Here is a 57,671-nt window from a genome sequence, read left to right on the forward strand (position 1 = left end):
TGAGGAATAGCTCTCCGCCAGCTCTCGTTCCCTTGAGACAGTTTCCATCAGCACTTCCACTGACGTGGCCTTATGAGACGGCTCTGCCTCCGGCACGGTGGCCCGCGCAAAGTTCGGGTCTAGCTCCAGCACCCTTTTGAATCTTGACATTGCCTCACCATACTCTCCCACCCTGTAGTAAGCAAGGGCCATCTGGCTGTTAGCCATGGCCAGTCTACGGGCAGGTGCGTCAGGTCCGTAGTAGCTTATGCCCTTTTTGTACTCAGAGACGGCCTCTTCCAACATTCCCATTTCATAGTAAACGTCCGCCAGGTAGTGATGTACTTCCGCCATGTCAGGGTTTAGTTCTGAGGCCTTCGTCAACTTCTTCAGGGCCTCGTCCAACATGCCCTCCTCCGTGTATGCATGTCCCAGGTTAACGTAAGCAATATCGAGGTTCGGGTTAAGCTCTACCGCATCCTTATACTTGGAAATGGCCTGTTCACGCATTCCCATGAGCCAGTAGGCATTGCCAAGGTTATTATGCACGTCTGCATAGTTTCCGTCGACCTCTATGGCTTCTTTATACTGTAGAAGGGCCTCCTCAACCTTTCCATTATCCATGAACACATTGCCCCGGGCGCTGCGGGCCTCTACATACGCCGGATTGATACTCAACGCCCTTTTGAACTCCTCGGTCGCTTTGTCCTGCTCACCATTCTCGTAGTGGGCTATTCCAAGGTTAAAGTGCATTTTCGCGGAGTCGGGCCTGACCGCTACGGCCTTTTTGAACTCTCGGGTCGCTTCGTCCAGCCTGCCGCTTTCATAGTGGTCAATCCCGCGATAGTTATGATAACTGGAAACGCCATAGTCGCTGGTTTCAGTGGTACAGGAGGAAACAAACAGGGCGGCAAAAATAGGCATCAGGCTAAGAATCCCAAGAGACTTCATAATCAACTCGCTGGGAAATAATACGAAAGGAAAGAAACGCTCTAAAGCGTAAAATAACGGTTTCCCTAAAAGTAGTTCAACGTGTCTTTTCCAGCTTTAGCGTTATTGTTTCTATAGTAACTGCCTCACTCCTAGCTGGCTTTTTGATAAGGCCGTAATAAACATTCACCGTAATAGCAACAATGGTTAACACTATAATTGCGGGGATAAAACCGCATTTCATCAACTTTGTCAACGTCTACACCCCACTTTATCCGTGGTGTCCGGCACAGAGCCTGAACATTCCTGAGTACTAAGGGTAATCTGTCCTTTATCCCTCTACAGACCCTATTCGGCTTCCTCCGTTACTTCCACATCCCCCTCGACGGCTACTTCTTCTACTTCTTCTACTTCTTCGGCCTCTCCACCTTCTTCGGCCTCTGCACTTTCTTCAGCCTCTCCACCTTCTTCGGCCTCTGCACTTTCTTCAGCCTCTCCACCTTCTTCGGCCTCTGCTGTCTCCTCGGTGCCCGCTACCGCGGTGTTTTCTACAAGTGCATGGCTCAGCCACTCGTCGAAACCCTTGGGGTTTGCCAGATACATAACTGTAATCAACAGGCAAATACCCGATGCCAGGCATATCACAACAAAAAAGGCACCGGTTACCCTGCTTACAATGCCGGAACTCATTACCTTTCCCGATACTTCCTGAAGCCCGTCTAACAACGAATTTAACATGTCACCCTCCCACCAAGCCTTATTCGTGAAGTCTGTACCACCGTATCTTTTTCAGATGGTGATTGTTCTTTCACTTCACCCCGCTTGAGTTTGAAAAAGACTTCCCAAACAGCTCCCGCCAGAGGCCATAAAACACGTATTATCTATGTTTTACGATACATCCGTATTTTACGCGCATGGCTTGCTATATTGCGCACAAAATAACATCCCGTATGGCGGTTGTCAAGGAGTTAAATACAGCCCACAGCGCGGATAAGGTATGCCCATTAGGTGTAATCGCTCCGGTGGTCCCGTCACCTCCGGAGTCGTTCCAGCATGGACCAATATTATATTAGAGGCCTAAACTGCGGAGAGTAAATGTTTATTGATAAAAGTCAAAGAAGATGAGCTCAAAAGCCATTCCCATTATACAGCAGGCGACCATTGTGGTCGTACCCGCCTTTAGCCATACCCTCATAGTGATGGGATACTTGGTCCTCTCGCTCACGGCGACAGTGACTATATTGGCGGTAGAACCTATCGGGGTGCCGTTGCCGCCGAAGCCCACACCCATAGCCAGTGCCCACCACAGGGGCATTACGGCGACACCCTCCGTCTCTAAGTGCTGTATTACGGGTACCATGGCAATGGTGAATGGGATGTTGTCTACAATGGCAGAACTTATCGCCGCCACCCAGAATAGCATGGCGCACGTAAGCATGGGGTTTGAATGTGCATGAGCGGCAATCTTGCTACCCAGTATCTCCAGCACGCCGGCCTTTTCTATACCACCTACGCATATAAAGAGCGCGATAAAGAACAACAACACGCTCCAGTGTACCTCCATCAACGCCTCATCAGGGTTCGGCCGGACCCAAATCAGGGCGATGGCGACACCAAACATGGCAATGCTCGAGGGAAACAGGCCAAGCTTGCTCTGGAAAAAGAACAGCCCGATAATAATCCCCAGGGCAATCAGCACCTTCTTCAGAGAAGCCATGTCCGTAATTGCCCCTCTCGCGTTCATCTTCAGGAGCCCTTCAATATTCTTTGGCTTTTGGGACAGTTCCTTCCACAATACCAATCTGAGTACAAGCAGACATACCACCCAGCTTAGAAGTACGGGTGGACCAAGATGTATGATAAACGAGTTGAAGCTCAGTCCCGTAACAGACCCTATAATCATATTCGGCGGGTCACCGACCAGCGTGGCGACACCGCCCACGTCTGAAAGCAAGGCCTCGGACAGAAGAACCGGGATGGGATTAATGCCTATTATCTCGCATATGGCGACAGTCACAGGGGCTATCACCACCACAGTGGTAACGTTATCAATCATCATTGATACTACGGTTGTAACAACGCCGAGGAGTATGGTCAGGCGCCACGGGTCACCCATCGTCTTTTTTGCGGTGATAATGGCAAGGTATTCAAAGAAGCCTGTCTTCTTAAGCATGCCCACAATGACCATCATCGCAAAAAGCAGGCCTATCGTGTACCAGTCTATTGCCGCTACTGCCTCGCTCTGGGAATAAAAACCCATCCAGTGCCCTACGAAGCCCATGGCAACCGCGCCACAGATTCCGGCTATGGTCCGGTGAACCTTCTCGGAGAGGATGGCAATGTAAGTAACGCCAAAGATTCCACATGCCAGAATTATCGGGAGGGGGATCTTCTCCAGGCTCTCATATTTTGATGCGAGAAGATATCCTATGCCGGCGGCTACGACTATTACAAGACAATAGCCGGCAAGACGTAACAAGGAGGAGTTCTGGAGGACCCTCAGCGAGGTCTGCATTTTTTCCTACCCTCAAGTACCCAGTATCAAAGAAGTCGTACCAAGAAAAAGGCTCTAGAAGATAACATCAGAAACAGACTTTGTCAATAAAATATGGCCGGTTGAACACTTCGGAAATCTATTACGCGGCTGGGACCACCTCTATATATCTTTATATATTTTGTTTGTAGCCATGGATTTGACAAGATATATAATGGCCAACCGTTACTTGTCACCCTTTATTTCATGGGCGCCCTCGCCGGAAGGTTTTTTAAGCGTCTCTTCTCGCCCCCAGTTATCCATTGGAAACTCCTCTTCCAATATATCCTCTTCGTCATACTCCCCGGTTTCGGGGTATATTTCCTCCGGCCTCTGTTCCTGCGTGGTTGACTCCCCGCCTTCCTCCTCTTCCGCAGCCATCCCAATCACTCCCGTTCCCGATACCTGTAAGAATGGTTCACTCCACAACTTACCCTCAAGGCCGCAGGTCAGCAAAACCGCCGCAAGAAAACAGGAAATCAACCTTCCTTTGCACATACCTTTTCTTCTCTCTTCTTCCACCCGCGGGGTCTCCCGTTGTGTGGGCGTGGGTCGGCTGGATCGTTATTTCCATACGACCCAGAGGAATATACACGATGACACTACAGCGACTATTGTAAACGGAAGTCCTACCTTGACAAATTCCATAAAGGTTACCTGGACACCCCGTTTTCTAAGGATTCCGATGGCCACAATATTAGCAGAGGCTCCGACCGGGGTAATATTGCCACCGAGACAGGCGCCCACCAGCAGCCCGAACAATAACAGCATCGGTGAACTCTGCATATCCTGCCCAAGTTGCTGTGACACGGGGATCATCGCCAGGAGAAAAGGAACATTGTCAATAAAAGCGGAAAACACTACGGACAAAAACACTATCATAACAAATGTGCCAAAGACGCTGTTGCCGCTAATGCCCCGTATAAAAACCGCGATATCGTCTATCCATCCGGCGGAAATCAGTCCGCCAACAATAATAAATATCCCCATCAGGAAAAGGGTGGTGTCCCAGTCGAGGACTTTAACAAACTCCCTCATGCTGTCTCCCGATGTGGCCTTATACCACACCAGCCCAAATATGCCGAACACCATGCATATCAAACCAGCCATATATCCAAACCCCGGGTCGAGAAATGACGACAACGCCAGGGCAACCATAAGAAGCACCAGCATCCACGTCGGTACCCACGAGGTAACCTTTTCCACCTCTATCACGCCCACCGGCTGCTGGAACCTTCTAAACAAGAAATAGAGGACAAAGAATGACGCTACCGCCCCTATCTCAACCGCGAAGAATATGCTGGGCCTGCCCTGATAGAAGAAGAAGTCGTTAAAGGTCATCCCCGTCCAGCCCGCCAGGATCATACTCGGGGGGTCACCGATAAGTGTCGCCGTGCCCTGGAGGTTAGAACATATCGCCAGGGCGATGATAAACAGGCTCGGGTTTACATCCAGCCTGTCCGCAATCGCCAGTGCGATAGGCGCTGCGATAAGGACCGTAGCAACGTTTTCAGTAAAGGCCGACATAATGCTTGTCAGGCCACACACAAACAGCATGGCCACACACGTATTACTCGACCTGTTCACCAGGTGCTCAGCCAGGTATGCGGGCATTTTGGAAAACATAAAGAGTTCCGCCACAACCAGCGTGCCGACAAATATGCCCATAACGTTCCAGTTTATAGCCTCCACGGCCTCCCACGGGCCTATTGCTCCAAACAATAACAACGCCAGGGCCCCTGCACAGGCACAGTAGGCGCGACGCGCGGGAAACATAATAAACCCCGCGTATGAAAGGACAAAAACAAACAGAGAGAAATACTTTTCCATGGCAACCGTGTTTCGGCTAAAAGACAAAAGGAGACCGAAGGAAGCTTCTCTCTACCTCCGCCCCCCCTAAACAGGACACGTCAAGCAGGTCTTAACTTAATATCGAAGTTCTTTTATGTATCATATACTCACAGGGATGTCAATAATAGAAGCCTTCACCCGCAAAGGCAGGTAGCTATTATGGAATAAGTACCGAATATTACAGGGCTTAAGATGTTTTTGCAACATCTCAGGCCGCCTTCTTTACCAGCATGGGCCTTCCGGGCAAAAGGATTGATTTTTAGGTATTCACCCATTAGAATTTTACCTTCTTGACCACCATTTTGTCTGGGAGAGAAACCGTGAAAACCGAGGAAATATACAAGAAATCATTAAAACTCCACAAGTCTTACAAGGGGAAGATACAGGTCATCAGCAAGGTTCCGTACAGGGGACATCTCGACGCATCTCAAACAGGTCATCGCATTTCGTCATTCTGAGCCAAAGTCCTGAGTGTAGCGAAGGGGCGGTGAAGAATCTGACACGAAGTGTCACTCTGAGTCGAAGTCCTGAGCATAGCAAAGGAGCCAGCGAAGAGTCTAGATTCTTCGATCGTTTCACTCCCTCAGAATGACAGTGTTTTGTAGGGACAGCCCTTGTGGCTGTCCGCGGACAGGCCCGCTCAAAAAATAGCGGGTCCGCCTCTGGCGTGAGACAAACCCTGTCCCCACATTTTGCCTGATAAATCAGGCAACTACGTATCGCAATAAAAAAAGCAGGCGTTTAGCCTGCCATTTAATTCATACCTGGAACTCTTGCTTTCCAACCCCCGCGCCCTTTTAGCTGCTACCCGAGCCCTCCGGCTTTGAAAAGGTTGTAACCCCCTCAACGGTCTTCTTCTTCTCGTACGCCTCCTTCTTCTTCGCGTATCTTTCCCTCTTTTCTTTCTCCTTCCCTTCAAGGCCCAGGAGTTCTATAATCTGCTCGCCCTCCAGTATCTCAACCTCCTCCAGCTTACTGGCCAGGAGCTCTAGTTTGTCCCTGTTTACAGACAGCATCTGGTAGGCCTTCTCATAACTATCCTTTATGATCCGGGTGACCTCCTCATCGATGAGAATGGCCGTATTCTCACTATATTCCTTTTCCTGTACCAGGTCATGGCCTAAAAAGATATTGCCCGACTGTCGGCCAAACGTCTGCGGCCCGAGCTTTTTGCTCATACCGAACTTGCATACATAGTCCCTGGCCACGTGTGTCACCTTTTCAATGTCGTTGTGCGCGCCGGTAGAAATCTCACCGAAGATCAGAGACTCGGCAGCCCTTCCACCCAGCAGGACACACAGTGTGCCCATGATCTCCGACTCAGTGGTAAGGTACTTGTCCTCCATGGGCAGCTGGAGCGTATAGCCCAGCGCGGCAGAACCCCTTGGTATTATGGAGACCTTGTGCACAGGGTCCGTATTCGGCAACAGGGCGGCCACAAGTGTATGGCCGGACTCATGATAGGCCACCGTCTTTTTTTCCACCGTACTCATTACCCTGCTCTTACGTTCCGGGCCGGCTATCACCCTGTCGATGGCCTCTTCCATCTCTTCCATCTCTACGCATTCCTTATCGCGTCTGGACGCCAGCAGCGCCGCCTCGTTTACCACGTTGGCCAGGTCCGCGCCCGAAAACCCCGGAGTGCGCTTGGCGATAACCTTTAGGTCTACCTCCGGACCCAGCTTTACGCCCTTTATGTGGACCTTTAAGATTGCTTCCCTGCCGATGAGGTCGGGCCTGTCAACGGTTATCTGGCGGTCAAACCTCCCGGGCCTCAGTAAGGCAGCATCCAGGACGTCCGGACGGTTCGTCGCCGCCATAATAATGACCCCCTTCTGGGAAGAGAACCCATCCATCTCGGCCAGCAGCTGGTTGAGGGTCTGCTCCCTCTCGTCGTGTCCACCCCCCAGTCCGGCTCCCCTCTGCCGGCCCACGCTGTCTAGCTCATCAATAAATACGATACACGGGGCCTTCTCCTTTGCCTGCTCAAACATGTCTCGCACCCTGGCGGCGCCCATACCCACAAACATCTCGACAAAATCAGAACCGCTTATGCTGAAGAACGGCACTTTCGCCTCCCCGGCGACTGCCCTGGCCAGCAGGGTCTTGCCCGTACCGGGCGCACCGACCAGCAGCACGCCTTTAGGAATCTTGCCCCCCAACTTCTGAAACCGTTCTGGATAGGAAAGGAAGGCGATTATCTCTTTAAGCTCCTCCTTGGCCTCATCACAGCCTGCCACGTCCGCAAACGTCGTCTTCTCCGTTTCGCTCTCGGTATAAAGTTTTGTCTTCGCCTTGCCGAACGACATGAAGGGTGAACCCATACCCCCCATCCGCCTGAACAGAAAGAACCATATGAGGCCCATCATCGCAAGGGGGAACAGCCACCACATCAGGAAGTTCCCCAGGAAGTTGTTCTCCGCCTCCCCCCTGAAGGTGATATTGCTTGCCTCCAGCTCATCGACCAGCTTCGGGTCATGGACGGATACGGTAAAGAAAGGCACCTCCTCCCAGCCCTCACCCTCCTGGGCGGGTCTCCGGTAGCGGCCCTTTATGTAAGTCTGCCCCACGGAACAGTCTACTATCTCGCCGTTCTTAAGATATTCCTTAAACTGTGTATACGTAACCTCCTCCGACTTGGGTGTCACCATCACCTGTAGCGCATACATTACCAGCAGGAAGAGAATAAGATATCCGATGGAGAAGGTGGCCTTGGATTTTTGCTTCTTTTTTGGCTTTTTTTTCATACCTTTGTCAGGCAGTACTAATTAAATTGGCTCTACTGCAATTCCAGAAAAGTGGCGGGGAAGACCTTTTTCCTGCCGCCATCCCCACAAACGTTAATTATATGTCAAGGTTTCGCGGAAGTCAAAACAATATAAGGTGCTTTTCCATTGACATTTACCACCGTTTATGTCTAAATCGTTTTAAGCTTTTTTCGGCCGAAAATGCAGCCCACACAGGCTGTTACAAGCAGGAAATTTCTTGTCGGGGCGTGGCGCAGCCTGGCTTAGCGCGCTACCTTGGGGTGGTAGAGGTCGCTGGTTCGAATCCAGTCGCCCCGACCATTTTTGGTCTTTGAGGGCCAATTTTCCGCCCACCACACCACACTGCAGACGATAACGCGGACTTCAAATCATTAGGATTAGAATAATTGTGAAGACGCTCGACAAATCTTGCGTTTGGGGGGCGATTGGCGGTTTTATAGTTGCCGGTCTGATTGCTCTCGCATCCCTTACCGGTATCGAGGGGAATGTGTATCTGGAAGGTGTGAGAAACTTCCTGAGCGCCCTTCCACTCTTCGTGGTAATGAAGTTGTGGCCGGGTGCCCCGGAAGTCCTTCTTGCACTTACACTCTTTGTCTACTGGATCGGCCTGGGGGCACTGATAGCATGGGGTGCAGGCAAAGGACGCACCGGGAAGATAGCAGTAACCGTGGGCATCCTCGTCCTCGCCTTCGCCCACTTCGAGGCGAAACTGAACATAGAACACCAGTTAGAAGGCGCCGGAAAGGCTTTTGAGTTCTTTATCCGGGAAATCGACCGGTCGCTGCGAGGCGGGGGGGCCGGGAAATGAAATTGCCGGAGAACTCACGGTAAAACATTCAGAACACCACACCGCTAAAAACAAAAAAGGCGTGAAAGGTTTTGTGAAAAAACCTCCACGCCTTTTGTTTATCCAAAATATCACTAACAGCGCTACGAGTTTTATTTACTAATCTACTACTTCGCGTCCTCGTAGAGGCTGTGATGCTCTTTCCAGGCAGAGCACTCGAAGTTTGCGCTGCCGCTGCCGCTGGTTATCTTCATACGGCAAGCTACTACCGGTGCATGATGACCGCTGACATATACGGGCAATGTGCTGTCCACAAGGCCATACTCCGTATTCCAGGGGAAACATCTTACTTCATACTGTTTGCCGGTATCGGGCACGTTTATGGTGCAGCCAGAACCACTGGTATCGATGCACACATGAGTCTCGTCTATAGAGTTCTTTACCCTGGCGCTAAACTCGGCAGGATGACCCTTACCTGTATCCTTGTTCACCAGCTTACACTTAATGCCTGCAACAGCCTGGTCGCTGAAGGAGTACGATGCCACAGAAAAACACACAAGGCTCCCCAGAACTACAGCTCCTGCCAGCCTCAACAAACTCCTCATATCAAACCCTCCTTTCTCAGCTTGGGTCTTATTTACCTGTACAGTAAACCCCAAAAATTTCGAGCCGACATGCTACTAAATATATCCCGTCAATGTCAAGTGAAAATATGAAATCCGGGTTTGCTTGATTTCACTTGACAACGTAAGTTTTTTAATTAGAATAGATTACGAATTACCATGCGGCCCGCGACTCGCAAGCCCTATCGCCTAATATTAAGCAGAGACGGCATCTGCTATGACCAAACACCCGACGGGCAGAAACGTCCGGTCTAACGGCACTTTTGCTTACCTTTGACCAATGATATCGTGATATAAATGAAAGGGCCTTCCCGTGAACACAGTAATCAAAGCCTTAATTGTTCCCACTATGTCCATTTTAGCCCTGTCATTAGCCTTTACTTCAATGGTTCTGCATGCACAGGGAGACAGGGTAGTGGCAATCGTAAACGGCGAGAAGGTCTATAATAATGCGATAGAAAAGCGTTTGAAAAGGTTGAAAGGTACAGACCCTTCCCAGATGTCAGGTGCCAGGGATATAATCCTCAATGAAATCCTGACAGACATCGTGGTAAATCAGTTTGTAGAAAAGGAAGGGATTCGGGCAAAAGACGAAGAAGTAGAAATCGTTATCAACGGCATGCGGAAAACTCTGAGAGACAACCCCCGCTACAACGGAAAGACGCTGGAAGATATACTGTCAGCGGGGGGTACCAGTATAGAAGAGTTTAAGAAAAAGATAAACAATACCGTCGCCCTGAGAAAGTATTTCACACAAAAGGTTAATTATGACGTGCTCATAGAGCACTTTAACGAGAACAAAGATGCCTTTACCGGCGAGGAGGTCAGGGCCAGTCACATCCTTATAGATACCCAGTCCCTCAAGTCAAAAAAGGACTATGCCGCAGCATTTGGCAGGGTACATAAAATAAAGAAACAGCTTGATGACGGCGCGGATTTCGCCGAGCTTGCCAAGACAAATTCGGCCTGCCCTTCAGCTCAAAAGGGGGGAGACCTTGGGTTTTTCACCAGAAGCGGGATGATGACTGAACCGTTTGCCGCCGCGGCCTTCAAACTGAAAGTGGGGGAGATAAGCGAACCCGTTCAGACGGAGTTCGGCTTCCATATCATAAAGCTAACAGACAGAAAAGGGGGCGGGAAAGTAGTCTTTGAGGACGTTAAAGACCAGGTTGAAGAACACTACATTGACCATCAAATAGAGAATCTCATAAGGACACAACTATCCGGAGATGGAATTGAGATAAAAGGCTTTGATTAGCCGGTTACAGTTCCCCGTCCTTATAAGTCCACACCTCGGTACCTTGCCCGCTTATCTTGACAAAGACGGCCCCCGTGTCACGTGTCTGCAGTACAAGACTGCCTTCCGGCTTCTGAGCTGACAGGTCCTTTATCGAACCGGCACTTACAAGTATATAGCGAGGGCTCGCTGCCGCGTACAGGTCGGCAACATTACTTATGTAGTTACCATGGTGTGGGGCCTGGACGACGTCTGCCTTGAGGCTATATCCCGAATCCAGCAGGGCCTCTATACCACGCCTTTCTATGTCTCCGCAGAGAAGGATTCTTTTACCGCAGTATTCTATTAGCAGCACACTGGAGGTGTCGTTGCGGGAAAGCCCTTCCGCACTGCCTGGCGGATTAAGAACCTTTGCCTTTACCCTGCCCAAACCCCCGAGTTCCACCCCTTTTTCAATAACCTCAACCGAAACGCCCTCATCACCAAGAAATTCCAGGAACCTTCCAGCGCCGGGTGAATGCAAGAACTGTTCGTTCAGCAGGACCTTGCGGACGCAAAATCTTTCAACCAGGGCAGGCAACCCGTTATAGTGGTCTTCATCCCCATGAGATACGATGACAGCATCAAGCGTTCTGACACCGTTTTGCCACAGAAACGGGGTGATGACCCTCTCCCCCACGTCAGACCTCCCCCGTTTCCCGGCGTCATAAAGCACGTTCTTACCGTTGGGGAACTGGACGAACACACAACTCCCGTGCCCTACGTCCAGTTCCGTGAGCAAGAGCGCACCATCACCCTTGAGCCATACGCCGGGGATTATCTGGCCATAAACATATATATTACCCACGATAAGGCTGAGGCAGATAATGTAGCCGGGCCTTAACCCCATTACCCCCCTTAACAGAAACAACACGGCCAACGCATACAGCCCGGCAAGCCACGGCCAGGAAGGCGCAGGACTATAAAATGAGCATCCCGGTACGGAAGAAGCGAAGGAGATAATGGCCTTTGTTGCCATATCGGCACCCTGAGCCACATACGCCACAGGGGTTGCCAGGGTGGGAGATACCGCACCCAGGGGCAGTATAATAAACCCGCAGACGGTAATGACCCATATCAGCGGAAAAACAATAACGCTGAGCGGGGCCCCCAACGGTACGATTCGGTGAAAATAATAGAGTATAAGAGGTGAGGTCGCAATCCAGGCCCCAAGTGAGATACAGATGCCCGCGCGGAGATACGGCCACAGCTTATGGTACATCCGCGGGCGTTCCGCATCCACCTGGAGACGTTCCACAAACATCGATTCACCCCAGAAAAAGGTCTCTATCCTGGGCGCCAGGTAGACTATACCCAGCACCCCGGACACCGATAACTGGAAACCTATGTTAAACAGGTCGTTCGGATTCAAAATAAGCATGACCATCACCGCGGCCGCAATCCCGCTCGCGAAGTCCCACTGCCTTCTGACCAGATACGCGCCAAATATGAATATCACCATCAGCGTCGCCCTGAACACCGGCGGCTTCAGGCCCGTCATTAGCGCGTAAGTGCCGGCAAGGACAATGATTAGCAGGACGATTGCCATCTTCGGCACCCTGAGAATCTGTAAGAGCGAATAGACCGTTAACACAAGTATGCCTACGTGTAGCCCGCTTATGGCAAGGAAGTGCAAGGTGCCCGTTCTCTTGAAATCCTCTATCACCTCTCTGGGAATTTCGCTGCGGTCGCCGAGGATGAGTCCGGCCAGAGTGGTGTCGCTGCCCGGAAGGGCCGACGAATTGATGACGGCCAAAAGCCTGTCCTTGAGGCCGTATATACCGCGGAAGAGAAGGTTGCCGTGGTTTTCTCCGGTTAACTTCACGTTACCGGCATTCTCCACGCCCATTATCACACGGATGTTATGGCCTTGCCTCTGTAGATAACGTCTGTAGTCAAACTGTCCCGGGTTCCCCGGTCCATACGGGATAAAGACGTTCCCCAACACCTCTGCCACCTGTCCATAATCGTAGCGGGGAAATTCATCGCCATAAATGTTTACCAGCACCACGCCCTTTACCTCGTGCCACCCCGTCCCGGTCTCCACCCCTTCCACCCTGAGAGGGAAACGCAGGTAAGACCTGCTACCACCCCACGACTGTCTCCAGGGTAATGGCGGCGGGGCTAACTGGCGCCTGACAGGCACGTCCGCGATAACCCCGCGAAGCCGCATCAGGCTCTTGTCTTCTGTGACCAGGTTTACAATCTCGTCTGAGGCGTGAGAGTAGAAGCGCACGTAGTGGTAAGAGGCCCCTGCCAGAAATGCAGCCATAAGGCAAACAGACATGTACACCAGACCTGAACGCCATGTGAACAGGGTGCCCCAGCAGACGGCAAGTACACTGACGGCGAGGGTAAGTAGAAGAGGGAAGGGCAGCTGTACGGAGTAATCCAGAAAAATTCCCGCGGCGAACGCCAGGACAATAAAGAGGAGTGGTCTGTGCTTCATGTGAAAAAAAACTCCCCATACGGATGTCCCTGAAACCTGTCGGCGTTACAGGGTTATTTTCTATATGCCTATCGTATGACGTCCGGCCGTGTCAGCCCGTAACGCGAGCAAGGCCCCGGGTTCAGCTCCCTGACAGTGTTTCCTTTATCCTGTTGGTAAGGTCCCAGGCGTCTCTGAGGTCCCCGGCAAGCTCCTTGTAGGAATGTTCAACGAGTGGACCGCTGGGATAACACTCGTTCGCGTAATACCCGGTAATCTTGTCGCAGAACTCCACGTACCCGCCGAGGCCGTCGTCAAGCTCCGCCGCCGCTTTGATAAGAATCCTGAGTTCATGGGTATCCTGGGGACGTTTTCCGCTAACGACCAGATAGCCCTTTAGATACTTCTCCACTGCCTGATGTATGTGGAATGCGATTATGTCTGTGTAGCCCTGCCTGTCGAGCAGCAATTGCGCCGTCTCTATGTCGTGGCTTCCCCTCTCAAACCATGCGCCGGCCTGATCTTTTAATCCTTCGTCCAGCCCTTTGTCCACAACACGTCCCCCTTTTTAAGATGGCGCCCCCAGCAGGACTCAAACCTGCGGCCTTCGGTTCCGGAAACCGACGCTCTGTTCAACTGAGCTATAGGGGCGTCTTTAACCCGGTACAAGAATCCCGTCCTTATCCGGGCAATAATACCGTATTCTCAAGAAAACTCAAGATGCAAGTCACTCCGAAACGCTTACCCGTCGGTCCCGGCCCAGGCAGACGGGGAACTCTGAAAAAGTCACCCCGGTGTTATTATGTCATTCTGAGTTTTTTAAGCGAAGTCACACCTGAGGCTGGAAGCCCGCCGGTTTGTTTGGAGGGCGGATGCGCCTCCGGTGCAGGTGGGGGTGAACAATCACCCTCCCCCTACCCCCTCCCCTCAAGGGAGGGGGAAATAAGGGAAGGCCCTTCAAGCCTATGGCAATACGACCTGAAGACCTGCCAAACTGTTACCTGAGTTTTTTTGAAGAATTACACTTTGGCGTGGCTTCCCCTCAAGGGAGGGGGAAAGGTGAGCCGTTCCCGTCGGGGCAGGAGAATCAATGGGGGAAGACCCGTTCAGGTGAGGGGAATAAAGAGTCCTACGTCCACATACTCCACAAGGGCAAAAACCAAAAAGCAGTTGACAGTCAATACTGTCCCTGATATAATCCCGCGCTCCATGTTTATGTGTTTTTTAGACTTATATTTACGTTAAAGGGGCCAACCTCGGAAATGTCAATAATATCCTCTTTTTACAATAAGGCCCATTTTCTGTTCATAGTGACGGTGACGCTAGTTTTAACATGCCTGTTGCTTCCGTGTTGGAGTCTCATGGCCGAAGAGCAGATTACAGAAACAGAAGACGTAGCGCTTCTGGGACCTGAAAGTGAAATAGTCGCAGTGGTCAACGGCCAGAATCTGACCCGTGGTGCGCTCGCGGACCTGCTGATAGAGAGTTTCGGCGAACAGGGGCTCGACGTGCTGATACGAAGAGCCGTTATTTATCAACAGGCCGACACGCTGGGACTAAGCGTCAGTCCTGAAGAGGTAAACGAAAGACTGGAGAGGCTCCTTGCCAGGGAGATGGACAAGCTTATGAAGGCAAGAGGGCTTGAGAGCGAAGAGCAGCTTCAAGAGGAATTAAACAATATGGGGGTGGACCTGGAAGACTTGAAAGAGAATATGACAGATCGCCTGAGGAAGGGAATGGAGGTAGAAATACTGGCGGAAAAGATAGTGGAAACGACCGTAACCGTTACCGATGAAGACCTTGAAAGGGCTTATGAACAGCAATACGGCGAAAAGATAGAGGCAAGCCAGATTGTAGTAGACACGAGAAAAGAGGCCGATGAAGTATCAGGCAAGCTCCAGTCCGGGGCCGATTTTGAGGCCCTGGCCAGGAACGTCTCAATAGACCGTTTATCGGCCGCGGCCGGCGGCAGGATGAGGCCGTTCAGCCCCGACGAAGGGGTCTTCGGGCCAAAGGTCGCATATCTGGAGATAGGGCAGATAAGCGACATAATAAGGACCGATGACGGCTACCACATATTAAAGATAGTCGACATAAGAGAAAAGAGTTCAAAGGATTTTGAAGACGTTAAACTGGAACTGGAGAAAACCGTTATACAACAAAAGGTGCAAAAAAGGCTCGCCCCCTGGTTAGCCAGCGTGCTTGAAAGAGCAGAAGTAAAGAAATATCTCGTCACATATTAAAGACCTCCTTCCAATCGCATGAGAGACGCTAAACTAGAGACCACTCCCCAGGAATTTACCGTCAAGGTGTCCGGCCGTGTCAAACGCCTGCCCCCGTATTTGTTCGGCAAGCTCAACCAACTGAAATATGAAAAACGGAGCCAGGGAGTAGACGTCATAGACCTTGGAATGGGAAACCCAAATGACCCCACGCCGCCTCCTATCGTAGAGAAACTGTGCGAGGCAGTCCAAGACCCCAAGAGCCACCGCTACAGTGTCTCTGCCACCGGCATACCGCACCTGAGACGTGAGATTGCGCATTTCTATCAGAGGGAATGGGGTGTGGAGCTTGACCCGCGGAAGGAAGTCGTTGCCACCATCGGTTCAAAGGAGGGCATATCACATCTGTGCCTGGCACTGCTTGAGGACGGTGACATGACACTGGTGACCAGCCCGGCATTCCCGGTACACCTGCACGGACCGGAGCTGGCAGGTTCCGAAGTAACTACGATTCCTCTCAGGGACGAAAAAGAACTTCTGGCAGACATTACACGGGCCGTAGAGACCGTTCACCCCCGGCCCAAGGTGCTCATACTGAACTTTCCACACAACCCTACCGGCCGGACGGTGGAGCTTGGGTTTTTCGAGGAAATTGTCGACCTCGCGAGAAGATACAACATCATAGTAATACACGATTTCGCCTACTGCTGCCTGGGGTTTGACGGCTATAAACCCCCCAGTTTTTTGCAGGTCAAAGGGGCCAAGGACGTGGGTATAGAGTTCAGCACCTTTTCAAAGAGCTACAACATGCCCGGGTGGAGGCTGGGATTCTGTGTGGGCAACCACAAGGTTGTCGATGCCCTGGCGAGGATAAAGGGATATTACGATTACGGAATATTCCCGCCCGTGCAGGTAGCCGGCATCATCGCGCTCAGGGACTGCAGGAAATACGCGGAACAGCAGGCCCTCACTTATCAGCAGCGCCGCGACGTGCTCTGTGACGGACTCAACCGCATAGGCTGGGAGGTAGAGAAACCCAGGGCCGCCATGTTCGTCTGGGCCCCCATTCTGGAAAGATACCGTTCCATGGGCTCCGTGGAGTTCAGCTATAAGCTCCTAAACGAGGCCCGGGTATCTGTGGCGCCTGGAATAGCTTTTGGAGAAGATGGCGAGGGTTTTGTAAGATTCGCCCTGGTGGAAAACGAGTTGCGCCTGAAGCAGGCCGTACGACAGATACACAAAGCACTGAACAAATGAGACGACAGCAACACGGGAGAGCGAAATGGCAGTAACCGGAGGGCTTAAGAGCTTTGGCGGAGGGATACATCCCCCCATAGACTGGAAATCACTATCTAAGGACAAAGAGATAACACCGGCACCGCTGCCGGAAACGGCCTACGTATTAACGGCTCAAAATATAGGCGCGCCATCCAAACCCATAGTGGCCAAGGGCGATGAGGTGAAGAAAGGCCAGAAGATAGCCGAGGCCTCCGCCTTTATCTCGGCACACATCCACGCCCCGGTATCCGGAGTGGTGAAAGAGATAACGTTCAGACCCCATCCAGTTACCGGCGCGAGAACCCCCACAATAGTCATAAAAAGAGGTAATGATGACGAGTGGGCACCCGGCCTGAACGAAGAAACAGACGTAGACGCCCTTACACCGGACGACATCAGAAATATGGTAAAGGAGGCCGGCGTTGTGGGTCTGGGCGGAGCGGCATTCCCCAGCCACGTGAAATTGACCCCGCCTCCCGGCAAGACGGTTGACACTGTTATACTCAACGGCGCGGAATGTGAGCCATACCTCACCCGCGACTACCGTCAGATGATGGAAAGGCCCGGGGAAGTGATCAAGGGCCTTCGGATTATCATGAAATGCCTGGGTGTGAGCGATGCCTATGTGGGAATAGAGGCCAACAAGATGGATGCCTACGAGAAGATGAAGTCTTTCTTGGGCGACGACTCGAACATAAAGGTGGAACTCCTTGAGGTGAAATACCCCCAGGGAGCGGAACATCAGCTGATAAAGTCCATAACGGGCCGCGAGTTCAAACCCAGCCAGCTGCCCCTGGAGGCAGGTTGTGTGGTACACAACATCAGTACCGCCTATGCCATTTACGAGGCCGTGAAGTGGAAGAGGCCCCTCATAGAGCAGATAGTGTCGGTTACGGGCGACGGCGTCGAAAACCCCGGAAATTTCCTCACCCGGATAGGGACGCCGGTGGAGACGCTGCTATCCCTGGCGACCATGAAGGAAGACGCGAACAAGTTGATCTTCGGAGGCCCCATGATGGGCATAGCCCAGCAGAGCGCCGCCGGTAACACCATAAAGGGTACGGGCGGTATCCTGGTTATGCGAGGGGCCGAGACCTGGGAGTTCCGCGCGTGTATCCGGTGCGGGAAGTGCATTGATGCCTGTCCGTATGGCCTGAACCCCAGCTACCTGAGTATATTCTGCGAGGCCGAAAACTTCCAGGGTGCCATGGAGTACAACCTCATGGAGTGCAAGGAGTGTGGATGCTGTACCTACACATGTACCTCCAGGAGACCCATCGTCCACCTGATAAAGATGGCCAAGTACGACCTGGGCCGAGAGAGGGCCCGGGAACAGGCCAAACAAAAGTCTAAAGGAGCCGAAAAACAAACAGTGGCCGCGAAATAAGGAAGTCTTTTTCTTAGCGAAGTTTTTTTCTATAAAAGTTTCCCCCTCGGCAAAGAGGGACCTTTAACCTGAGGAGCGCTTTGATGGCGGAGACACCGGAAAGAATTGGGTTAATTGTCAGTTCCTCTCCCCACATCCGAGGTCCTGAAGACATACCCAGGGTAATGTGGACAGTGATAGCTGCCCTGATACCCGCGGGCCTGGTGGGTGTTTATGTCTTTGGTTACTATGCCCTCGCAACCATCTTCCTGTGCGTGGCAAGCACCCTCGCAACGGAGGCGGCCTGCCAGAAACTCAGGGGCAGGCCCGTTACAATCACGGACGGCAGCGCCGTCATAACGGGAATACTGCTGGCGTACGTGCTGCCACCCAGTGTCGCGTGGTACATCCCAGTGGTGGGCGGGGTATTTGCGATAGCCGTGGTAAAACATACCTTTGGGGGATTGGGAAACAATATATGGAATCCCGCGCTTGCGGCCAGGGCGTTCCTGCAGCTTGCCTATCCGGCGGCCATTAACTCCGACTGGCGCAGCCTTGAGAATGCGGGAGTCCTGCAGAATATAACACTTACAGACGAGAACGGCCAGCTCATAGGCGCCGTCACCCGGGCCACCCCGCTGTTCAAAGAATCGGGGTGGGAGCAGTATGACTACATGAGCATGCTTATCGGCAACATCCCCGGATGCATCGGAGAGACGTCGGCCGTCGCGCTGATGTTGGGAGGGTTTTACCTGATTTACAGGGGATACGTGGACTGGAGGATTCCGCTGGGTTTCATAGGCACGGTGTTCATCCTGACACAGGTCATGCCGTCGAGCATAGAGGCGCCCTGGGCCAACGACCCCTTCTACCACGTCCTGGCCGGAGGGCTTATGCTCGGGGCCTTCTTCATGGCCACCGACATGGTAACCACGCCTCTTACCAAAAGGGGCATGGCCATCTTCGGCATCGGCTGCGGGGTACTTACCGTGTTAATCAGGTTCTACGCCGCATACCCTGAAGGGGTGTGTTACGCTATACTCCTCATGAATACCGTCACACCGCTTATTGACAGGTACACACAGCCTAGACTCATGGGAGTAGGAAAGGCCGCTTCGGGAGGAAAGGGATAACCATGGGCAAGAGACTGCAATACACTCTGGTACTGGGCGTCATAGCTATGGTTACGTCCGTCGGCGTAGGCGCCACCTACGTCTTAACAAAAGACCGGATAGCCCGGAAGGAAGCGGACCGGCGAATGGAGGCCCTCCTGACGGTCATGCCGGGGATAGCCGGTGACCCCGTGCAGCTAACGCCTCCTGAGACGGCCCCGGAGGACAGGGTGTTCAAGGGCCAGGACAAAGACGGCAACGTGGTGGGTTACGCCGCCCTCGGCAGGTCTCAGGGATACTCCAGCACGTTGAAGGTGATGGTCGGTCTTACGCCGGACAAGGACAAAATCCTGGGAATCAAGGTGCTGTATCAGGCGGAGACGCCCGGCCTGGGCACGAGGATAGTGGAGATTGCCACCACCAAGACCCTCTGGACCATGATATTCGGCGGAGAAAAGGCCGCCGCCACAGAAGAGGCAGTAAGCCTGACACCCTGGTTCTGCGACCAGTTCAAGGGCAAGACCCTGAACCAGCTTGAAGTGGTGAGGCAAGAGGATCCGGCCAAAATCACCGCCATAACCGGCGCCACCATAACCACCCGCGCGGTGGTAAAGGCCGTGGAAAACGCCATCGCAAAGGTAAAGAAAGCGCCACAGCCGTAGCAACCCCGGACCGGGGTCAAGAGCGGTTTTTCAGTCTACAAATTATCCCGCATTTCTCCCGTCATTATGAAGGTACAAGACGGAGAAAAATCTGCCCTGCCCGCAACGGTGTATCAAGACAGACTTCATATGTTCCCTTGGTCTAAAACAATTTGTAGCGGCAGAGTTTACTCTGCTTCAACGACCGTAAAGGTCGTTGTCTACCATAATTGTCGAGCAAGCTCGAACGAAAGTGAGACCTGCCTCTGGCACGGCTCGACCACTACAGAAGGACTTTATTTGTGTAGCGTGCCAGCTTGCTCCCACGCTACATTACCGCCAACCTCCCCAGCGTGCCCCTTCGCTATGCTCAGGGTTTTGGCTCAGAATGACGTAAGATACCGGGGTAGCTTTGGGTGTGGCACAGTTGTTAATTCTTTGCGGTCTGGAGTTGTTCCAGGAAGGCCTCGATGCGGGTCTTTAGCTGGCCCTCGTTCTGGCGGCCATAGTCGCAGGTAAGGTGTAACACGGGGACGTTGTGCTTATCAAATTCCTTCTTGATGAGCGGATAATCGTAGAGCGAGTGGTCACAGAATTTCAGGCTGTGATAAATCGCCCCATGGATAGACATCTCCTGGATCTTCGTGAGTACGTTACTTATCCTCTCAGAGGCGTTCACCATCCTTGAACAGGGAGACCTCTTCAGATACCTGTTTGCCAGCGACATAAACGGGTCCCCGTTGACCTCGACCAGCACGTCATAAAACCTGGTGCCGCTGCACAGGTCGTCGGCCACTACCCTGGCCCCCGCGTCCTCAATAATCTTCACTATCGCCTCGTCCTCCAGGATGCCGCCCCATATTAAAAGCCTGGGCGCGTTGTTGGTGTCCTTCACCCGCCTCTTATCCTTCATAAGCAGCTTCAGGTAATCGGTGAACTTCTCGGGCACGGCATTGATACCCTGTTTGAGGAGTGAAAACACCTCATAACCGGAGTGGCTGAGGTACCCGCTCCAGCACCTGTGCAAGAAGAGTTTTACCCGCTTGCGCATCCTGTTGTAGCGGTTTATGCTGTCCTTAATCTCCTCGTTGGTGATACGCCGTTTGGAATGAACCTCCAGTTTTTCCTTAAAGTTTACGATAAGTTTGGCGAAGTATTCGACGGCGGCATCGTCGTTGGTCTTGGGCATGTCGATGATGTAGTTAAACTTTTTGTCTCCGTCTATGGCACGCCAGGCGTCGTAGAGCCTTCTCATGCCGTCGCATGAATTCACAAAGACCATCCCCTCAAGGTCGTCCAGCGCCCCGGAAAGTTTTTCTTCCATGACCGACTTGATGTAAGAGCAGAGGTTGGCGCATAGATGCTCCTCGGCGGCCCCGTCACAGTTCTCCGCGCCCTTTATCCGGACCGGATGGAAGCCCGCCGCGCGTATTATCTCAACCGGGGTGTACGTGCAAAGATAGCCTATCCTGGGAAGGGTGTCATCTTCAAGGGAGGCTCCTGCTTTAAGGATGCTCTGGGCGTTTGAACCCTTCTCCGCCTTCAGCCCTGAGGAAACAGTTCGCGGCTCGGCGGCAGCGCCGGCAGTCACCTTCTTTTTCTCAGTCCTCTCAACGGCTTCCAGGCCGATAAGCGCGGCCCCGACGGCCCCTGTTATCTGAGGCTCTTCGGCTATCCTGAACTTTACCCCCAGGAGCTTCTCCAGCTCCTTGACCATACCCACGTTCTTCGCCACACCACCGCTCATCACTACCTGCCCTTCTACGCCCACGCGCCGGACCTGTGCGGCAATCCTCTTGGATATGGCCATATGCAGCGCACGGCATATATCCGGCACCTTGTGGTCGGCACCGATAAGAGAGACCACCTCGGACTCGGCAAAGACCGTGCACAGACTGCTTATAGACAGCTTCCCACTCCCCTCCAGCGACAGAGGCCCCATCTCGTCGAGGTCTATCTCCAGCGTCCTCGCCATTACCTCAAGAAACCTGCCCGTGCCGGCGGCACATTTGTCGTTCATCACGAAATCGAGGACGCTGCCGTTGGGGTCTACCTTAATGACCTTTGAGTCCTGCCCGCCTATGTCTATAACGGTCCTGGCGCGGGGGAAGAAGAAATGAGCGCCCTTTCCGTGACAGGTTATCTCAGTGACCACTTCGTTCGCGAAGGGTACACGTATCCTTCCGTAACCTGTGGCAACCACATACCTTATGTCCTTTTCCAAAACCCCCGTGGTTGCGAGCATACTGGCCCATATCTTATCCGCCGCCTTTTTGCTGCTGGCACCGGTGGCAATTACCTCAGAGGCAATAACCTCCTTCTTATCATTCATCAGCACGGCATCCGTTGACAGGGAGCCAATGTCTATGCCAACGCAGAGCATGAGCGGATTGTCCTCCTCCTAAAAATCATAAACCCCTCCTCAAGATTACGGCAACACCCGGCAGGAACTATTATGCAACTGGTAGAAGCGAATAATAGCAGACCACGTTTCTCATTGTCAAGAATGTATTTTTGTTTCTTCCAGTTACCCTTTGTGTATCCAAATGTGCTTGCAAAAAATCGGCCATAATGCTATTTTCGTGTCGTATTATAAAAAGAAACGACATCGAATTATATGAAGGGAAGCCATGCCTATCGTTAGCATTTCAAAGGAGATAGAAACAAACGGCTATTCAGATTGCCGCGACATAACCCCTGAGGTCGAGAAGGCCGTAAGGGACTCAGGCATAACCTCCGGCCTGGTAAACGTCTTTATACCGGGCTCAACGGCGGGCGTAACCACCATAGAGTTTGAGGACGGGGTGGTCAGTGACCTTTCCGGCGCAATGGAAAGGCTGTTCCCAAAAGGGATGTCCTACAAGCATAATGAGCGCTGGCACGACGGAAATGGTTTTTCTCATGTGAGGGCCGCGTTCTTAGGGCCTTCTCTTACCGTGCCTTTCACGGACGGAAAGCTCCAACTGGGCACGTGGCAGCAGATTGTACTGCTCGACTTTGACAACCGAAAACGCGAACGCCGCTACCTGATAAATGTTATGGGGGATAATTAAACGGGATTGGCCGCAGCGCAGGGTTTTTGGCAGACCTTTGGATGGACGTGTTGCCTCGGATAGTGTGACTCAGTCGCTGCAAATGCGCACAGGGAGCTTCCCCTCTTGGCTCGCATATCGGCCTGGAATCAAAGCCCTTGCTGCTCAGATTGTCACATCCTGATCCTGGATAACACCCGGGTACTCAACCTAATGCGCGTGTCCCCTGGGAAAGTAACGGTGCAGCCACTCGCCCGTTACGTGCCAGAGGCCTACAGCTATCTTCTTTACCCAGTGTCCAAGGAAATATACGGTGAGTACCAAGCATAACAGTATGGCAAATACCAGTATAGATATTTCCACTCCCATGTCTCTTTCCCTCCATATATATTATACCACAGTTGTGATAGAGAGGATGAAAAGCCCGGTAGTCCATTAGTGAGGCCGTTGCGCCTTTGTGCAAAGACGGGTAAGCTGTGTCGTGGGGGCGAGTACGGGTTCCGTGTGAGTTCTCTCTATTCGCCGGAGAGAGCGGGGTCGCTGGCGGTTTTACTTCTCCGGCATACCCGGCTGGGAGAGGGGAGCATGACTTCAAGAAGGATTATTGAAAGTCTTCAATTTCTGTCTTTGTTATTACGCGTTTCCAACCGTCCTTAAATATCGGCCAGCCTGTAACACTCACCCCGTCATCCTTTAGCATCACCTGCTCGGCCCTGTCGTTGACGGCCTTCATGCACTTTGTTTCCAGAGGGAATACCTTTTTTGCACGTGTTGCATAAGAACTCTTTCTCCTGTAAAGCTTACCGTTATCGAAGATAGTTATTATAAGGGGTTTGAAGTCCACCATGCGGTATGCAATAATTTCGTTGCTTGCGGTAGAATAGAGATTCTTCAATGCGGTAAGATCAAATTCCGTGGCCTCGGCGTCTCTGTGGAACCAGTCCCCGGGCAGCAGCAGCGAGACGGCCATATGATTACTTGCATCCTCGACGTAGCCCTGTCCAACCTTACCTGCCAGCATCATCTCGCCTATCTCGTGGGCTACGGTGAAATGCTTCCTGACCGACATCCCGGGGTTATTACTGCCCAGCATAATTACGCCTATGCCCCACCTGCTCCTGCTATAGCCTCTGGTGCCGAGTTCGCGGTCTATATGCACAGAGATGCCAAGCGCCTTTGCCAGGGCAAAGGCGTCGACAGGGGGGCCTTTGACATTGAGTCTTGAAAGTAGCGTCCTAGCTTTGTCTTCCACCATCTCGACGATGTCAGGCCATTCTGTAAGCTCGACCATGCTCATTCAGGGCCTACACATTTAGGGAAAGCGAGTGGAAAAACGCTATTTTACTGGCCTTTATCTATGGAGTCAAGGAGGGATAAAAGCAGCGGACGGTTTGGGCCAATGAGGATACGCTTACATTTCTCCACGGCGTCGTTTTCCTCTATATGCCTGTTAACCCAGTACTCCGGGTCTACAGGAGAACCGCCGTAACCTCTTATAGAGGAAAGTTCATCAACGTCTTTTTGTGTGAAACCCATGAGCTTCTCGGGGTTTGTCTGGAAGTATTTCCTGAAATCCTCCGTGAGTGATGCCAGGTCGATAGCTTCACCCGTATCAGACATCATCTTCCTGGGCTTACTGTAGTGAACCCTGTCAAGGGGTCCGGGAGGGTAGCCTTTGCTATCATCTAGCAGATAATCCACCGTTACGCCAAAGGCCCTCGATATTTTTATAGCCGATTCGCCCTTTGGTTTCCTGTTCAATTTCTCGTATGCCTGATAAGTGGAGATGGGTATTTCGGACTGTCGTGCCGTCTCAGACCTGTTCCAACCCTTCTCCGCTCTGAGATGTCTCAGTTTTTCTGTTATCGTTATCGCCATAGCTCAATAAACTCCTATCATCTAAGGTGCTTCACTCTTTGATGCGCCAGTGGCTGGCCCCTATAAATATTATTTAGCTTTTTGCTACTTTCTTCAAACTTAATTTAATTATTGTATTATCCTGCATCATAAGTTCAACGAAAATCACGTTTTACTGAAAATATTCTTTAAGTAAACACTGACTTTTTTGGTGATATTTGCACACACGACAGCCCGCTTGCCAGCTTAGTGTAAAAAATATATGTATGTGTATTGCGGTGGGGTGGGGAATTCTGCCAGCTTTTACGAAGTCTCCCTCATTTTTTCAAGTATTCTCTCAGGTACTTACCGGTGTAGGAATCCCTCATCCGGGCAATCTTTTCCGGCGTGCCTGTACCAACTATGTGGCCTCCTTTCTCTCCACCTTCAGGGCCAAGGTCTATGATGTGATCGGCACACTTAACGATATCGAGATTGTGCTCTATAACGATTACCGAATGGCCCTCACAAATCAGCCTCTGAAAGCAGTCAAGCAACTTCCTTATATCGTCAAAGTGCAGGCCGGTAGTAGGCTCATCAAAGAGAAAGAGTACGTCCTCCCGGCCTCTTTGTGCCAGGAAGCTGGCCAGTTTCAGCCTCTGTGCCTCTCCCCCCGAAAGAGTAGTTGCGGGCTGGCCGAGGTGAAGGTACCCCAGTCCAGTGTCCTCCAGGCATCGCAGGGCATTGACCGTAGCGGACGAACCTTCAAAAAATTTCTTGGCCTCCTCAACCGTCAATTCGAGAACATCATGTATGTTCTTCTCCCTGTACTTTATGTCTAACACGTCCCTTCTAAACCGTCTGCCACGGCATTTTTCACAGGTAACAAAGACGTCGGCAAGAAACTGCATGTCCACCTTGCGGTACCCCTCCCCCTGACAGTTGTCGCACCTGCCGCCGGCAACATTGAAGGAAAACGCGCTCGGCGTTAAATTCCTTATCCTGGCCTCTCTTGTCGACGCAAAGAGTTTACGTATCTCGTCAAACGTCTTCATATACGTAATGGGGTTTGACCTGGGAGTTCGTCCTATCGGCGACTGGTCTACTAACATCACATCACTAATATTTTCTATGCCGACGACATCTTGATGCTTCCCTACCGTTCCACGATACCCACCAAACTTCTTTCTTAAGGCGGCATACAGCGTGTCTTCCAGCAGCGTGCTCTTTCCAGAACCGGACACACCCGTCACACAGACAAACATGTTTAACGGAAACGTTACGTCTATGTTTTTCAGGTTGTTCTGGCTTGCGCCCTTCAGGACTAAAGCCCCGCCAGCAGGCCTCTTCCTGACGGCAGGGACGTCGATGGTCCTTCTGCCGAGGAGGTAGTCGCCCGTAAGTGAACCGTTCCTCTTCGTGAGTTTCTCAATCGGACCCTGATAAACGACATGTCCACCCTTCTCTCCAGCCCCCGGCCCCAGGTCTATCAACTGGTCTGCTGAGTTTATGATGTCCCTGTCGTGCTCCACCACTACTATGGTGTTGCCCAGGTCCCTCAGGCTCTTGAGTGTGGTTATCAATCTCCTGGTATCTTTCGGATGAAGACCGATACTCGGCTCATCCAGTATATACAACACGTTAACGAGAGCGGACCCCAGGGACGTTGTTATATTTACCCTCTGGGCCTCACCTCCGGAAAGCGTCCTCGTAAGACGGTCAAGCGTAAGGTACCCAAGACCTATCCTGACCATGTAATCAAGCCTTTTTCTTATCTCATGGAGAATAAGCTTCGCCACCTCTTCCTCGTAATCGGTAAGCTTTATGTCCCGGAAGAAGTCACGGGACCGCTCTACCGTCAGGGCGCAAACGTCACCCATAGTGGCCCCGTTTATCTTCACGTTCCGGGCCTTGGGGTTGAGCCTTGTACCATTGCAGTCGAGGCATATAACATAACTTCTGTACTTGCTCAGGAAAACCCTGACGTACATCTTATACTTCTTGCGTTCGAGCCAACCGAAGAACTCCCGAATGCCACAAAACTTCGGTGTGCCATCCATAATAAGCTCCACCTGTTCAGCCGTCAGCTTATGGAACGGGACATCAAGCGGGATGTTGTAATCGGGAGCGGCGCACTCCAATTCTTCGTTTAGATGGCAATAGGCGGGCGTGCTCCAGGGCTGTATGGCGCATTCACGGATGGACTTCTCCCTGTCCGGCACGACAAGGTCCATATCTATTTCAATGGTGTTACCGAAGCCCTGACACCTGGGACATGCCCCTATGGGACTGTTAAAGGAAAAGAGGTTGGGTGTGGGTTTAGGGTATTCAATCCCACAGTAATCACAATAAAAACGGTTGCAGAACCTTAGTTCTTGTCCTTGTCCCATGTCCAAAAGGCATATTCTGAGATGTCCCGCACCCAGCCGGAAAGCCGTTTCCAGGGCATCCGCGAGGCGCTCTCTTATCTCCGTTTTCACCACCAGTCTGTCCACCACCCCCTGCACGCTCCCGGCGCGGCGGAGATTAAACCCTGGCTCCTCTACAAGGTCAACCAGCCGGCCGTCAGACCAGAGTCTCACCAGGCCCTGCTCTTTAAGAAGGGCGGTCTGCTTTTTACTGGAGAGCCTGGGGCTGACGGTGAGAGGAAAGGTAACCAGGAACCGGGTGCCCCGGTCGAGAGACAGGACCTTTTCAACGACCTGTTCTACTGAATTACTTTCTACCATGCGGCCGCAGCCCTCGCAGCAGGTCTTCCCAATGCGGGCAAACAGTAGCCGGAGGTAGTCATTCAGCTCAGTAGCGGTACCAACCGTGCTTCGCCGGCTTTTTACGGGGTTCTTCTGCTGGATGGCTATGGCGGGCGGGATGCCTTCGATGTGGTCGACGTCCGGCTTGTCCATCCTGTCCAGAAACTGTCTGGCATAAGTGGAGAACGTCTCCACATATCGCCGCTGACCCTCGGCAAACAGGGTGTCAAAGACCAGGCTGGACTTTCCCGAGCCGGAAACACCCGAGACCACCACAAACTTCCTCAGGGGTATTTCCACGTCTATGTTCTTCAGGTTATGCACACGGATACCCCGTGCTATGATGGATTTTCCCCTGCTACTTTTGTGGTTGGGCATTCGTGGTTTCGGCATCGTGTCGGGGCAGAGTCCTTCTTGGTGTGTCTGGATTGTGAGGCCTTTACTAAACATCACGTATTAACATCTTTAATCCCTGGCGCAGGCGTTTTCGCCCTGCAAAAACCGCTAAATCTGTCAGTCACGTCTCGACAGATTTTGGGAATACACCGTTACCCTTTACCGTCGGGTGTGACATATCCTTCTATTTGCATTTGATAGAGCCTCCAGTACTCGCCTCTCTTTTGTACAAGTTCATCGTGCGTCCCCATCTCTACTACGCGGCCCTCGTTAAGTACCACTATCTTGTCGCAATTTCTTACCGTGGATAGACGGTGGGCGACCACAAAGGTGGTCTTCCCTTTCATGAGGTTGCCCAGGGCATCCTGTACAATCTTCTCTGATTCAGAGTCGAGGGCGCTGGTGGCCTCATCCAGTATGAGGATAGGCGCGTTCTTGAGTATTGCCCTGGCTATAGCGATTCGCTGCCGCTGCCCTCCTGACATCCTGACTCCCAACTCACCTACCTCTGTGTCATAACCCTTTGGCAGCATGCTGATGAAGTCATGTATATATGCGGCCCTTGCCGCCGCCTCCACCTCCGCCATACTCGCATTCCTCTTACCGTAGCGGATGTTGTCTGCGACGCTCCTGTTAAACAGAAAGGTTTGCTGTGTAACAATGGCAATGTTATTCAGGAGGGAATCGCTCCTTAAGAACCGCACATCCTGCCCGTCAATCTCCACGGTGCCGCGGCTGCTTTCGTAGAAACGTGGTATGAGATTCAGGAACGTGCTCTTGCCGGAACCACTCTCCCCTGCAATGGCCACTGCCTGGCCTTTCTTCACCGTAAGGTTTATGTTGGAAAGCACCTTTATGTCATCGTATGCGAAGTCAACGTTTTTGAAGGCAATCTCCTTCTCCACGCCGTTGAGCGGTACGGCCTGTGGGTGGTCCTTTATCTGTGGCTCGTGGTCGAGCAGCTCGAAGACCCGTCCGGCCCCCGCCAGGGACTCCTGGAGCCTTGAATAGCTCCGGGAGAGAAGCTTGGTGGACTTGAAGGTGAGTGTACTTGCGGCTATGAACCCCCCAAGTTCTCCCAGACCCACGCCGCCCGCTGTCATCACATAACCCCCTATTATCACCATCATGCCCAGCCCTACGGCATACATTGCCTGGTTGGTGCTCTCGTTAAGTATGGCCGCCTTACTTACCCGCATCCTATTCCGGAAAAATTCATCGTTAATCCTCTGGAATTCACGGCTCTCCTCACGTTCCATCTTGTATGACTTGACTATGCGGACTCCCGCAAGCATCTCTCTCAATGCCTCGGTAAGCTGGGCCATGCGCACCAGGGTAGCCTCACCATGTTTCCTTACCTTCTTGCCAAAGATTAAGATGGGCAGCAGGAAGAACGGCAGGGCTATAATGGCCAGCAGGAACAATTTCCAGCTAAAGTATAAAGCCAGTCCGAGACCGCAGAGAAAACGCATAGGTTGGAGCACAACGTCGCCAAAAAGCACTATGAGGCCCTGCTGTGTCACCTGGAGGTCGTTTACCACCCTGGAGAGAAGTTCACCGCTTTTTCTGTTGTCAAAGAAACTTAGCGATTGAGAAAGCAGTCTCTCACACATACGGTTGCTTATGTCGACATACACCCTCCATATCACGAAATGTTTCAAATAGTTTTGGAAGTAATTGGACAGGAAGATTATGGGTGCCAGGATAATGGCCAGTATGCCGATATTTACGAAGGAGCTGGTCATCGTCCTAACCCAGGCCCTGAGCTCCTTTACCTGAGTAACGTCCTGAAGGCCTTTTTTAAGGTCTTTCTCCAAGCTCCAGACAGCGCTATTCTGCGCCCCGGTTTGTGTGCCTTCTGCCACGGGCGAGACGACACGTGTCTCTTTCTCCGAAAACTTGTCAAGGACCGGTTTTATGAGCGCCAGCTGTGCCCCGGCAGCAATCGTATAAAGCACCATAAACGCAAGGGCGACCACGGCCGTCTTCCAGTAGGGCTTTATAAAGGAGAAGAGCCTCAAACACTCCAAGCCCATGATTTTGTATGATATGTGCGGCATTATTTGTGTTTATCTAATTTGGTCTTTTAACCAGACGTTCGTTCTTTTTGTCCGTTGTCCGGTCGTCCGGCCGGCGCGGCACCCCGTGGCTACAGGAATTTTTGTATGGACAAGGTTCTTCCCCGCAGCGTAAACGAGGAAGTTGTATCTGCGGGAGGGACAGCCGTAAGGGTCGTCCCTGCGCCACTCCGGCAACAACCCCAGTTTCTCATAGCCAGGGTAATTCATTACAATATAACTTATCACAGCTGTTGTCAATATAGTAAGGATACGTTGCTCAAGGCGTGAGCCTGCCATTTTGGCCCGGCGGAAACCCCCTTTACCTTATGTTTTCCCTAAAAAACCCTTCCTGGGTGTTTCGCTAAATCCCACAAGAGCAAAGCGTTATGCCCCTACGTGGCGCATTGAAAGCCAGACCCGGATTATCGTATGTATCCATCTTCTCTGCCGCGGAGAAAGCAGTCGCCGTCTCCACATTCATGGTAACAAGCGTTTATCTTTTGACACCCCCATCGCCCGATACGGACTTGCTTTTATTGAGGGCTTTATGGTAACTTTTCTATAGAGGCAATAGTGCAGGCAAGGCAGAACGCTCTCAGGTAAAATCACGGTACCTCTTTATAGAATTGACAGGGTACGATTGCCATGAAACTCATAATTACCATTCTGTCCGCTATCTTTCTTATTGAAATAGTGCCCGCAGCCCTCGGTGAGGAGGAGATTCGTCACTCAACGTTGGGTACAGCACCAAAAACAGTGACAAAAGAGGCGGCGCTATACAATCTCGCCAACGAGCTAACAGAATTGCTGGAGTCTATGCGTTATGTTGTTGCAGTGAATCAGGTTCTGATAAATTCTTGTTCTGAGGGACACTACGACTTCAAGGGTCTTACTCCTGACCTCGTAGTCACCAAGATATGTAATGACTTCTATCCGAGGACAGGCATCATCATAAAGCAGACAAGCCGGATGGTACGGAACCCCAAGAACGCTCCGGACAAGTGGGAAGAAAAGTCCCTTGAGATGTTCGATGTCTTAAACTACCCGAAAGGGACGGCCCATACGGAGTTTACTACACGCCACGGGGAGGAGGTCTACCGCTTTATCAAGCCCATATACATCACCAAGACCTGCCTGCGATGTCATGGCCCAAGGAAAGAGATTAGCGAAGACCTTCGTGAGTATCTGGACACCCATTATCCCAACGACATGTCCACCGGTTACAAGGAGGGAGAACTCCGCGGAGGCATAAGCATAACCATACCGGTAGCCGGACAATTCTGAGGGACGCCAACTCTTCATCAGATGTGCCGTCTCTGAAAATGCCATATCTCACATGCTGGTCAGGAACACCACAAAGGTTTACACAGGCAAAAGGACCTAACTGGGGCATGCGAACATGAAGGGCATCACCCGCTTCGGCAGAAACACCTTTCTCTGGTTCTTGCTGGTAGCCCTCCTCCCGCTTACGGCCGTAGGTGTCACCACCTACATAGACCTTCGACTCCACATTAAGGGTACGGCATTTGATGATCTTCAGCATGATGCCCATAAATATCGTGACCACACTCAAACCTTCCTTAATGCGTGGCTCTGGACGGCTGAAGCCTTCTGTTCAGACGGCTTCATTAAAGACGCAGTCCTGGAAATTACCAGCGGTACGGGTAATAAGTCTGACATAGTTAAACAGTTAAATAAACACCTGCGCATAAGCAAGAAGGATCTTTACCGCGATATATCTGAGGTCTTCATACTTGATGAAAGCGGAATAGTCATCGCGTCCTCTAACGACGTGGAGGTAGGCGAGAACCTCTCAAGGATGGCTTATTTCAGGAAACCTTTTATCAATCTTGAGGAAACAGGCGGCAAGTTCGCGGGGGAGGTCGAATCACAAGCCGTCCCGGGCCGGTTTCATCTGGTATTTTCTCATATACTTAAAGACATGGACTACCAGTTGCCTGTAGGCGTCCTAGTGATGAAGGTCAAGTTAAACTCCCTTCAAATTATCACTAAACCCAGCGTCGCGACATTTACAGACACGACAAACACCGAATTGTTGGCCACGGCCTATATTACGAATAAAGATGGATGGCTATTAGCCTACTCCTCCCCTCCAGGTCAGGAAACGAGCAGCCAGCATATTGATACCAAGAACGTATTTCGCGTATTCGAGACGGGGACGGAATCGGTCGGAGAATACAAGAACTACCTGGGCACCGAGGTGCTGGGTGCCACGCTGCTCGTAAGTGAAACAGATTGGGCTGTGACTACAGAGATAAACGCGCATGAGATACTTGCGCCCCTGAGGAGACTTGGGTATATGTTTGGAGGTATTGCCGGTTTCTCACTACTACTCATATTCGGCCTGTCCTTCGCAATCTCCCGCGGCATAAACAAATCTATCAAAGAGCTTATACTCGGGACGGAAAGGATTGCAACGGGAGATTTGGATTACAAAATATCGCTGAAAAGAAAGGATGAGCTGCGAACGCTCTCTGATTCGTTCAACACTATGACGCATTCGCTAAAGACATCTAACGAAGAAAGGGAAAGGCTCTTTTCTGTCGTCGAGAAGGCGAAGATTGAGTGGGAAAACACCTTTGACTCCATCCATGACGCCATATTAAGCTGCGATGCCAATCACAAAATAATCAGGGTCAACCGGGGTGCGTCCAGGATACTCGGCATTGACCTGAACGAACTGATTAACATGAAATGGCATGACGTAGTGGGCAAGCTCTCCGGCTTCGAGCAACTGGCCCGGGACGCCCTGGAAGGTCTGGAACCATTGAGCCGAGAGGTGTGTGACCGTGAAAAGGACAAGACATTTCTGGCAAGCATATACCCCATGGTCGGCAACGATGGCACATTCCAGGGTTCTGTGCAGATACTGCACGACATCACCGATATTAAGAAGGCCGAGATAGAGCTTGAGGAACGGCGCGTAATCGCGATGGCAAAATTGGCGGAACTGGCCGAGAAAAGAGACCTGGAGACTGGCCACCACCTGATCAGGATCAGAGGCTACTGCCAAGTTCTGGCCGATGAGCTGAGGAAACAGCCCAAATACAGCGGTATCATTGATGACCAGTTCATAAAATCCCTGCCCGACGCCAGCATGCTGCACGACATAGGCAAGGTCGGGATACCCGACTCGGTGCTCTTAAAACCCGGACGCCTCGACCCGGAAGAGTTTGCGATTATAAAGACCCATACCGTTACGGGTGACGAGGTGCTCGCAGGGCCGGAGTACTTTAAGATGGCAAGGGAGATATGCCGGCATCACCACGAGAGGTACGACGGGAAGGGTTACCCGGACGGTCTGAAAGGAGAAGATATACCGCTTTCGGCCCGGATTGTCACACTTGCCGACACCTACGACGCCATTGTTTCAGAAAGGCCGTACAGTAAATCGAGGACACATGAGCAGGCCCGCGCCATAATCCTCCAGGAGTCGGGCAAGCAGTTCTGCCCCGACGTGGTCAGGGCCTTCATCGGCAGGGAGAATGACTTCCGGGCGCTGAGCAGAAGCACTCCCGGATGAGACGCTTACGGCTGCCGGCCCTGCAACAAACACGGTTAAGAAGAAAACGGGCTGGTAATGTCCTTTATCGTAAACACCTTGCCCAACTTGTCCATTCTTTCCCGGCTCTCCACCGTAATCACCAGCGTGCCGACCTTGCTGTCAAGGGTGACGTTTTCCGACTCTCCCTTTCGCAGTACGGCCTGGAAACTGGGCGACCACTCATAATCGTCCACAGTCGGTTGAAAACCGCTGCTTATGGCCCTGGCCAGTGTGGAACTCTCCGGTATCATGAATGTCACGGCAACTTCACCGGTGGGGACCAGTTCCTGCTGGTGCACTGAGACACCGGGCGCGGTGGCGACGTTGAACTCGGGTACCAGGTTGGGTAGCTCCGAGAGCGTAACCGGTGTATCTTTAAAATAAGCCCAGCACTTCGCCACCCTCAATACCGGTTGTGATTCCTGGCTTTTATCCCATTCATAGTGCACCCTGAACAAAAACTTCTTACCGTCTTTTTCTACGGGAAAGACGTCATCTATGGGTATGTCCGGGCGGGACCATAACTGCGGCCGCACGTTGTCTATATCCTCCACTGGAAAGAACCAGTACCTTCTGGAATGATTTTCATCGATGTAATAATGTGATGGCTCGCCCATTTTTGCCCGCACCTCTTCCTTGGTAGCGCCCAGGGTTCCACCCGGAAGGGTTTCTGCCGCAGAAACGGGATAACTATACGAAAACAGTGCAAAAGCAAGAGACAAGCCAACAAATGACAACAACTTAGGTTTCATTCTAATCCCTCCTCCTTAATGGAAAGGCAGAATATAACATATTCGTCTCAACACTGTCAAATAGACTCCTTAACTTATCGGCACAAAATTTATGCTGACACGATAATGTCAAACGGGTAGGACTATTACACACCATGAGATTTATTGGATTAGACCCGGCATGGTCCGTAAGAAACAACCTCAGCGGTCCCGGTACTTGAGACCTCTGGTGGTCCCGCAGGGGCACTTGTACACTACCAGGAAAGACTCCACATGAAACCTTTCGCTTTTATCTTGTTACTCCACCGCCTCTTCCGTCAAAACGCCTTCTTCCTTAACCTCGCCTTCTTCAACGATCTTGCCTCTGTATAAGACCGCGCTTCTCTCTACGACCTCTTCTTGTTCCTGCGCCTCGATTTCTTCTTTGGCCCCCTTTTTCTTTGTAATCTCTTGCTTCTCTACAATCTCGCCTTTCTCCACTACCTCTTCCTTCCCCGCGGCCATGGACTTCTCTTCGAGTTCTACCTTTCCTTCAATCTCCTTCTTCTCCACAACCCCGCCCTTCTCGGTTACCGTGGTTTCTTCCACCACCTCCTCCACAATCTCCTTTTCCTCCCCTTCTTTCTCAACTTCTTCTTCTTCGGGTTTCGGGAGTAACGCCTCCGTCAACCTCTCAGCCTCCTGAAACTCCTTTTCCGCCTCCTCCTTAAACCCCTGCTTCTCCAGGAGCAGGCCGTAGGTATAGTGGGCCTCCGGCAGTTCGGGGTGGGCGGCCACGATGGACTTAACGTCCTTTACGGCCTTATCCACCCTCCCCAGCCCGGCCAGGCTCCTGTTCAGGCCCAGACGTGCGTCAATAAAATCCCTGTTAATGTCCAGGGCCTTACCGTAAGAACCCATGGCATCACGAAACTCCCCCCTGGCAAGATAGGCGTCGCCGAGATTATAGTATGCCATTACACTCCGGGGGTTGAGCGTCAGCGCCCTTCTCAGGTAAGAAATGGCCTTGTCCGGCTTTCCTTCTTCAAGGTACATGAGTCCCAGGCAGGAAAGGGCGTCAGCGTTGGACGGGTCGAGTTCCAGGGTTCTTCCCCAGGCCGCAGCTGCTCTCTCCTGCATGCCTTTTCTGCTGTATATGATGCCCAGGTTATACCAGGCCTCAATATGATTTGGGTTCAACTCAAGGGCCCGTTCGTATTCCTTGATGGCGTCGTCCAGCCTGTCCATGAGATAGTATTTGTTACCCATGCTCATGTGCTTCTCTACCCCGCCTGGCTCCATAATGGGGTCTTTCTGAAGTTTCAGGGCCGCTTCCGCGGGGTTAAAGGTGGGGGTTTCCAACGGCTCTTCATTCCTGGAGAACCAGCAGGACGAGAGCAATATCATCGGCAGTAACACGATGCACAAGCATTTCGGGTCCTTTATCATATATCTGCCTTCTGTTCCGTGTTACAGGGGTGTCTGCTCAGGCATGACGCACGGTAAGCACCGCACAGGGGGCCCTGCGCACCACGTTTTCGGCCACACTGCCGATGATAAGATGGGGAATACCCGTTCTGCCATGAGTGCCCAGCACTATCAGGTCAACATCTTTTTCCTTCGCCGTGTCCACGATGTCATTTACCGGCACGCCAACGACAACGACCGTCTCTATGTCAACCCCTTTCACCTCATCGGCGGCTTTCTTGCTAAGCTCTTCTTTAATATGCTTTATCGCGTCATCACCGGGCTTGGGCACGTTAAAGTCTAGCGCGCTCTCATGCCCGAAACTGCGAACGTCGATGACATGCATAAGGTACAACTTTGCCGATTCAGTGCGTGCTATATGTACGGCATATTTAAAGGCCTCTTGTGAACAGACAGAATAATCAACGGGGCACAGTATCTTCTTTATGTCACGCATTCTTGCTTGTCTCCTACGGTTATGGAATTATGCCAGCCTGTCGTCTCAGGACTTAATTCTTGATCTTGAGGGACAATTACAACAACGTCACTACCGCCAGTGAAAAGACCGGTTCAGGGAAGACGTACAGTCAACACGGGACAGGGGGCCTTTCTCACCAAATTCTCCGCCACACTGCCGACAATTATGTGGGGTATCCCGGTTCTGCCATGTGTACCCATTACTATCATATCCATCTCTTGTTCCTTGGCAACATTCACGATCTCAGTGACAGGTTTACCCATCACAACGATGGCTTCTACCTCTACCTTTTTTCCTCCCTTCTCATGAACAAGGTCTTCAATAAGTTCTTTTCTCATGCGCTCTATGTTCTCCGGGGTGGGTTCGGGTATTTCAAGGTCAAGGGGGCTCTCATGTCCAAAACTGCGAACATCTACTACGTGCATCAGATAGACCTTGGCATCTTCCACAGCGGCAATGTGTGCCGCATACTTCATTGCCTCCGAAGAGCATTCGGAGTAATCTACCGGGCAAAGTATCTTCTTTATACTCACCATTTCATGCGCCTCTTTTTTTTATCTTGCTGGTTCATTAAAAAAACCGTCCTGGCCTCAAACGTTGTCTTCCAATCATTTCTCCTGCAGAAGCGTCACGGCTGGCGCACCGTCAGAACGGCGCAGGGTGCCCTTCTTACAACGTTCTCCGCTACACTACCCATAATCACGTGCGCTATCCCCGTCCTGCCGTGTGTACCCATTACTATTACGTCAACCTCTTTCTCTTTCGTGGCATTTACGATCTCCAGAACCGGGATACCTACCGTGACAATACTTTCCACGTCAATTTTTTTCCTTGCGTCCTCAGGCACATGCTCGTCCAGCTCCTTTTTCAGACGGTTTATGGTCTCAGAATCAGGGTTGGCAACCTCCAACGGGGCATAACCCTCCAGGTACCGGATGTCAATCACGTGTATGAGGTAGAGCTTCGCGGTCTCCCTGAGTGCGATATGCACGGCATAATCCAGTGCCGTTAAAGAGCCCTTGGAATAGTCTATAGGGCAGAGTATAGTCTTCATCTTTATCATCTGGTAATCTCCCGTAAATCACGAGGGTTCGCTAAGATGACAGCCGCACGGTAAGCACGGGGCAGCTCGCCTTCCTCAATACGCTGGAGGCCACACTGCCCATAAACGCATGTGACACACCCATCCGGCCATGCGTTCCCATCACTATCATGTCAACGTTTCTCTCCTTTGCTACACTCAATATTTTCTGAACAGGTATGCCGGCGGTCACAACGGTTTCCACCTTTATCTTCGACCTTACTTCATCTGGAATCTTCCGGGCAAGATTTCCCTCGATACGAACCACGGTCTGCGAACCCGGACCGGGAAACTCAAAAGGAGGAAAGTCGTCAAAGTGGCGCATATCGATTACATAGAGTATACACAGTTCCGCCGAACTCTTTAAGGCATAGTGCATTGCATGTGCCAATGCCTCCAGTGAACACTTTGAGTTGTCAACCGCGCACAGTATCCTCTTAAATTTAATCATCCCGTTACCCTGAAAAAGTGACCGCCTATTTCTTGGCCAGGCGTACCGTTAGTACGGGGCAGAGAGCCTTTCTTGTAACGTTCTCCGCTACGCTGCCCATGACCACATGCGCAACGCCCGTCCTTCCATGCGTACCCATTACTATTATGTCCACTTCCTTCTCATGGGCGGCGTTAACAATTTCTTGAGCGGGTATACCTACAGAGACAATCGTTTCGATCTCGATATCCCCCCTTATCTCCTTTGGCACACTCTCCGCCAGCTTTTCCTTCAGCCGCGCGATGGTCTCTTCATCCGGACTTGGCTGAACCTCGTATATAGGCCCCCCGTAGTCATATATACGCTTGTCAATCGTGTGCATCAAATAAAGTCTGCCAGAATCCTTCAACGCCAGACCCGCCGCGTATCTCAGCGCCATTGCCGAGCAATCAGAATAATCAATCGGACAAAGTATCTTCTTGAATGTAATCATCTTACACCTGGTCTCCTAAGCCTTAGAACGTGGCCTCTCCGCTTCCATTGCGACTTTAGCATAAGATCGTTCTCTGAGAACGAATTTCAGCAAAAGAGGTGCCATAACCGCCACAATTGCCACCATCATTATTATAGCCGAAAACAGGTCCTCGCTTAACACTCCCAGAGTAATCCCGATGCCGGCCAGGGTCACGGTCACCTCGGCTCTTGGTATCATGCCGATGCCAATTGCGAGGCGGTTTACACCCTTTTCCACCACGCAGAGACTGCAGAAAAGCTTGCCCAGTATGGCAGCCCCGGTAATACTAAACCCAATGAGTATGGAGTGCCAGTTCAAAAAGCTCTCCAGCCTCACCTGCGTACCCACATATACAAAGAAGATGGGAACAAATACCATATAGGCAGGCCGCACGATTTCCTCCAGGCCGTGCACGTCTCCGTCCGGGTCCTTCATGTGAATGTGCCGGAGGAGCAAACCCGCCCCAAAAGACCCCACTATTGTAGCAAGCCCGATGGACTCCGCCAGATACGCAAGCAGGAGACATATAACTACTACGAGAAACACTTTCATTGGCTCAGAAAACTTTCTGGTCACAACGTTTCCAAAGGGTTTGCTTAACTTCAGGGCTATCACCGTTACCACACCCACAAACCCCACCGCCATACCGCCCGATATGGCCAAACTGTGTACGGCCAGGCTGCCGGTAAGCATCATGCCGCTAAAAATGCCCAGGACGATAAGCACCAGGATGTCATCGATTATAGCCGCTCCTATTATTATCCTCGCCTCGTTGCTCTGTAACTTACCCAGCTCCTCAAACACCCTTACCGTAAGCCCGACACTTGTAGCACTGAGGGTTATCGCCAGAAAGATGTGGGTGGAGAAGGAGGCGTCGGGTAGTAGAAAGTACGCAACGAGATATCCCAGTCCCGCAGGGGCAATTACACCTCCCAAAGCGACAAGGAATGACGAACTCCCCGCCCGGAGCATCTTATTGAGGTCCGTATGCAGGCCGACACTCAGCAGAAGTATTATGGTGCCAAAATCCGCCGGTATCTTCAGGCTGGGCGTTGTCTGCAGGAGCTCAAAAAACCCCCATCCGCTGAAGAAATACACGTTCGCCAACAGTATGCCCATAAGCAGTTCACCAAGGACTACCGGGAACTTAAGCGCCCTGGCCACGTGCTTACCACTCTCCCCGGCCACAACAAGGATTAGTATCGCCAGCAAGAAGTCTGTAATGGGCCCTGAATGCCATATATCCATCCCAGGTGCACCACCCACATACTCCTTCGCGGCAGTGAAATTATGTCCGCTCAATGCTACCGGGAATGACAGGCCATTCATTGTTTTCTTTTCTTTCTATCTACAGAAAAACCACAGCGAGGTATATCATGCCACGCAACCCAACATCTAACTCTTGTCCGGTTAACGCAACCTTAGCGGCTCCCTCATGGTCTCATTACTTATAGGACCGGGCACAACAGGGGACTCAGGCACAGTCTTCTCAGACCTGGTCAAGACCAGCTTTAAGAGCGGAGGGCTCATCAGGGCCGTAATTGCGACCATGACTATTATAGCTGAGAACAAGGTATCGTCTAAGACCCCAATCGCCTTCCCTACACTCGCTACTATCAGCGCCACTTCAAGCCTTGGTATCATGGCAATACCAATTGCCAGACGATTCACACCTTTTTCCACCACGCAGACGCTGGTGAAAAATTTTCCCACGATAGCAACCACTGTAATACTCAACCCTAACACCACGGCGTTCACATCCATGAAACTTTCCAGATTTACCTGTGCACCCACAAGTACAAAGAAGATAGGCACCAGCACCAGGTAGGCAGGCCGAATCAATTCCTCCATAGTGCGCTCCTTACCCAGCAGGCTCTTTGCCCTCACGTGCCTGAGGAACAGCCCCGCGCTGAAGGCCCCCACTATAGTCGCAAGCCCGATAGACTCCGCAAGATAGGCAAGGCCGAGGCACACCACCACGATGATGAATATCTTGACACCTTCCGGACATTTTCTGCTGACAATCTGTCCGAAGGCCTCCCCATAAAACAGGCTAATCGCGCCCAGGGCCGTTAAGAAGGCAACGGCAATTACTCCCGTTATGACTATGCCTTCCGGAGAGAACTGGCCCGTCAGGGCGATACCGGTTATCCCGGCGAGTATCAGCAGGACTATAACGTCGTCAATCACGGCCGCCCCTATCACTATCTTTGCCTCGGTAGTGTGCAGCCTGCCAAGCTCGTGGAACACCTTAAGCTTTATTGCCACGCTGGTGGCACAGAGGCTCGCCGCCAGGAACAAACGGGTGTGTATAGACGCATCGGGAAGCAACAGATAACTCAGAAGAAATCCAAGCCCCGCCGGCATCAGTATGCCCCCGAGGGCAACCAGAAATGCAGAAAGCCCCACCTTCAACATCGCCCTCAGGTCTGTGTGGATGCCCACCACCAGGAGAAGTACTATGATGCCAATCTCCGACAGGATTTTCAAAAAAGACATCTCATGGAGAAAGTTAAAAAAGTCCCATCCACTAAACAGGAACATGTTCCCCAGGATTATGCCCATAACCAGCTCACCCACTACTTGAGGGATTCCCAGTCTCCTGGCGGCTTCCTCCCCTGCCTTCGCCGCACAAACAACTATCACTATCGCCAGCAGGACGCTGTTTGCCGGGTCCGTGTGCCATATTCTCGGCCCCATCTCTACATCTTCAAGACCGGGGGCAGAGAGTTCCGGCACAGCCGGAACCTCCTTAACATTAAACCCCTCGGCTGTGTATTCAACCTCATCCACGCGGGTAGGGGTCTCCGGTTCTTGATCAACGTCCGGAAACGGTTCCATCGGCCACCCGTAATTGCCCATCGTAAACGGTGTGCTAGTAACATTCATGTCTCGTACCTGTCGGCCTCTCGCTCAAAAGTCTGGAATTCCTCGACGATGTAAAACGTCTCCCTCAGTAGCGGCAGGGTCATAAGTGTGGTGAACATTGCCCTTTGACATTTATGGGCATGTCAGTAGTCTGGTATATTGTCCTATATAGCATAAGCAGGACATTTTACCCCAAAAGGAGGGCGTAAAGAAACATTTTTTGCCTGGATTTTACTTCAGAAATGGTCCTGGGATGGAGGGCGGTTGGAGTGTGCGGTTAAAGGTATCTGAGAATGTAACTGAGAAGCTTATTGGGTTGGAGTGTGCAGAAACAGGTATTTGTTGGGATGTCCGCCTAAAGCCGGACAAAAGGGCACGACACCTGCTCCTGGAACAATCTGTGAGGCGTCAAACTCCCCAAAGTGTCGACAACGAGACCAAAGACCCTGTCGGCCCCAGTTGACCTCTTGTCTGTGGTAAAAGGCTAATCTGCCGGGATCTCCAGGCTCATAGGCCCACCCTGCATGCTGCCTGAACCTTCCAGCTTGACACGCGCTCTTACCTCGCCATTTGTAAGAATATCAACCTTGGTGGGTTGCTCTATACTTGCCTGCATAACCGTATCTGCCAGGTCTATCTGAAGGCTGGCAGGCTCTGTAGTTACCTCCATGCCACTCAAGCGAATGAAGGGTAAGAACCACAGCTTCATCCTGATTTCCGGCAGTTTTACCTTCACTGCGGGGAGTGTAATTGTAACCTTTCCAGCAGGGTTCACCTTTAGTTCAGTGGGCTGAACCTCTATTGAACTTTTTACGTCTAAAGTTGTAGTGGCATCTGTCTCGCCCTTGAGCGGCATCGCTGGTATCCTCCTCTTCTTACAAAAGTGAAACGTGGGCCCCACAAAACTCTCGAACAAACACTACTATTAAATAATCCGGCCCTCAGAACTCACGCCTCAAAAGACAAACCTATGTTGAGATAGTCTCACCTGCATAGAATCTGCCACACGCTATACCAGCACCAAACCTCAGACTCACTCATTTTGATGGGCACGCAGGCAGTACCTCATTTTTCTTCTATAACTATCGGCCCTTCGTATCGCAGAAAACACCGTAACTTCTGGCACACACTACGCCTACAATGAAGAGCAATTAGCATACCATTTATAACGTGCCTGTTTTCATACGAATAAAGGGATAATACAACAATCGTATTGAAAACAAAGCCGTTAGTAAAGAGAAATTTGGCACATTGTCAAAACGGCAACAGACCGTGTGTTGCACACATTTCACGAAAGCGGTTATATGTCATGTAACTCAAGACCATAACATGGCTTGAGGCTGTACCCATGCATACACACTATTGTGTACCCAAGTGTGCGCATTCTTCCGTCGGCGGTCTACAGGGACTAAATCCTTGATGCAGAATATTTCTTCAGGCAGACCAGCTTTCTTGATTATCTGGTGAGGGTACAATTCTCAAACAGCAGGGCACATAAGACCATTAAAAAGTAGGAGGCGCCGCCCGTTTTTAAACGGACGGCAGCCTCCCACAAAACGGCCGAAACTACTTCTTCTCCTCTGGATCGGCTGTTGTTCTGTCTATACCAGGACCGCCCGTTTCATACAGCGGCGTATGCGCGTATATGATCGGGTCGCTGGGCAGTTGCCCGAGGGCAGTTATACCCAGCTTCTTCTCGACGGCCTGCAACCTGCGCAGGTTAACCGCCATGGTCTGAATCTTGGCCTGGCCTTGCACCATAGGCGCCCAACCGTACCACCAGGAGTAATCCTGCTGGGCGTGCGCAGTGCCTTTGAAGCCCTTCAACAGACTACTGAACCACTGCTCGTCAAGAAGGAGTTCTATCGTGTGCGGCCTACCAGGACCTACCAGATAGTGGTCACCAGTGGCCAGGATAGGCCCATAAATCGGGAAGTAACCCTTCGTCGTGTTGAAGGCATTGTAAAGGTCCTGACCCAGCTTTTTCGGGCCCAGAATGCCTGCAAGCACGTCACCCAGATACCACGGGTCACGATTCGTGGGCGTTGGTATGATAGCCCCTTCTGCGTACAATGTGTCCAGAACGGCCATGGAGGCGTCCGTGTGCTGCCACCCTATCAACATGTACGTATCCAGGTTATCCAACCAGAGTCTGGCAAACCTGGGGCTGTGGCAGTTGGCGCACAGTTCAATCCAAATCTCCCTGTTCCTCTTATTGTCAGGAGAGTCAATGTCGATTATCCTGTTAAGAGGCGGTATGTTTATACCGTAGGGAGCGTTCTTCAAAGCGGACTTGTACTCATAGTTCCGCTGCTTGGGCTTGTAGACGCCCATACGCCAGATGTTCTTGGAAGTCACGTTATGTCCCCACTTCCCGCTGCCCTGATACATGTGGCAGTAGGCGCAGGTCGGTGCCTTCCAGTCTTTTCCGGGAACTATGTCTGCCAGGTTCAGGTCCCAGTTCCAAGAACTGCCCGTGTCCTGGTAGACAACACCCATTGCGGACTTGATGTATGTCTCGTAGTCCGGGTGGTCATAACCCATGTGACATTTCCCGCAGGTACCCGGCTTCTTTGCCGTCTTGGTACCGAAGGTGTGCCTCATGTGGCAGCCGTCACAGCGCTGCATTTCAGGGTGACATACGTCGCAGCCAATCTGGCCGGCGCCTTCACCTCTCCGGTAGTTCTCAATATACCAGGGAGGTACAACCTCTGAAATCCAGCTAGCATAGTGACTCGGCCTGCCTTGCTTCTTCTCCGAGACAAACTCCTTACACTGCGTCAAGTGACAGTGGGAGCAGGAGTTGTCAAGGTACGGCATCTGAAGCACCTCATGGCTGGAGCCATGACATTCGGCGCAGCCAACCTTGTCAATCGGTCTGCCCAGTGCCTTTTCTATCTTGGCGGTCTTTGCAGCCCATTTTGCACTGTCCCTCGGATTGCCGTGGGCCGAATCATTCCACATGTGCACCCAGCCGGGAGTTACCTCAAGATGGCACTCCTCGCACTGGTCGGGTTTGAACTTCTCGAACATCTTTGCAAACCCGGACATGTCCGGTCTGATGTAGTGCTTCGTTGGGGCAATGTACATATGCATGGGTATTGGCTTATAGAGCTTTCTGAACGGGCCGGAGCCCATCTCAAGCCCTACCCACTCGGCCCATGGCACCCTCATCTTCCCCGGATACATCAGGTCAGTTTCGGGCATGTCTGCGGCCACTTTGGAATCGGGCGTGGTCACATGTTGTGCCTGGGCTGTATTAAGCGCTACTCCCAAAACGAGCGCCGTACAGGCCAGCACAGCTAGTATGTTCCATAATTTCATACTCAGTTTCCCCCTTCTTTGAAGTTTCTTACTACTAACAGAGAATTAACTATACTTTTCTCCCTTTCCCACCACCTCCCTTCGTTACACTCACTCACAATGAATGTATGTGTGCAATAGACTGCACTGGTTTATAAACTGCTCTTCCTGCAGAGACGCCGATGCAGACTGCTTCAAGACCCGCCCCGAGCGGAATGAACCAGGTCCCGCAATTAAAGAAACGTCAAGACGCCTCCTTGGATACAAACAATTTCTCTGAGGTCTCCGCCTGCACCTCCTGTGAATCTGTGCCAAGAGGTTCATGAAGCTCCAGTCCGGCCCTGAACGGACGCGGCGACCCTTCTTCATCAAGCTCCACTTCCTCAACCGTCTGAATGGACCTTTCCTGCTCGGACAGTAAATCCCTCATTTCTTCTAACATCATGTCCAGCTCGTTCCCCACGTCTTTCAATCTACTCAACCCTTCAAGCACAGAGTCTTCCGATTCTCCAGAGATGCCAGCGTAAATGTCGTCAGATTTCGTGTCAAACGTCGATACCAGCCAGTCTGAGAAATCGTCCTCTTTAGCAGCCACCAGCATGGCCTCTCTCATATCGTGCCTGCGCGGCACATGACACCTGCCGCATACCTTGTAGCTGAACACGTCGTGAGTCACCATGGCGGCCTCCGCCAGCCTATCGTTCCTCATGTATTTTGAGAATAACTCTCCCGGCCCGTGGCATGCCTCACAGGTAACGTTTTCTTCCGCATATTCGCCTGTCTTTTCGTCGTAACCCGTAGTGTGGCACTTCAGACACTTTTTCCGGTAATTTTCGTCACCTTCAACATAATCCTTTGCGTCCACCACCTTTTGCCAGGTCTTGAACTTATTTTTCCATGCTTTAACGTGGCGAGGGTTCAGTAATTTATGACACTTCAAACAGGCAAAGCTGCCCACGTATACCATTTTCTCCCCGGCGGGGTTGTAGTCTCTAAAATCAAACGCCGTCAGGTCGTTTTGGATAGAGAGTTTGGCCATCCTGTCCCATAACGCCAATATCTCCTCGGGTTTGTCCTCCCTTTTCATCATTTCCGCCCTGTTACTAAGCACTCCCTTGTGGGCCTCCGCCTTCGTTCTCAACACCCTGCCCTGCCCTCCATGGCACATCGTGCACCCGTAGACGTTGAAGGGAAAGTAGTCTTTTATGTCAGGGTGCAGTTTGTCAAGCTTGTCTTCGTCTATGTGACAGGTCATGCATCTGTCAACCGGTACGCCTGAAGTGCCTTCCTTCCAGTTTCCATGGCCCTTCAGTATTATCTGTTTTATCTGGTAGTCCGGCCTCTCGAGAAATCCCAGGGACGTCCTCACTATCTTTGCCTTTGCCGGGTCACCCCACTTCGGGTCCTCCAGGACTACCAGTTCTTTTTCCAGGTTGTCCCGCATCTCGACAAGTTCCTTTGCCTGATATTGCTTCCAGATAGGTTCGCCCCATTCTGAGAATATCCATACGGCCGCAACTGCCACGAGACCGCACGAGGCCACAACAAACGCGATAAGCCACGGAAGACTCAGGTTAATTGGAAATGGCAACATGTCTCATCACTTTCATACGTTAAACCAGGGTGTAACAAGTATATACTTGACGTGAAGGGCGTTTTTCAAAAATATCTTCGCCACAACAAAGAGCATTCCCGTCCACAGCGACATGGTTATGACATACCTTATTATTCCCATGCGATAAAAGAATTTCGGGAAAATAATTGCAGGAATGATAACCCCGAGTGCGAAGAACACCATTATGTAGGCTATACCTGCCGGCAGCGGAAAGTCCCACATTATGGTCGATGAGGTCTTTAGAACGTGCTGGTCCTCCCACGGCCAGTAAAAGGCCCACAACGGCCCCCTGAAATACCATCCTACTATTACCAGCAACCACCAGAACGCGAAACCCCCGACGAAAGTACTCATCGCAAACGTCCTCTCCCTCCAGGCGAACCGGCCAATTCCTTTCACCGGATCGGGGTCAAGAAAAGGTGTGAGGTAAAGACCCGCTAAGATGCTGCTTGGGATTATTACCCCCGCCAGATAGGGGTCAAAGTAGGTCAGCAACTCCTGCAGCCCTACAAAGTACCAGGCTGCCTTTATGTGTTCCGGGGTATGAGTGGGGTCTGCCAATTCGAACAGAGGCGCGTTCTTGTAGTACGCCCACACAAAGATGATAATCAGGAAGAAGAGTCCGACGCAGAGTTCCTTCATCACAAAATTGGGAAAGAAGAGCTCGTACCCGGGGGGCCTTTCGTATATATCCCTCGAGGTGAGGGCCTCACCCTTAACGACGGTCATTACCCGGTATCGCTCTTCTCCGGTATGCGGTCCAGAAGACACTGTTGCTTATACCTCCTGTAAGTTAACTCATCCAGCAAGCCTTATTGTCACGTCTACAAAATCACAAACCAAGGTCTTACAGGGGACCGGACATCCCGCCAGCCTTGTGTATATTAAAGAAATGAAGACCCATCAACCCGGCCATCGCCCCGGGTATGGCCACACAGTGGGCGAAGAAGAAACGCGTCAGAGACGCCTGTTCCAGCATCGTACCGCCTAATAAGACGTAATGGATGTCCTTGTCCGGAGGCAGGATGCTGAACGGGCCCTTGGCCCCAATTATCGGGCTGTTCTCCGCCATCGTCATGCCCACGGTCGCCGCCCAGTAGGCCTCATTATCCCACGGCAGGAGATAACCCGTGAAGGCCATCATATATGTCAGTAACAGCAGCGTAATCCCCACAAGCCAGTTGAGCTGCCTGGGAGGCTTGTATGCGGCCTGCAGGAACACCCTTAACATGTGGAGGGGTACACAGATGACCATAAGACATGCCGACCACCTGTGAACGTTCCTGAGAAACCTGCCAAAGGGCACCACATTGCTCAGGTCCTGGACGTCCGCCCACGCCCTGTCTACGCTGGGTATGTAATACATCATCAGAAACGGTCCAGTAAGGATACATAACAGGAAAAAAAAAACACTGAGCCCGCCCAGACAAAACGTATATCCAACAAGTCCTAAAGGAACCCATTTCATGTTAAAACCCTCATACCTTCAGATAAAAGCTCATATCAACTTCTTTCGACTTATCCACCATCATACGGCCATCGGGGGCAAACCTCATGAAATACCTCGGCAAGGGCCTCGGCGGTGGGCCGGCAAAGTTTATACCGTTTTTATAGAAACGTCCGCCGTGACATGGACACATGAATATCTGATTGTCTTCCTCCCAGATGGGCTGACAAGCCAGGTGGGTGCATATGGCCGAAAGGGCATAAAAACCCTTCTCGTCCCTGATAAGAAACACCCTCCGGCCTTCGATTACAGTAACCTCACCCACATTGTACTCGTCAGGCTTACCTACCTTGAACAGACTTGAGGGCTCAAACATCACCCTCGGATATACAAAACGCACAATACTTATGCCTAACATGCCCGCGAAGCCCAGGAATACACCCCAGCAGGCGAAAAACAGGACTTTTCTCAACGTCTCCCGGCGTGTAGTCTTTGCCACCCTCTCCGCCTTTGACGTCTTTTTTGCCTTCGATGCAACTTTAGCCATTAAAGTCCTCTTTTATTCGGTAACTTCTTCGAACTTTACCATATGTATAGAGTCTTCCGAACACGCCTCTGCACATGCGCCACAGCGTACACAAGCGTTGTCATCTATTATCAGCCCCACCCAGGGACCATTACCATCGGCCCCCTCCACTTTTTTGGTGGAGCCGTTCATGTCAGCCTTGTTCATAAACCTCATAGATATGCACTCGGCCGGACATGAATCCACACAGGACCCACATACCGTACAGGGATGGTAAGGGCTTATCATCGGGAACTTACTACAGTCGATGCATCTGTCTCCCTGTTTTTTGGCCTCGTAAACAGGGTAGCTTCCCTCCACAAGTTCCATATTTCTCTTTCTTTGCCTGGGGGACAATGCGGGCGGGAGTGTTCTGCCTATCGTGCCTTTCAGGGCAAAGGTGTCGTGTCTTTCATGATGATGAACAGGTCGAATCTCCTTCAAACTCCCAAGTTCCAGCGAGCCCGTTCCTCCCAGATATTCATGGATTGACTGCGCGGCCTTCTGTCCGGAGGCTACGGCATCTACAATATGTCCCGGACTTACCATGTCCCCGCACGAGAACAGCCCCTCCCTGGCAGTCATCATGGTCCCAGCGTGTACCTTAAGCAAGCCGTCAGCCGTAAGTCTAAGGCCCTTGCTCTTTTCTTTAAACAAGCTGTCCAGCTCCTGACCATATCCAAGTATAACGGTATCCGCCTTTAAGACTTCAACTTTAGTATCACTGAAGGCGGGGTTAAAACATCCTTTATCGTCGTAAACAGTGCTGACATGTCTTACCTTGAGGCCCTTAACCTCTCCATACTCCCCGGTAATCTCCTTGGGCGCCAGAGAGTTAAGGAAGGTGATCCCTTCCTGTTTGGCTGCGTATATCTCGGAGGAATCGGCCGGCATCTCATCTTCAGTGTTGTATGGTTTAGAACCCTCTGCGGCCTCAATGCAGACCACACCAATTCGTATATTCCTTGCCCCCACGCGCCGGGCCGTACGGGCAATGTCCAGGGCGACGTTCCCTCCTCCCCCCAGGACCAGGACTGTTTCTCCCAGAAATACCCTGTCACCGGCGAAGACATGTTTCAAGAAATCCACTCCATGGAGTACACCCTGAAGCTCGGTACCGGGTATGTCCGGCAACTTGCCCTTCTGAAGGCCCGTGGCTAACAACACGGCGTCATACTGCCCTAGCGCCTCATCAATACTGAAATCCGTTCCGCATGTCCGATTTGTTTCCACCTCAACGCCTAAATAGAGTATGTTGTCAATATCCTTTTTTATCGATTCCTTATCCAGTTTGTATCTGGGTGTCGCATTTAACATACCACCCAGCCTGCTTGTCGCCTCAATGACCTTTACCTTGTAGCCCATAAGGGCCAGGTCGTGCGCAGCAGACAGACCGGCCGGACCGCCCCCTATAATAGCGATACGTGGAGGCTCCTCTCCCTTGCGCAACTTTACTTTTGACTTCTTTGTATCCAGCCACTTGTAGACCTCTTGTGTGCTAAACCTGTTCCTTTCCACGGCGAAATCCTTGAGTGCCCTCAAGGCTACGGGTGAATCTATCTTCGCCCTCTGACAAACGTCCTCACAGGGCGCGTTACAGGCCTTTCCAAGGACGGCCACAAACGGGTTATTCTGTCTGGCGATAAGATATGCAAGCTGGTTCTGGCCTTTGGAGATTGCCAGTGAATATGACCTGGCATCGGTATTTATGGGGCAAGACGTTCTGCAGTATATGTTTTGGGAAAACCAGTCCTGGTCTGAGGAGGTAGCCACGTCAATTGTTTTCTCTTCACGCAGCTTTTTTTGAGAGCCCTTGTAAAGTATAACGGTAGGGTCTGCTATAGATACATCCAGCTTAGGCTGCTTAAACTCAATGGTAACGCTTCCCTTGAGAGCCTTCGCCATTCCCTCCTCCTTAGGAAAACAACACATCTCGACATTTAACGGCATTAAGACATCTTTAAGGCAAAAAAACAAGCTTATACTTGCGGACAAAAAGACATGAGGTCTTCAGATTGAGCGCAGTCCTTCCCCATACAAAAGCGACTACCGTGGCAGTTTGATAAAGACACAACTTTTAGTCCAGCAGGAGAACAGACTATTCTACCCCCTCCTCCTGGGGAAGGAGTGTTAAGTATACTACTTACAACATAAATGTCAAACATAATAATGAAATGTCGTAAGATTTTGCTTAAACCATAACCGGTCTACCTGCAAGTCTGGCCGCGAGCTTCCAGGATGCCAGCGTCTCTCTTCGCTCACGGCCGGAAAGCTCTGTGTAAATCTCGTGGGCGCCTTTGTCCGAGCCGGAATCAGCCTGAACTACCGCCTGACCTGCCAGCAGGCCTGTGGCCAGTGCCGAGGAGATGCCCTCACCAAACATGTTAAGAAACCCTGCCGCCTCCCCAGCCAGCAACACCCTGTCCTTGCCAAGGTAGAAGTTCCCTGTAGCACACATGTTAGTGCCCAGGCAACTTGATTTCCTAACCAATCTGCCCAACCTCAAACCGAAGTGTTTCTTCAAAAACTGTGTAAAATTCTCAAGATACGGGCCGAACCTCCCGCCCTTCCTGCATGACGTACCAAATATAACGTAATCATCCTTAACGTTATACCATCCGTATATCTCACCAAACGCGGGGTCGAGGAACCCATGATACCACTCGGGGTCAAGCACCGAACTGCCTTCGTAGTAATTTTGATATGCCAGGAACCAGTGGGATCTTTTTTCAAGTTCAGGGTTCAGCTTGGCGCGTACGGAGGAGAGTGAACCTTCGGCACTAATCAAATACTTGCAGTCTATTTCTAAGAGCCCCTCTTGGGAGTCTTTGCAGTACAACCGGACAACCCTGCCGCCGTCCATTACAAAATCCTTTAGGAGACACAGGTCTCTTACTTCAGCCCCTGAGCGTCTGACCAGCCACTCATCATACTGCGCGCGCCACACATTGGGCGCGCCATTCTCACCAAACGGCCAGTTCCTGGAACGTTTCGCGTCATACCAGAGCCTGACACCCTTAATTATGCGCGGTTTGCAGTAACATTCAACCGGAATATCGCCAAAATGTTCTTTCGTAAGTTTCAGCGATTTCTCATTTATGAGACCTGAACATATCTTATACCTGGGCAGCTTCTTACGCTCTATCACCAGCACCGTGAGACCGGCCTCCACCACTACCTTTGCCGCTGCCGCCCCGGCAGGTCCGGCACCCACCACCACCACGTCATATTCCCTCTTCAAAGACATTTATGGACGTACCTCCCGTTTGGAAAGGCGTGCATTATACGAACACAGGCACGCAAAATCAATTTGAGACTGCCGGGACTATAATAAATACTGAAGATTCAGGTCACCGTAGCGGTGTTTACAAACGTATCCACTTACTAACCTAATTCCACGTTGATTTTTTGACCGGCCGTTTGTAGGATGTCCCGTGACCGTTTCCGCACATCTGCGGCGACATACGGCCTGTGGCTTTTTTTACGAACCTTTAGACGAATCACAAGACTTTTGGGTTTAAATTGTTCCAGGGTAAAGAAAATGGAATATTCCCAGTGTAACGTAGGCAGGGTGTTTGTGGTCAGGTTTGACCACGGGGACGACCTGCTGGCCGAACTCACGTCGCTCATTAAAAAAGAAAATATCAGGGCCGGGTTGCTGCACTTTCTAGGCGCCCTGGAAAAGGCCGAAATCGTGGTCGGACCTGAGAAGGTGGAGGTGCCGCCCGTGCCGATGTGGAGAGATTTTGCCGACGGCCGGGAGGTCTTGGGGCTGGGTACTATTTTTTGGAAGGACGACACCCCAAAAATCCACGTCCACAGCGGGATAGGTAGAGACAACCTTGTCAACCTGGGCTGCATAAGGAAGGACGCAAAGGTCTATCTCACCATAGAGGCGGTAATAATAGAGCTAAAGGGCCTGTCGGCGGAGAGAAAGCCTGACGAAAGGACCAAGTTAGACCTGCTGAAGTTTAAGGACTAGGGCCACCATTCCTCCTCTATACGTTTCTTTCCTTCCTTTGCCCGGGCCTTTTCTTGACTTCTGCGTACCCTTTTCAGGGCCTGGCGGAAGGCGAGATTCTTTGGTCGTGCGCTGACGGCCGTGTTTAAAGAATTAATGGCTGCCGCCAGTTTACCCTCGCGCATATATGCCATACCGAGTCTGTAATGTGCCTCTGCCATTGAGGGCCTGACCTCCAGGACCCGTTTCCACACCTTTATTGCCATCGTGGGGTCCATCTCAGCGGCCCTCTCCCACTGAAGAAGGGCCAGGGAAAATCTGCCGCTCCGGGCATAAGCATCACCCAGTTCATAGACCGCCTCCGCGCTGGCCGGCATAATCTCCACGACCCGGGTATAATGATCGAGGCCGTCAACGTGGTCTCCCCTGTCCAGATATAACTTGCCCAACGCCTTTTGGGTGTTGATGTCGTAAGGGTTGTTCTCAAGCTCCACTTTGTACTCAGAAACGGCCTCTTCAATAAATTCTTCACGCCTGGGCACATCTTTTCCACTACCACTCGCGGCCCTGGCCTCATAAACAGCACCCAGCAGGTAATGGGCTTCAGGATACTCAGGGTCCAGCTCGATCAAAACTTCAAGCTCGGCGGTCGCCTCTCTAAAGGCCTCCAGCTTCTTCAACGTTATCGCCCTCTGGAAGTGCGCCTCTTTAAAGTCGGGCTTGATATCGACGGCATACGTATACTCTCTAAGCGCACCCACCAGATAACCCTGGTCAAAGTAGATGTTCCCCAGGTTCCAGTGGGTCTCCGCATCATGGGGGTTAAGTCTCAAGGACTCTCTGTAAGCTGATATTGCGGCGCGAATATCCCCCATTTCTTCACTGGCTATACCTATATACTTGTATGCGTCTGCGTTACCGGGTTCAATTTCCAGGACCTTATTGAATTCGGTTACTGCCTCGTAAAGTCTCCCCTGCTTGAGAAGACTTAGACCAAAACCCTCGCGGGCGGTGACGTTATCGGGATGTTTATTCAAAACTATCTCGAAGTGTGACCCTGCCTCCTTGAACATACCGGCCAGATAATAGGCCAGTCCGAGGTTTATCCTTGCCGGCGTGAAATCACGCTCCAGCTGCAGGGACTTCAGGTACGCGGTTACGGCCTTTCCAAGCCTGCCCTCTCCTACGTAAGCCAGCCCCAGATTGTTCCAGGCATAAGGAAGGTTTGGATTCATCCCGACTACGGTCTTAAGTTCCCTCACTGCGCCTGCATAATCCCTGGCCTTGTAATAGTTGACTCCCAGTCCGTAGCGGGCGTCGATGTCGTCCGGGAGGGCTCTCAGCTCCCTTTTGTACAGGGCTATGTCATCCTTTATTTCGTAGGAGACGTCCTCGTTCTTTGCGCACGAAGTAAGGGGCAGAACAAGCAGTATCACAAATAGCATACCGGCGGAGCCTCGCACCCTAGATTCTTTGAGAGGCATAGGCCCTTACCTCCTTAATGAAGCTTGAGAACAGGCCCCGCTCAACCGGTTCATCCAACATCGTCTCCGGGTGCCACTGTACCGCCACCACGAACGTGTGCCTGTCACTCTCTACGGCCTCAATCACCCCGTCCTCTGTTCTCGCGCAGACCTTCAGGCCGTTACCCAGACGGTCTACAGTCTGATGGTGCGCGCTGTTGGTGTCTACGGCGTCCACACCTAACATCCTGTGAAGCCTTGAGCCTTTTTCTATTAACACCTTGTGGCGTCCTCCGGGAGGGTTACGGTGGTTGATGGAGGTATTCATGTGTGCCGGTATGTCCTGAAAAAGACTGCCCCCCAGGCTGACGTTTAACAACTGCTCACCGTAACATATCCCAAGAATGGGCATATCGAGCTTTAGGGCGCTTCTGATCAATTTAAAATCAAATTCCTCCTTCTCCACCGGCATCGGCACCATGCTCGGGTGTGCCTTCTGGCCGTAGCGCGATGGGTCTATGTCTGTACCTCCACTGAGAATCAGGCCGTCCAGCATACCTAAGACATTCTCAATACCGTCTTCTTCCACCCGCGGGAGAAGCACCGGAATTCCACCCACGAGCTCCACGGCCATGCAGTAGTCTCTATCCAGGTAATAGCGCGGCCGCGTATCTTCTACTACTACGACCTCTTCTTCATAATTACAGTTTATACCTATTACGGGTCTCATTCCCTCCTCAGGACCTTTCCCGCCGCCGCTCCGGTGTGGCTGCCGCCATCTACAGTAATCTGCCCGTTCACTATCACGTACCCGATACCCGCCGAATATTGATGTGGTTCTTGATACGTGGCCCTGTCCTTTACGTCTTCAGGATCAAAGACGGTGATATCGGCAAAATAACCCTCCCTGACCTCCCCCCTGTTTTCCAGACGCATCTTCCTCGCAGAAAACCCCGTCATCTTATGAACCGCCTCCTCCAGCGACAATACACCTCTGTCCCTTGAATACCGGCCAAGCACCCTGGAAAAGGTACCGTACGCGCGGGGGTGCGGTCTGCCCTGCCCCAACATGCCGTCTCGCGCCCGAAGCGAACTGTCGGAACCTATACCGACAAAATCCCAACTCAAAATCTCTTCCAGGTTGTCTTCGCTCATGCTGAAGGCCACTATCCACACGCGCCCCTTCTGCTCTATCAAGAGGTCAAGCGCCACCTCCAGCGGCGGTTTATCATGTTCCCTGCCCAGTTCGGCAAGTGTCTTACCCACCACGCGGGCCTTGTGTTCAGCAGTCCCCGCGTGTACGTCCGAGATAAGTATAGTCTCACCGTACCACTCATCGTTACTTCTATCCAGTATCTCCTCCGTAACCTTCATGCGTGTGCGCGGACCGGTAAGCCTCTCCATCTGTTTCTCCATCCCTCCCTCCTGGACCCAGTTGGGAAGAATTACGTTGAGGTCGGTTGCCGCCGCCACGTAAGGGTATCTGTCACACGAGACCGGAAGCCCCTCTGCTATGGCCGAATCAAGCAGCCCCTTCACCGAAGAGAGCTTTGACCAGTTTTCCCTGCCCGCAGTCTTGATGTGGGATATTTGAAGACCCACTTCGGCCCTGCGTGATACTTCCAGGGCCTCTTTGATTGCATCAAGGAGTTTTTCCCCCTCGCTCCTCATGTGTGTGGTATAAACGCCGCCGAGCCGGCCAACCTCCCGGCAGATCTCAATAAGCTCCTCCCTGCCGGCAAAACATCCGGGCGGATATATAAGACCGCTGGAGAGTCCAAGGGCGCCGGCCTCCATTGCCCTTGTTACCTCGTCCTTCATCCCGGATAGTTCCCCGCCGGCGGGTGGTCTGCTGTCATAACCGATGACAAAATCCCTGATACTTGAATGGCCCGCAAGGAAGCCCCTGTTTATAGAGCTGCGTTGTGACTCCACTCTCCTGAAAAAACCCTCGGCGTCCCGCCAGTCTATTACCAGACCAAACTTGCTGTAGTTCTCCTGTTTCCTCTTCAGCGTCTCCTTCGAGAGGGGGAAGGGTGAAGAGCCGCAGTTCCCGCATATTTCGGTGGTCACGCCGTCGAGCACCTTGCTCTCGCTTCCGGGGCTGATGAAACAGAGGAAGTCGCTGTGGGAATGTATGTCTATAAACCCGGGGGCCACTATTAAACCCGCAGCGTCTATTACGGTTTGATTGTCCTGCGGTTCTATGTCCCCTATGAAGCTTATCTTGTCCCCCTTTATACCCAGGTCGGATTTCCTGCCGGACGCACCCGTACCGTCTATAATGGTCCCGCTTTTTATGACTATGTCAAAATTATTCACCACAACAATTCAGATTATAGGCTTTATCGGCTGGTATTCAAGGGTGGGTTGATCGGGGCAGGCGCAAGACCTGCCGCTACGTACTGAATGGTATTTCTCGCCGGGCCATTTGTAGCTGCCCGATTTATCGGGCCGGATTACCTCGCAGGGCTGAAACCCTGCGGCACCCTGGCGAGGTTGGTAGTAATGTAGCGTGCCAGCTTGCTCCCACGTCAAAACGTGCCAGCAAGCTGGCACGCTACATTATTGCGTATAAGCAGAGTAAACTCTGCCGCTGCAGGGACAAGAATCTGTCTAACAAAAGTATGCAGGGGGAATAAGGGGCGCCAGTTTTAGTACTGCCGTCTCTGACGGGAGGAGGGGAACTTCATGAGTTTTCTGTACTTGGTCACGGTGCGCCGTGCTACGTCGACACCCTTGGCCTTAAGCGCGGCGACTATTTCTTCATCGCTCAGGGGGTGTTTCTTGTCCTCTTTGTCTATTATCTCCCTGAGCCTCTGTCTTGTGGCTTCCCACGACTCCGTGTCGCCGTCGCCGCTGCTGAAACCGCCCGTAAAGAAGTACTTCATCTCGAATATGCCCCTGGGCGTCTGTATGTACTTCCTGGCCAGGGCACGGCTCACGGTGGAGACGTGTATGCCCAGACGGTCCGCAAGTTCCTGCATCTTAAGCGGTTTAAGGCTGGAGACGCCCTCCTCAAAGAAATCTTGCTGTAACTCTACAAGGTTGGTCGCGACCTTATACAGCGTGGCCCTTCTCTGCTCTATGGCGTCTATCAGCCATCTGGCCGATTCTATCTTCTTTTTTATGTACTCCTTGGTCTTGTTGTCTGAGTTGCGCTGGTTGAGGTACGTCCTGTAGGTACTGTTGATGGATAGGTATGGGAGGGCGTAGTCCTCGTTCAGGGTGACCTCATACCGGCCGTCTACGTACTCGACCTTAACGTCCGGCACAACGTATGCAATCGGTTCACAACAAAAAACCGAACCTGGTTTTGGGTTTAAACTGCCGATATGTTCTACCACCTTCTTTATGGTTTCCAGACTCCTGCCCGTCTTCTTGGCCACCTGAGGATACCTCTTCATCTCTATGTCCTTGAGATAATGGAGGATTAGCTCCTCGGCCAGTTCATATTCCTCGTATTTCTTGTCCATCTGGAGCAGCAGGCACTCCTCAAGGTTTCTGGCCCCCACACCAAGAGGCTCCATCGACTGCACCATACGCAGCGCCTTCCCGGCATCTTCAACGGCGACGGGCTGCTCAAGTTCATTTACAATCTCATCTAAAGGGGTAGAGAGGTATCCGTTATCGTCCATGTTACATATTATGTGTTCACAGAGGTCTCGCATGAACCCTGTCATATCCATAAGGGAGAGCTGTCCAAAAAGATACTCGTGGAATGAGATGGGTTTGGCCGAGGTGTTTTCCAGCGCCTCCTGCTTTTTGTCCCTCTCGTCCCGTCTCGCAGACCTGCTTCTCGGCCTGGAATAGCTCTGCCACTCCTCCGGCAGCACGTCAACACGTTCTTCTTCCGCCGCTTCCGTCTCTTCGCCGTCTGGAGGGTTGTCCTCAACCTCCGCATCCAGGACCGTTTCCTCTTCGAGTACGGGGTTTTCCTCCATCTCCGTCTGTACATGCTCAAGCAGGGCCAGTAGAGGGAGCTGTAGTATCTCTATCGATTGAATTATCTGCGGCGCCAGCTTCATCTTCAGTTGAAGCTGCACGCGCGGTGTCATCTCAAGCTTCATAACACGTCACCCGCTAAAAGGCCCTCCTTTCGTCCATGGCATCCGCCAACACGCTGTTAGACAGGTACTCAAGGTGGCTTCCCTGCGGAATACCCCTGGCCGGACGCGTGATTTTCATATCCTTCCAGCCCAGCGCAGACAGTCTCTTCTGGATATACGCGGCGGTGGTGTCCCCCTCCACGTTAAAATTGGTGGCCAGTATAACCTCCTTCACCGTGCCGTTCCCGACCCTGTCTATGAGCTTTTCTATGGTAAGGTCTTCCGGG

48 protein-coding genes and 2 tRNA genes (2 of these 50 cut by a window edge) are annotated in these 57,671 nt (G+C 51.8%); 12 read left to right on the top strand and 38 right to left on the bottom strand.

Going from position 1 to position 57,671, the window contains the following annotated elements; all coding sequences use genetic code 11:
- The 6 genes from NOU37_03790 to ftsH all read right to left on the bottom strand — a co-directional run.
- A protein-coding gene (locus NOU37_03790) for a tetratricopeptide repeat protein (protein ID MCQ4574356.1) crosses the window boundary here: on the bottom strand, positions 1-930 show its 5' portion. 1,413 nt of this gene lie to the left of the window's left edge; 930 of the gene's 2,343 nt are visible here — the first part of the coding sequence; the start codon lies at positions 928-930; the stop codon falls past the left edge of the window.
- A 327-nt stretch (positions 931-1,257) separates the two neighbouring features.
- Positions 1,258-1,647 (bottom strand): hypothetical protein, encoded by a 390-nt coding sequence (locus NOU37_03795; protein ID MCQ4574357.1) that lies wholly within the window; start codon positions 1,645-1,647, stop codon positions 1,258-1,260.
- Between the two features lie 361 nt (positions 1,648-2,008).
- Positions 2,009-3,424 (bottom strand): ArsB/NhaD family transporter, encoded by a 1,416-nt coding sequence (locus NOU37_03800; GenBank protein ID MCQ4574358.1) that lies wholly within the window; start codon positions 3,422-3,424, stop codon positions 2,009-2,011.
- A 204-nt stretch (positions 3,425-3,628) separates the two neighbouring features.
- Positions 3,629-3,964: a hypothetical protein gene (locus NOU37_03805; GenBank protein ID MCQ4574359.1), complete on the bottom strand. Its 336-nt coding sequence runs from the start codon at positions 3,962-3,964 to the stop codon at positions 3,629-3,631.
- A 42-nt stretch (positions 3,965-4,006) separates the two neighbouring features.
- A complete protein-coding gene (locus tag NOU37_03810; GenBank protein ID MCQ4574360.1) occupies positions 4,007-5,272 on the bottom strand; it encodes an SLC13 family permease in 1,266 nt (421 codons plus the stop codon).
- Between the two features lie 818 nt (positions 5,273-6,090).
- Positions 6,091-8,040, bottom strand: a complete 1,950-nt coding sequence (gene ftsH, locus NOU37_03815; GenBank protein ID MCQ4574361.1) for an ATP-dependent zinc metalloprotease FtsH — start codon at positions 8,038-8,040, stop codon at positions 6,091-6,093.
- Between the two features lie 242 nt (positions 8,041-8,282).
- Here ftsH and NOU37_03820 point away from each other — a divergent pair.
- Together NOU37_03820 and NOU37_03825 are read left to right on the top strand one after the other, a co-directional pair.
- Positions 8,283-8,361 (top strand) — tRNA-Pro (locus NOU37_03820).
- A gap of 88 nt (positions 8,362-8,449) precedes the next feature.
- Positions 8,450-8,869, top strand: a complete 420-nt coding sequence (locus tag NOU37_03825) for a hypothetical protein (GenBank protein ID MCQ4574362.1) — start codon at positions 8,450-8,452, stop codon at positions 8,867-8,869.
- 146 nt (positions 8,870-9,015) lie between these two features.
- Here NOU37_03825 and NOU37_03830 read toward each other — a convergent pair whose 3' ends face one another.
- The gene (locus tag NOU37_03830; GenBank protein MCQ4574363.1) at positions 9,016-9,453 is read right to left on the bottom strand and encodes a hypothetical protein; all 438 of its coding nucleotides are present in this window, start codon (positions 9,451-9,453) and stop codon (positions 9,016-9,018) included.
- A gap of 367 nt (positions 9,454-9,820) precedes the next feature.
- Here NOU37_03830 and NOU37_03835 point away from each other — a divergent pair, with 367 nt between their 5' ends.
- Positions 9,821-10,729, top strand: a complete 909-nt coding sequence (locus tag NOU37_03835; protein MCQ4574364.1) for a peptidylprolyl isomerase — start codon at positions 9,821-9,823, stop codon at positions 10,727-10,729.
- Positions 10,730-10,733: 4 nt separating this feature from the next.
- Here the strand turns inward: NOU37_03835 and NOU37_03840 are convergent, their stop codons facing one another.
- From NOU37_03840 to NOU37_03850, 3 genes are all read right to left on the bottom strand, one after another.
- The gene (locus NOU37_03840) at positions 10,734-13,196 is read right to left on the bottom strand and encodes a DNA internalization-related competence protein ComEC/Rec2 (protein ID MCQ4574365.1); all 2,463 of its coding nucleotides are present in this window, start codon (positions 13,194-13,196) and stop codon (positions 10,734-10,736) included.
- Positions 13,197-13,317: 121 nt separating this feature from the next.
- Positions 13,318-13,728 carry a HEPN domain-containing protein gene (locus NOU37_03845; GenBank protein ID MCQ4574366.1) on the bottom strand — a complete coding sequence of 137 codons (411 nt, stop codon included), beginning with the start codon at positions 13,726-13,728 and terminating at the stop codon, positions 13,318-13,320.
- A 21-nt stretch (positions 13,729-13,749) separates the two neighbouring features.
- Positions 13,750-13,826: transfer RNA gene (locus NOU37_03850), tRNA-Arg, on the bottom strand.
- Positions 13,827-14,536: 710 nt separating this feature from the next.
- Here NOU37_03850 and NOU37_03855 point away from each other — a divergent pair.
- From NOU37_03855 to NOU37_03875, 5 genes are all read left to right on the top strand, one after another.
- Positions 14,537-15,418 (top strand): peptidylprolyl isomerase, encoded by an 882-nt coding sequence (locus NOU37_03855; protein ID MCQ4574367.1) that lies wholly within the window; start codon positions 14,537-14,539, stop codon positions 15,416-15,418.
- Positions 15,419-15,436: 18 nt separating this feature from the next.
- Complete coding sequence (locus NOU37_03860; protein MCQ4574368.1) at positions 15,437-16,654, top strand: aminotransferase class I/II-fold pyridoxal phosphate-dependent enzyme; 1,218 nt, start codon at positions 15,437-15,439, stop codon at positions 16,652-16,654.
- Between the two features lie 25 nt (positions 16,655-16,679).
- Positions 16,680-18,062 (top strand): electron transport complex subunit RsxC, encoded by a 1,383-nt coding sequence (rsxC, locus tag NOU37_03865; protein MCQ4574369.1) that lies wholly within the window; start codon positions 16,680-16,682, stop codon positions 18,060-18,062.
- 83 nt (positions 18,063-18,145) lie between these two features.
- Complete coding sequence (locus tag NOU37_03870) at positions 18,146-19,174, top strand: RnfABCDGE type electron transport complex subunit D (protein ID MCQ4574370.1); 1,029 nt, start codon at positions 18,146-18,148, stop codon at positions 19,172-19,174.
- A gap of 2 nt (positions 19,175-19,176) precedes the next feature.
- Positions 19,177-19,815 carry an RnfABCDGE type electron transport complex subunit G gene (locus NOU37_03875; GenBank protein MCQ4574371.1) on the top strand — a complete coding sequence of 213 codons (639 nt, stop codon included), beginning with the start codon at positions 19,177-19,179 and terminating at the stop codon, positions 19,813-19,815.
- A gap of 409 nt (positions 19,816-20,224) precedes the next feature.
- Here NOU37_03875 and NOU37_03880 read toward each other — a convergent pair whose 3' ends face one another.
- Positions 20,225-22,177 carry an acyl-CoA dehydratase activase gene (locus NOU37_03880; protein ID MCQ4574372.1) on the bottom strand — a complete coding sequence of 651 codons (1,953 nt, stop codon included), beginning with the start codon at positions 22,175-22,177 and terminating at the stop codon, positions 20,225-20,227.
- 247 nt (positions 22,178-22,424) lie between these two features.
- Between NOU37_03880 and NOU37_03885 the strand changes: the two genes are divergently transcribed.
- On the top strand, positions 22,425-22,847 hold the full coding sequence (locus tag NOU37_03885; protein ID MCQ4574373.1) for a secondary thiamine-phosphate synthase enzyme YjbQ: 423 nt from the start codon (positions 22,425-22,427) through the stop codon (positions 22,845-22,847).
- A 189-nt stretch (positions 22,848-23,036) separates the two neighbouring features.
- On the opposite strand, the gene NOU37_03890 is transcribed toward NOU37_03885, so the two are convergent.
- The 5 genes from NOU37_03890 to NOU37_03910 form a co-directional block, all read right to left on the bottom strand.
- Positions 23,037-23,195, bottom strand: a complete 159-nt coding sequence (locus tag NOU37_03890; protein MCQ4574374.1) for a hypothetical protein — start codon at positions 23,193-23,195, stop codon at positions 23,037-23,039.
- A gap of 232 nt (positions 23,196-23,427) precedes the next feature.
- Positions 23,428-24,123 (bottom strand): ImmA/IrrE family metallo-endopeptidase, encoded by a 696-nt coding sequence (locus tag NOU37_03895; protein MCQ4574375.1) that lies wholly within the window; start codon positions 24,121-24,123, stop codon positions 23,428-23,430.
- Positions 24,124-24,167: 44 nt separating this feature from the next.
- Positions 24,168-24,704 (bottom strand): helix-turn-helix domain-containing protein, encoded by a 537-nt coding sequence (locus tag NOU37_03900; GenBank protein ID MCQ4574376.1) that lies wholly within the window; start codon positions 24,702-24,704, stop codon positions 24,168-24,170.
- A gap of 296 nt (positions 24,705-25,000) precedes the next feature.
- Entirely contained in the window at positions 25,001-27,805 is a 2,805-nt protein-coding gene (gene uvrA / locus NOU37_03905; GenBank protein MCQ4574377.1) for an excinuclease ABC subunit UvrA, read from the bottom strand.
- 155 nt (positions 27,806-27,960) lie between these two features.
- Positions 27,961-29,868, bottom strand: coding sequence for an ABC transporter ATP-binding protein/permease (locus tag NOU37_03910; GenBank protein MCQ4574378.1), 1,908 nt, complete (start codon positions 29,866-29,868; stop codon positions 27,961-27,963).
- A 645-nt stretch (positions 29,869-30,513) separates the two neighbouring features.
- Here NOU37_03910 and NOU37_03915 point away from each other — a divergent pair.
- Complete coding sequence (locus tag NOU37_03915) at positions 30,514-31,152, top strand: DUF3365 domain-containing protein (GenBank protein ID MCQ4574379.1); 639 nt, start codon at positions 30,514-30,516, stop codon at positions 31,150-31,152.
- 115 nt (positions 31,153-31,267) lie between these two features.
- Complete coding sequence (locus NOU37_03920) at positions 31,268-33,412, top strand: HD domain-containing protein (protein ID MCQ4574380.1); 2,145 nt, start codon at positions 31,268-31,270, stop codon at positions 33,410-33,412.
- A gap of 35 nt (positions 33,413-33,447) precedes the next feature.
- Here NOU37_03920 and NOU37_03925 read toward each other — a convergent pair whose 3' ends face one another.
- The 17 genes from NOU37_03925 to NOU37_04005 form a co-directional block, all read right to left on the bottom strand.
- Positions 33,448-34,185: a hypothetical protein gene (locus NOU37_03925; GenBank protein MCQ4574381.1), complete on the bottom strand. Its 738-nt coding sequence runs from the start codon at positions 34,183-34,185 to the stop codon at positions 33,448-33,450.
- 276 nt (positions 34,186-34,461) lie between these two features.
- Positions 34,462-35,592, bottom strand: coding sequence for a tetratricopeptide repeat protein (locus NOU37_03930; GenBank protein MCQ4574382.1), 1,131 nt, complete (start codon positions 35,590-35,592; stop codon positions 34,462-34,464).
- Between the two features lie 37 nt (positions 35,593-35,629).
- The gene (locus tag NOU37_03935; GenBank protein MCQ4574383.1) at positions 35,630-36,067 is read right to left on the bottom strand and encodes a universal stress protein; all 438 of its coding nucleotides are present in this window, start codon (positions 36,065-36,067) and stop codon (positions 35,630-35,632) included.
- Positions 36,068-36,180: 113 nt separating this feature from the next.
- Positions 36,181-36,624, bottom strand: coding sequence for a universal stress protein (locus NOU37_03940; GenBank protein MCQ4574384.1), 444 nt, complete (start codon positions 36,622-36,624; stop codon positions 36,181-36,183).
- 92 nt (positions 36,625-36,716) lie between these two features.
- Entirely contained in the window at positions 36,717-37,151 is a 435-nt protein-coding gene (locus NOU37_03945) for a universal stress protein (GenBank protein MCQ4574385.1), read from the bottom strand.
- 31 nt (positions 37,152-37,182) lie between these two features.
- Positions 37,183-37,620, bottom strand: a complete 438-nt coding sequence (locus tag NOU37_03950; GenBank protein ID MCQ4574386.1) for a universal stress protein — start codon at positions 37,618-37,620, stop codon at positions 37,183-37,185.
- A 25-nt stretch (positions 37,621-37,645) separates the two neighbouring features.
- The gene (locus NOU37_03955) at positions 37,646-38,092 is read right to left on the bottom strand and encodes a universal stress protein (GenBank protein ID MCQ4574387.1); all 447 of its coding nucleotides are present in this window, start codon (positions 38,090-38,092) and stop codon (positions 37,646-37,648) included.
- Positions 38,093-38,107: 15 nt separating this feature from the next.
- Positions 38,108-39,442, bottom strand: a complete 1,335-nt coding sequence (locus NOU37_03960) for a cation:proton antiporter (GenBank protein MCQ4574388.1) — start codon at positions 39,440-39,442, stop codon at positions 38,108-38,110.
- A gap of 81 nt (positions 39,443-39,523) precedes the next feature.
- Positions 39,524-41,002, bottom strand: coding sequence for a cation:proton antiporter (locus NOU37_03965; GenBank protein MCQ4574389.1), 1,479 nt, complete (start codon positions 41,000-41,002; stop codon positions 39,524-39,526).
- 463 nt (positions 41,003-41,465) lie between these two features.
- A complete protein-coding gene (locus tag NOU37_03970) occupies positions 41,466-41,837 on the bottom strand; it encodes a hypothetical protein (GenBank protein ID MCQ4574390.1) in 372 nt (123 codons plus the stop codon).
- Between the two features lie 710 nt (positions 41,838-42,547).
- Positions 42,548-44,305, bottom strand: a complete 1,758-nt coding sequence (locus NOU37_03975; protein ID MCQ4574391.1) for a hydroxylamine oxidoreductase — start codon at positions 44,303-44,305, stop codon at positions 42,548-42,550.
- 223 nt (positions 44,306-44,528) lie between these two features.
- Positions 44,529-45,878, bottom strand: coding sequence for a cytochrome c family protein (locus NOU37_03980; protein ID MCQ4574392.1), 1,350 nt, complete (start codon positions 45,876-45,878; stop codon positions 44,529-44,531).
- Positions 45,879-45,890: 12 nt separating this feature from the next.
- Positions 45,891-46,670, bottom strand: a complete 780-nt coding sequence (locus tag NOU37_03985) for a hypothetical protein (GenBank protein MCQ4574393.1) — start codon at positions 46,668-46,670, stop codon at positions 45,891-45,893.
- A 76-nt stretch (positions 46,671-46,746) separates the two neighbouring features.
- Positions 46,747-47,367, bottom strand: coding sequence for a cytochrome b N-terminal domain-containing protein (locus tag NOU37_03990; GenBank protein ID MCQ4574394.1), 621 nt, complete (start codon positions 47,365-47,367; stop codon positions 46,747-46,749).
- A 10-nt stretch (positions 47,368-47,377) separates the two neighbouring features.
- A complete protein-coding gene (locus NOU37_03995; GenBank protein MCQ4574395.1) occupies positions 47,378-47,893 on the bottom strand; it encodes a ubiquinol-cytochrome c reductase iron-sulfur subunit in 516 nt (171 codons plus the stop codon).
- Positions 47,894-47,905: 12 nt separating this feature from the next.
- Positions 47,906-49,816 (bottom strand): FAD-dependent oxidoreductase, encoded by a 1,911-nt coding sequence (locus tag NOU37_04000; protein MCQ4574396.1) that lies wholly within the window; start codon positions 49,814-49,816, stop codon positions 47,906-47,908.
- Positions 49,817-50,102: 286 nt separating this feature from the next.
- On the bottom strand, positions 50,103-51,158 hold the full coding sequence (locus NOU37_04005; protein ID MCQ4574397.1) for an FAD-dependent monooxygenase: 1,056 nt from the start codon (positions 51,156-51,158) through the stop codon (positions 50,103-50,105).
- A gap of 294 nt (positions 51,159-51,452) precedes the next feature.
- On the opposite strand from NOU37_04005, the gene NOU37_04010 reads away from it, so the two are divergent.
- A complete protein-coding gene (locus NOU37_04010) occupies positions 51,453-51,893 on the top strand; it encodes a DUF296 domain-containing protein (protein MCQ4574398.1) in 441 nt (146 codons plus the stop codon).
- Here NOU37_04010 and NOU37_04015 read toward each other — a convergent pair.
- From NOU37_04015 to recR, 5 genes are all read right to left on the bottom strand, one after another.
- The gene (locus NOU37_04015; GenBank protein MCQ4574399.1) at positions 51,890-53,356 is read right to left on the bottom strand and encodes a tetratricopeptide repeat protein; all 1,467 of its coding nucleotides are present in this window, start codon (positions 53,354-53,356) and stop codon (positions 51,890-51,892) included. The two genes, NOU37_04010 and NOU37_04015, sit on opposite strands and share 4 nt — an antisense overlap.
- Complete coding sequence (locus NOU37_04020; GenBank protein MCQ4574400.1) at positions 53,337-54,065, bottom strand: gamma-glutamyl-gamma-aminobutyrate hydrolase family protein; 729 nt, start codon at positions 54,063-54,065, stop codon at positions 53,337-53,339. The genes NOU37_04015 and NOU37_04020 overlap by 20 nt, the downstream gene beginning before the upstream one ends.
- Complete coding sequence (locus tag NOU37_04025; protein ID MCQ4574401.1) at positions 54,062-55,657, bottom strand: D-aminoacylase; 1,596 nt, start codon at positions 55,655-55,657, stop codon at positions 54,062-54,064. Before NOU37_04025 ends, NOU37_04020 begins: the two co-directional genes overlap by 4 nt.
- 332 nt (positions 55,658-55,989) lie before the next feature.
- Positions 55,990-57,405, bottom strand: coding sequence for an RNA polymerase factor sigma-54 (gene rpoN / locus NOU37_04030; protein ID MCQ4574402.1), 1,416 nt, complete (start codon positions 57,403-57,405; stop codon positions 55,990-55,992).
- Between the two features lie 13 nt (positions 57,406-57,418).
- Positions 57,419-57,671 carry the 3' end of a recombination mediator RecR gene (recR, locus tag NOU37_04035; GenBank protein ID MCQ4574403.1) on the bottom strand. 335 nt of this gene lie beyond the right edge of the window, so the window shows 253 of its 588 coding nt (coding positions 336-588); its start codon lies beyond the right edge, outside the window; the stop codon is at positions 57,419-57,421.

Origin of the sequence: Candidatus Bathyanammoxibius amoris, from assembly GCA_024451685.1 — a bacterium.
Taxonomy (GTDB): domain Bacteria; phylum Planctomycetota; class Brocadiia; order Brocadiales; family Bathyanammoxibiaceae; genus Bathyanammoxibius; species Bathyanammoxibius amoris.

Bases quoted from the DNA above. Each gene is read 5' to 3' on its own strand.
- NOU37_03840 (MCQ4574365.1), bottom strand. From the start codon at position 13,196: ATGAAGCACAGACCACTCCTCTTTATTGTCCTGGCGTTCGCCGCGGGA.
- NOU37_03945 (MCQ4574385.1), bottom strand. From the start codon at position 37,151: ATGATAAAGATGAAGACTATACTCTGCCCTATAGACTATTCCAAGGGC.
- NOU37_03885 (MCQ4574373.1), top strand. From the start codon at position 22,425: ATGCCTATCGTTAGCATTTCAAAGGAGATAGAAACAAACGGCTATTCA.
- NOU37_04015 (MCQ4574399.1), bottom strand. From the start codon at position 53,356: ATGCCTCTCAAAGAATCTAGGGTGCGAGGCTCCGCCGGTATGCTATTT.
- NOU37_03830 (MCQ4574363.1), bottom strand. From the start codon at position 9,453: ATGAGGAGTTTGTTGAGGCTGGCAGGAGCTGTAGTTCTGGGGAGCCTT.
- uvrA (MCQ4574377.1), bottom strand. From the start codon at position 27,805: ATGCCGAAACCACGAATGCCCAACCACAAAAGTAGCAGGGGAAAATCC.
- NOU37_03995 (MCQ4574395.1), bottom strand. From the start codon at position 47,893: ATGGCTAAAGTTGCATCGAAGGCAAAAAAGACGTCAAAGGCGGAGAGG.
- NOU37_03935 (MCQ4574383.1), bottom strand. From the start codon at position 36,067: ATGCGTGACATAAAGAAGATACTGTGCCCCGTTGATTATTCTGTCTGT.
- NOU37_03895 (MCQ4574375.1), bottom strand. From the start codon at position 24,123: ATGAGCATGGTCGAGCTTACAGAATGGCCTGACATCGTCGAGATGGTG.
- NOU37_03870 (MCQ4574370.1), top strand. From the start codon at position 18,146: ATGGCGGAGACACCGGAAAGAATTGGGTTAATTGTCAGTTCCTCTCCC.
- NOU37_03835 (MCQ4574364.1), top strand. From the start codon at position 9,821: ATGTCCATTTTAGCCCTGTCATTAGCCTTTACTTCAATGGTTCTGCAT.
- NOU37_03960 (MCQ4574388.1), bottom strand. From the start codon at position 39,442: ATGAATGGCCTGTCATTCCCGGTAGCATTGAGCGGACATAATTTCACT.
- NOU37_04005 (MCQ4574397.1), bottom strand. From the start codon at position 51,158: ATGTCTTTGAAGAGGGAATATGACGTGGTGGTGGTGGGTGCCGGACCT.
- NOU37_03915 (MCQ4574379.1), top strand. From the start codon at position 30,514: ATGAAACTCATAATTACCATTCTGTCCGCTATCTTTCTTATTGAAATA.
- NOU37_03880 (MCQ4574372.1), bottom strand. From the start codon at position 22,177: ATGCTCTGCGTTGGCATAGACATTGGCTCCCTGTCAACGGATGCCGTG.
- NOU37_03970 (MCQ4574390.1), bottom strand. From the start codon at position 41,837: ATGCCGCTCAAGGGCGAGACAGATGCCACTACAACTTTAGACGTAAAA.
- NOU37_04000 (MCQ4574396.1), bottom strand. From the start codon at position 49,816: ATGGCGAAGGCTCTCAAGGGAAGCGTTACCATTGAGTTTAAGCAGCCT.
- NOU37_03890 (MCQ4574374.1), bottom strand. From the start codon at position 23,195: ATGGGAGTGGAAATATCTATACTGGTATTTGCCATACTGTTATGCTTG.
- NOU37_03940 (MCQ4574384.1), bottom strand. From the start codon at position 36,624: ATGGTGAGTATAAAGAAGATACTTTGCCCGGTAGATTACTCCGAATGC.
- NOU37_03900 (MCQ4574376.1), bottom strand. From the start codon at position 24,704: ATGGCGATAACGATAACAGAAAAACTGAGACATCTCAGAGCGGAGAAG.
- NOU37_03810 (MCQ4574360.1), bottom strand. From the start codon at position 5,272: ATGGAAAAGTATTTCTCTCTGTTTGTTTTTGTCCTTTCATACGCGGGG.
- NOU37_03930 (MCQ4574382.1), bottom strand. From the start codon at position 35,592: ATGATAAAGGACCCGAAATGCTTGTGCATCGTGTTACTGCCGATGATA.
- NOU37_03965 (MCQ4574389.1), bottom strand. From the start codon at position 41,002: ATGAATGTTACTAGCACACCGTTTACGATGGGCAATTACGGGTGGCCG.
- NOU37_04020 (MCQ4574400.1), bottom strand. From the start codon at position 54,065: ATGAGACCCGTAATAGGTATAAACTGTAATTATGAAGAAGAGGTCGTA.
- NOU37_03955 (MCQ4574387.1), bottom strand. From the start codon at position 38,092: ATGATTACATTCAAGAAGATACTTTGTCCGATTGATTATTCTGATTGC.
- NOU37_03975 (MCQ4574391.1), bottom strand. From the start codon at position 44,305: ATGAAATTATGGAACATACTAGCTGTGCTGGCCTGTACGGCGCTCGTT.
- NOU37_03925 (MCQ4574381.1), bottom strand. From the start codon at position 34,185: ATGAAACCTAAGTTGTTGTCATTTGTTGGCTTGTCTCTTGCTTTTGCA.
- NOU37_03860 (MCQ4574368.1), top strand. From the start codon at position 15,437: ATGAGAGACGCTAAACTAGAGACCACTCCCCAGGAATTTACCGTCAAG.
- NOU37_03795 (MCQ4574357.1), bottom strand. From the start codon at position 1,647: ATGTTAAATTCGTTGTTAGACGGGCTTCAGGAAGTATCGGGAAAGGTA.
- NOU37_03875 (MCQ4574371.1), top strand. From the start codon at position 19,177: ATGGGCAAGAGACTGCAATACACTCTGGTACTGGGCGTCATAGCTATG.
- NOU37_03950 (MCQ4574386.1), bottom strand. From the start codon at position 37,620: ATGATTAAATTTAAGAGGATACTGTGCGCGGTTGACAACTCAAAGTGT.
- NOU37_03855 (MCQ4574367.1), top strand. From the start codon at position 14,537: ATGGCCGAAGAGCAGATTACAGAAACAGAAGACGTAGCGCTTCTGGGA.
- NOU37_04010 (MCQ4574398.1), top strand. From the start codon at position 51,453: ATGGAATATTCCCAGTGTAACGTAGGCAGGGTGTTTGTGGTCAGGTTT.
- NOU37_03920 (MCQ4574380.1), top strand. From the start codon at position 31,268: ATGAAGGGCATCACCCGCTTCGGCAGAAACACCTTTCTCTGGTTCTTG.
- rpoN (MCQ4574402.1), bottom strand. From the start codon at position 57,405: ATGAAGCTTGAGATGACACCGCGCGTGCAGCTTCAACTGAAGATGAAG.
- ftsH (MCQ4574361.1), bottom strand. From the start codon at position 8,040: ATGAAAAAAAAGCCAAAAAAGAAGCAAAAATCCAAGGCCACCTTCTCC.
- NOU37_03800 (MCQ4574358.1), bottom strand. From the start codon at position 3,424: ATGCAGACCTCGCTGAGGGTCCTCCAGAACTCCTCCTTGTTACGTCTT.
- NOU37_03990 (MCQ4574394.1), bottom strand. From the start codon at position 47,367: ATGAAATGGGTTCCTTTAGGACTTGTTGGATATACGTTTTGTCTGGGC.
- NOU37_03980 (MCQ4574392.1), bottom strand. From the start codon at position 45,878: ATGTTGCCATTTCCAATTAACCTGAGTCTTCCGTGGCTTATCGCGTTT.
- rsxC (MCQ4574369.1), top strand. From the start codon at position 16,680: ATGGCAGTAACCGGAGGGCTTAAGAGCTTTGGCGGAGGGATACATCCC.
- NOU37_03910 (MCQ4574378.1), bottom strand. From the start codon at position 29,868: ATGCCGCACATATCATACAAAATCATGGGCTTGGAGTGTTTGAGGCTC.